This is a genomic window from Desulfopila aestuarii DSM 18488, assembly GCF_900143695.1.
In the GTDB taxonomy this organism is placed as follows: Bacteria; Desulfobacterota; Desulfobulbia; order Desulfobulbales; family Desulfocapsaceae; genus Desulfopila; species Desulfopila aestuarii.
Genome location: NZ_FRFE01000025.1, coordinates 1 through 57,671 on the forward strand (window position 1 = coordinate 1; position 57,671 = coordinate 57,671).

Here is a 57,671-nt window from a genome sequence, read left to right on the forward strand (position 1 = left end):
GACCAACCGGACAGTATTGAAACCTGAACTCTGCTTTTCCTGGACCTGGGATTGTACCGCAAGAGGAAAAAAACGCGGTTGCGGTTCGTGAGAAACCTTCAATGAGCTCTTTCGACGCCAGTAACCAAATGTCGCCAAAGAGAGCATGTTCTCCCGGCAATATGATGATTGCGTCAGGCCGCTACTCTCCCATGAGCGGATGTGTTCCTGCCAATATTCCTGCTTGGCCGACCGATTCTTGCTATGCTCTGTTTTCATTGTGCCCTCCCGTGGTCTGGTTTGCCACAATGAAACAGATTGTTAACGATATGAAAAGATGGCGTTTGTTGAGCGCTTACATTTTACGCGATTTGACTAGAAAGTACCATCGGGCATCAACACCATCCACAATGGAGCAGCTTTCAGTAGTCACCATGCCCAAAGCGGCACGAGGGAAACTCCTGGGCTCACAGTGGACACCTCATATTATGATGGATTTCCGAAACACAGAAGTGTCTCCTGTAATTATTAGATAAATTTACTCTAACCCTAAATAACTCTGGCGAGCTTATATATATAATGCGAGGAAATAGCATAACTGATGGCAAGCAATCTGTTTTAAATTTGCTTCCAATTTCTAAAAAAGTATCACACTATATTTGCTCAAAATATGATTTAAGATCGTCTATCTGAGCACCGATTATTATAATAATATTAATTATACAAAATAATATAAATTGTTTATATATCGTACAGAAAATCGGCCTGAATATACTCCATAATATCCACATCTAACATGTTTTCAGCTAATTTGTAATTTCCACTTAAATGAAGTTCAATGTTGGGAATATCAAATAGCTCATAAGGAATTGATAAAAGCTCACAGCAATAATCAAGGTTTAGCAATTTCAACATTTTTAATTTTAATACATCTATTGGTAAAGTCACCAAATTGCTTCCTGCCAAATATAGTTCCTCAATATCATGTAATGTATAAATCTCTTTTGGCAATTCTGCGAATCGGGCATACGTTAAATCTAATACTTTAAGATTTCTTAATTTTACAATATCTTGCGATAAATAATTAAGATGCATCAGGCTTAGATTTTCTAGGTTTGAAAGATTGTAAATATCACTTGGAATGTTTCCATTTCTCGAGGTGATAGTCATTTTTTTCAAATTCGAAAGGTTTCTTATCTCTGTTGGGATAATATCGCAATTGAAGATGCTAAGATCTTCTAAATTTTCAAGTTTGCCTATAGAATAAGGGATGTAAGAAATTGCTTGCGAAGGATCTAGTTCTAGTTTCCTTAATTTTGTTAAGGTATGAATTGTTTTGGGTAATATTATGTCATTATCAAAAGGCGGCTGGTTAATTATAAATAATTCTTCTAAATTCTTTACTCTGCATATTTTCTCGGGAATTTTTATTGCAGCCCAGTTGATAATCGATAAATGTTTAAGTTTTGTTAAGTTGCTGATCTCGCCAGGCAGATCGTCAGATACATATGATTGTATTTGCAAACGCTCCAAGTGTATAAATTTCTTAAATATATTCCTCAAAATTTCCTCGGAACAATTGTCAGCATAGATAGTTTTTACATTTCTGGCGATAGCATTATTTAGCATATAATTACAAGTGGTAATATTGTCTCCATATATTGATATTTTTGTAATTATATTTGAATCGGAATCATCTTTTTCAACAAATCCCCTACCATTTGGCGATCTCACGATCGCTTTTCCAGGATTGTTTTTAGCCCATTCTGTTGCTTCTTTAAATGTAGTAAAATATAGCTGCTGCTTTACTGCTTCTTTTGATATTTGTTCTTTATCTCCCGGGAAATATCCATCTCTGACCGCGTGGTGTATACCAGCTGCTATTTCATCCTCAGTGAAAGCCTCATTGGGGAATCCTTTATAATTTTTTCTCATATTAGATAAGTAAAAACCAGGTTGTCAATTGATATATTATCAAATAGCCACAGCGATTTGCGCATAATTTGGACTTTTTATGTTGTGGGCAGTGCAAGTGAGCATCAAAAAATCAGCATTTCTTTGAAGTATCACTCGGTAATGTTCATCGTATTAATCCGATGGTCTAATGCCTATACTCAATTTCCGGCCATCGTTGTTTTTAATATCTATCACGTTGTTTTTTGTGAATTGTCTGAGTGATTTATTGATTGTGCCAAAATCAGAAAACCTAAATGCCTGCCGGATTAATAAGATATTGCCAAATAAGGAGTCCTTTTCATTTCCTATTCATAACTAAGAGTTATACTAATTGATAGTCACAAAGAATGATTACACGACATTTGGTCCATGGGAGGCTACTAACACCACGAAAGAAAAATGTCAATAAATGTAGTTAGGCAACCTGCACGATTACACAACACAATCAATCACATCGAGACCATGAAGAACTGCACCACTTGATAGCAGATAGCGCATTGGATAGCAAATCTCAATTCAGATTATTAACTTTACATGGAGATGATGAGCTCAAGCGAAAAGGTCAGCTGAACGGCTCAACCATCGAACAGGCGGAATGTTGAGTCTCCTACTATCAAGCCCGACAGGAAACGATCCACGATTGATCAGGTTGTTCCACAAGATCCACGGAATATTTTGATCGCGTTATGCTGTAACGATAAACTCCCCGGTGGAGAGTCAGTGCGTGTATGCTTGAACTAATCCCTATATAAACCTTTCCAGGAATTGAATAACCTTGCATCTCCTCTTCTCCTCAACCAGAACATTCTCGGATGCAATATCGGTTGGTGGGTGGTCTTCAGAATCTGGTATCTTTGTGGGTGGTACACTGATGAATGTCTGATAAAAGGGGCATTAGCTACGATTATATTTACCGCTGAAACTGAGCTTCAAAATGCGCTGGGGCTATGTTTTGTATGGGTTGATCGCCTGGCCAGATTCGGTACCATCGCCTCTCTAACGAATCGGTTTTTGAAAAGGAAGAAACTCGGCCAATTAGCCAGGCAAGTGCTTAGAGCTAACCGGGGTGGTGTGTCTTCTATGAATCGCATTCTTGACGTTGCCGAGCATGGTATTGAACCAGCGGAAGCTCTTGTTCTGAGAGTCATCATAGATTCGAGATTCTTTAAACTGACCATAAATCGCCACCAATTTGCAAAGGCACTCAAAAGGATTATATATATCTGAATTTAGTCAAATATCGCAAGGCTCATGAAAATTCAGTTCTCATACCCGTACCAGCCGACACCTATATATGTCCAGTAATCTGGCCAAGTGATCATTATGTAGTTCTTTTCTGCTTCACTGGCCGTAAAATAATGACTATCTCCGGCATAAGAATAGAACTGGTATATAGGCTTCGTTCCAGGCTCCTGAGTTGAATTGCCATACCATGCGACACCTATATACTGCCAATGCTGAGGCCATGTGGATATAATGTAATTCTTTTCCTCCTCATTTTTAGTGAAATAATGACTTTCGGTAGAAGGCGCATAAAAATGATAAATTGGAATAGTTCCAGGTTGCGGATTAGCATAACCATACCAGCCGATGCCAATATATTTCCAGTAGTCTAACCAATTAGCAAATATTTTATCTTTATCTGCTTCGTCTGCGGTGAAATAATGGCTCTCGCCAACTTGTGAATAAAATTGATAAATTGGGACTCGACTATTATCATATATCAACCATGCAGAACGGCCAGTTATTTGGACATCTCCCGACACATAAGATATATCGTCATAAATCTCATTAGCAGAAGAACTTGATGCAGCACCGCAAAAAGTTGGCCCTAAACATGAATATAACCGTGTGACGTTTATTGGCATGTATGGATTTGTTAGAGTATATCCAGTGGTAGAAAAAGACTGCTTGTACCAACTTGTAACCCCAATGGCCTCAATCTCCGCATAAGTATAATATGCTTCTGCACTGCTTGAATCGACAGGGATAGCACTAACACCTGGAAACCAAAAATATTCAACATTTCCGAGAGGAAGTACTGCTAGTACTAAGTCATTGACATCTTTTTCCGTAGCAAACCTAAAACCATTATCTTTTGCCCATGCTTTTATCTCATTATATGACTTCCCCAATATGTTTGGGTTGTCCAAGTCAAGCCAAATCCTTGGATCACCTTCAATCTGAAAACAATCTAGATCATTAATCGTTGCCTCAACAATTGGTGAAACTAATCGGACTCGCTCAACTTTATCAAATCGAATGAAACTGGTAACTGATCCTACAGAACCTACAATATATCCATAATCATTTCTGCTCTCATCCGTATATTTTTGGAGTTCTAAATAGCTATATTCATCAGCTCTTTGGTAAATATCACCGCCAATGGCAACTCCACTGTAGTACCAGTTATAGTAAGTGGTTGTCCCATTAGGAGTCACACAGTACGTGTCGAGAAAATTAACCAGAAAAGGCGCAAGGACATATTCGGCATCGGCACCAATGTCAAAATTGTAATGAATACTATCTCGTGTGCTCTCTAAAGAGCCATCTGTGTTATATACGTGCATAACGGTACTAGAATCATCATATGTGACCGTGAACAATTCGTAGCGTCTACCAACCTCATAACCCTCGCCCACATTTTCTGATTTCTCTGACAACGTTCCGTATACTGTCTCAGTGACTATTTTCGCTTCAGCATCTCCGTAAAGAATAAAGAAAAGTGAAATAATCAATAATAACATCTGAGGTCCTTTCATGTTTGTGCGTCCTTTTCCTAGTCTTTTTTTTTTTTCGGATTAAAATCGCCATAAACCATGTGGTGAGAGGCAGTTTTGATGACGCAAAATTCGTTCCGCTAGTCAGCGAGGTCTGGTGTCGGCTATTCCGGCATTATTACAGACTTCTCGTTTTAACCTCATGGTACTGATTATGACTACTTTCGGACAAATAAAGCCTGTTAGCCATCGGTAAAAAACAGTTTTTGTTGGCACTTCTCTTCTGTCCCGAAAGCCGCATGAAACTGTGGCACACTATAGCCATTCTGGGAATGAAAGGATTCTTTGGCATGTCGACACCTCCTTAGGGAAAGATTTATGAGTATCTTGACATACCTGATGGATCATATAGTGACCCACCCCTGTAATCTTAGCTCTTGCTGAGTTTCAGGGGTAATCAGTTCTTTTTATCTAACACTAACGAAGTAATAAATAAATATTATTTGTTAGGCAAGATCAATCGCACAACACAGTCAGTCTTTGGTGATCTGGGCATCCATCCATCATGGTTTGGTTATATCTCCAGATACAATCATGATTCTTATGTCAGCCCCCTTGCCATCAGAGACAGTTCCAGGGTCAATTGTAGGACAAGGAACACCTCTCAAGGTTCCTGTTGTCAGTGAGAGATGGCTCACCAGTCTGTACCTTTGCCTGCTTCACAATGTACGTCAAAATCCCATCCAACGATGTGAATGAAGGGTTTGCCGAAAAATTAGACCTAGGAGAAATGAACACTTTCCCTCCTAAGGTCAGTAGCATTATTCAACATTGGAAAGCATGAGGCGGCAAAACGCTCCTTGTGGTATAAAAGCATCGTAAACTGGTCCAATATTCTTTGCCAATGCTATGTCCATTGTCCCTGCAATTGCACGTTCAAGTTTTTCACTCACACTCTGTCTCTCTAGTAAATCGGATCGTCTTTTCGATTGAAGCACCTGTTTTAGGAGTTCGGCAAAAGGCCATCTAGACTTAGGCTCGAGCAGAATAGAATTTACTATACTGGCTTCGTTATCTTTCCCTATTCTAGTGTTAACACATAGTTTGCCAGTCGATACAGTGGCAAGTACCCCCAAAGATTTCTCGGCATCCCAAGAGTCTCCCGGCAATTGCTCCCATAGCATGCCACCTACGTATGACTGAGTCTTGTTCCATAAAGCACCGGCCTCTTGGCCGTTTCCTTCGGCCAATGCACTAAAAAATGACGAACGCATTTTCTTTATAGTCTCATTTTCATCTCCTCTCCACTCAACCAATTTGTCGTATGAACGATTTTTGCTTCGTGGAAGGCTTCCTGGCTTACCCCAATCAATTTTATCTGCAGGTATGATTTTGTTCCTGAATTCAGGTTGGAATCCCTTCTGCGGTTCTCCAGGGATTAGCCGAAATATTCTAAAGAATGAAGCTCTGTTTTTTCGTGCCTCTTGAAGTACCTCCTCGTCCACACCAAAAATTTGACCATCATTACGCATGTATATATCTCGGAATGCGCGTCGTAAGAGTTGCGTTTGCTCCACGTCAGTTATCCACATATAGCGAATCCCGCCTCTCTTATAGAATGCTTCTCGGCGTATTATGTTTGGAATCTGTGTGGTCGAGAGTTGTATATCAAAGGCTAATGGTGTCCCTAGCCAATTTTCCACGTAGACATCCGGCCTGGCGAACGTTCCGTCATCGAGGCTTATGTGTCGCTCTTGGATGATACCTTCAGCAGTCTTCGAAAATGAAAGAATTTCGCAGAGGAGATCTTTTAATTCTTTGTGTCGTGGTCCCTCTTGGATGCCACCAAACTTTTCAGCGTCAATTTGTCGTGGGTCTCTACCTTCATCTCCACTATAGAAACAAGTCCTTGGGAAGCCCTTTCTATGCTGGAAGAATCTACGTCTTCCTCCTACATCTGGCGAGTAGACAGGCCATTCGCATTCCGCACATACAATCTTTGAAGCCTCGTTGTTTTGCTGTGCGGTAGAGGCTCTCAACTCGGAGTAACCAACCTCAGAGAGGCTATTGAGCCATAGCTCAGCATCGACCAACTGAAGACCACTTGGTCGGCGTCTATCAAGCACACTTTTTACTGTCAATCTTTCGAGCTTAGACTCTACAAGGCTCATCGGTCCTCCGGTGGCTGAGACAGACTAGATCCTATGCACCATCACCTTAATATTCTGATACTAGAGTTGATCGTTATGCACATTATTTTTTTAATTATAATCCTCTGGCTCTCCAAGACTGTTCTAAATTCAATTCCTTGACAAGGAATGCCTCCCATTGGTCCCGCCCCGCTTGATTGCCATGGAGTCGATGATATTTCGAATGTACCAGGTGCTTCACCTTTGTGCTAGTCAGTCGCCATTCCAGTAACAAGTCTTCTCGCTGCTCGATCGTCATAATACCCCCATACTAATTTATAAAAAAACGTGTAGATATATACCACTACTACCTAACAAAAACCTTACAGGCAGCAGAGGGATGCTGGTTAGGCCATGAACTTGAAAATATCTACGTCTGAAGGCATTAAGATAATTTGCCAGTATGGAGATAGCCCCGCTCTCATAATTCAGATGAGAGTGGAGCTATTTTTTAATGTGTTGAGTGGCCTAGATCATCTGGCCCAGTTTCAAAAGTAGCTTGATTACTCGGGCATCGTTCCCGGCGCTGCCTTGCAGCAGAGGCATCAGCTCACCACCGAGCCGACTGTCAAGCCTAGTAGCTATCCTTTGCGCTCGGGCAATGTTTTCTTGATATCCGGTAGCACCCCACTCTTTGGTAAGCTGGCGCTCGGTTTCACGACGCATATCAATGACCGACTGCATTTCCCTCTGCTGGTGCCACGCAACCAGTTCCTGCGCCTGCGCCGGTGCGATACCCATTTTTTTGAACGCTCGTTGAACCTCCTGAGCCTCCACAAAGGGCATAGGGAGGTCGTAAACTGTCGGTTGGTCGGCAGGCTGATCGTCAGGATGCGTGGCCTCAAGATTAAGGTCGGTCTGATCGCTGAATTGCAGCTGGTCAACACCATCAGCCTCGGCCACCATTTGGCTGATCTTGGCAGCAAACTGAGGACTACCCGGCAGTGCCACCGGAGCAGTATCGGTATCGTCAAATCCACCTGTGTTACCAAAACTCACGCCAAAGTCAGCCGGTTCTGATGAAACCGGTTCACTGGGAGCCGGTCCTGGGGTGCCAAACATTTCGTCAAATCCACGAAAATTTTCACTCATGAGAAAGCCTCCTCTTTTTCCGTAATTTCAAGCTGAAGGTCGCCCTCTGCAGTTTCGCCCGTCCAGTACCCTCCGCTGATAACAGCAGACTCACGAGGGAAATGTGCTGCGGTCAAAACGTTGCCAAAGCTCGGCGTATTGACAACACGCAGTCTTTCCGACGGTGACAGATACTCACGTGCCGCCTTCCCGATCACAAGACATGCTGTGACCTCATGACCCAGCATACTGCCCATATCGAGCAGTTCAGTATATCTGCTTTTGAGTTTTTCCAACTCGTTCGCCAATTCATCAGCTTGTCCATGGATCTCTTTAAGGCGCAGCATGACTGCCTTGTCAACAGCTTTGGCCACGGCTTTGTGGTCAGCAGATTCCCGGGCGTATGATGCCGGGTCAGGGAAAACCTGCAGGAACTTTTCCAAACGCTTTTGGGCCAGGGTGAGTCGCAGCTGTGCTCCCTCATAAACCTTGATGTCCTCGTCGGAGAGGTCCACAGAGGGGTCGAGGCTATCCTCAAAACTGTTACAAGACTCCTGGGCTGTCTTCACTGCCGTTTTCAGACTGCCCAACTGATCATTGTAAGCCGACCCTGAACTTGAAAGCATAGTCAAAACCGACTCGGTGTTGTCGCGGGATATGGTGATGTCATTCATCTCTTTTCTCCTTTTTGAGGGTAATGTTCGTCCAACATCTTTCTGACCGCTGGCGGCATCGGGCGCTCAACAATGTGCTGCTGGTACTTACTATATGTGCCGAACTGCTTTTGCATCTGGGTTGCCTCGGCCATCAAGGTGTCGTCTGTTTTCTTACCTCTATCGAGCACCCGTAACAGGACATCGTCCATGACACGCAGATGGTCCTTGAAATTTAAAATCTCAGCTGTCAGATCGATGCCGCCGGTCTCCAGCTTCGACAGTCTGTTTAATAGCTGTGCTTTTGTGGGACTCATGTTCCACCTCGCTGTTTCTGTTCTACGGCATCAAGTCGGGCCGCGATAGCCTGAAGATCCTGCTCTTTCAGGATGCTCACCAATATCCCGGCCAGATAGCCTTGCTTCGCCGCAACCTGCGGGTCCAGGGTGCCTGATTTCACTTCATTACAAAGTCCAGCCACAAAGCGCCGGACATCTTCAAGGCTCTTGAGACGCACAGCCCTTGGTTTTTTAGCGCTGGGGGAGGTAGGGGGTTCTCTCGTTGTTTTCATTTTTTCTCCTAAATACATGTTGTTAAATGTTCGAGTCGCATGCGCAGACCCTAAGTCCTATAAGGCCTGCACATGCATAAAGAGCTAGTTTTTCTGTCGATTTCCCTCCTTAATGTTGAGATTTTCGTATCCTCCACCCGACTTCAATATTTGCGTAACCTGCTCCGTCGTCAGGAATAACTGACCGCACACCCGGCATCGACGCTTTCTACGGACCTGATCGATCCGCTGATCTCGATATGCCAGGTTTTTCAAAACCAGCGTCGCACCTGAGCAGCGTGGGCAATACATGCTTGGCCTCCTGCATTTGCGCACTATGTTTGCTATCGGGCATATGTGTTTGCCCTCTCTTTATTCCCGAACCGATTTCCCAATTTCCCACTCAGCCCCCTTATAGGGGGGGCTGTGGGAATGGGAAACTTCAGTCCCAGTTTTTCCCACTCAATGGGAAACAAAAACCATAGTGAATATGACCACATAAGGGATCAATTCCCATTTGGTTCCCACTGAAACAAGAAAGTGGGAAAAATGGAGTGGGAAACGAGTGGGAAACTTTTTGACCTGGTTGTAAATGCGTTTGCTCATCAAATCGCTTGAGCAAACGCGTTTGCTCCATGCTGCAAATGCGTTTGCGTTTTTGCTCTTCATATCCATTCGATTTCCCTCCTTCCTGCTTTGGTGGGTTTATGGTCGGTATCGATCAGGCCGTCAGCCACCAACTCAGACGCCAGCCTGTATGCCGTGGTCTTGGTCAGTCCCTCGATTTCCTGGGAAGCCGCCAGTACGGTCATGCCGTCTGCCAATGCGCGGAGAAGTGCCGATTTCTTGTCAGCCTTCACGGCTGGTCTGCCCGGCTGGCGGTGGGGGGCATATCGCAGTGCCAGTGAGGTGATGGGCTGCTCATCCTCGCCGAAACCAACGACCATACTCTCGGCTGTGAAGTGCGCGTCGGCGGGTGGGGTGCCGTCTTTCATCTTGAGGGGGCGGTGAAGGGTGACGGTCATATCCTGCCGGGTCACCCGGAAGATGGCATCGACTCCACCGGCCAGGGCTGAACTGCCACGAAAGCGGCTCTTGTCGGCCAGACCGCTATGATGGATGAGCAAGACTGCACAGCCAATTTCCTCTCTGATCCGGCGTAGGTTGGTGAGCAGAGCGCCAGTATCTTTACTGCTATTCTCATCTCCAGACATGGATGCCGCCATGGTATCCGCTACCAGCAAGACAGGATCGCTGGGGCATGCCTCACGGATCTCCGCGATAAGACCCTCAACGGCAGTAGGATCATCGAGCATGACCGGGGTGGTGCTGACGAGGAGGGGAATGTCAGCGTCAGCGGGTATGCCCTTTGACTTACAAGTCGCTTCGATCCGCCGGGCCAGACCACCGAACCCTTCACCGGCTTGATAGATGACGGGGCCTTGATCGGTTGGCTTCCCGGCAAAATCGAGGCCGGCAGCTATGGAGACGCTCAGATCCAGCGCCAGGAACGACTTGAAGCTCGCAGGATCACCGAACATAACGGTTATGGTGCCAGCCTCGATGGCATGGGCCAGATAGCGTGGTTGTGGCGGGTTCTGGCGCAAATCCTGAGCCGTGCGGAACAGCTTTCCCTTTTCGATGGGCGCTGTTTGCCTGGGTGTATCAGCTGCACCGACCAGGGTTTTGGCGGCAGCAGAGTGGTTGCCAGCAGCGAATAGCCGGGTGTAGACCTCAAAGGGTGGGTAGGATTGCTCCTGCCCGAACTCCAACACGCTGCTCGAGAAGACATGGAACAGCCCATTCTCCCGGCGGATCGTTGCGCTATATCCTTCCTGAACGCTTTTTCCGGGCCTGGTCACATAGTAAAAGCCATCGTCGGCGTGGTGGAGTTGCCAGCCGACCATGACGAGCCAGGCCAGGGCGGTTTCGGCAGTTGCCTCACGGTTGAGCCGGTCGCCAGGCCGGTTGGTCATTGGCGGCTCCCACTTGTCGCTGGCAGCCTGTTTGGGTACATCCTGGGCGGTGAGCTTGCCACTCTCATCAAAGGACCTTGCGAGGTCGAGCATGAAATCGCGTTCCTCGGCGCTGACCTCTGCCATCTTGGTCAAGCTGCCTTGAATGACCGTGTAGCCGGGGGTCGGTGACACGACGAAATAGCCACGGTCTCCACGGCTCTCCAGGGTACAGAAGGACCCATACCATTTACCATCTGAGCCTTGCCGGGCTTCCTGGGAGTGAGGACCGCTGCCCTCAATTGTCCGTCCGTCATTCCCATGAACATATCTGCCTGGGCCGCTAACCTCGATCACCTTGAAAGCGAGCTTCTGGCTGCCGGGGATCTTGACGCTGGGGCATCTGTATACCAGATGACCACCGCCGTTAACGGTTGCCTGAACTGTCAGACGGCTGGCAAGCTCTGGCATCTTCTCCCGTAGCGCGTCCAGGAAAGGCTCACCGACAGACCTGGCATCGATGTCGAGGACCTCAACATGGTTGAACCCGGTGATGACCGCCAGGGCTTCGGCACCGTTGAATGACGACTCGACTTGATCCTCTGGCATAGGGTCGGTCTGGTACTGCTTCCAGGCGATCCTGGCCTTTTTTGAGGGCATCTCGACCGGGATTACGGACAGACCAGCCCGGAGGTATTTCTTCGCTGTACCGTGCAGGTCGGTCATGGCGCAGCTCTCCAGTGCCGACACCCCATAGGCTCCTGGCCCAAAGGTTTGGCTGGGTGGTCCGCTGTACAGACAGCTGTGCCATCGTCCTCGGTGGCGCAAAAAAAGCAATCTTCACACCGACCAACCTCGTCGATGGTAAAGCCTTCTTCATACCGGGGGCAGCTGTGTTCATTCGAAACCTCACACCTGTCCCATGGGGACTTGATGAACAAACTGCAAATGCTGGTTTTCTGGCAGACCTTGTGGGGCTTTGAGTGGGTGCAGGAACCACACTGTCCGAGAAAGGGCTTTACTGTCATGCTCAGCCCTCCCTCAGCTTATACGCCGACGTTCAATGAATGCAGCGATATCAGGGCCGAAATAACGTACGCTTCGACCGATCTTGATCCAGGGAAGGTCTGTGTTGTGTTCAAAACGCCATTTCTCAAGAGACTTTTCTGACATGCACAAAATGCTGGCAGTCTCTTTCTGGCTGTAGTTCCGTTCCTCGATCAAAGAGATGAACTGTTGTGATGATGAACTGTTTTGTGGCTTCGGTGTTGGGGGGCTGTGCTTCTTTGTTTCTGTGGGCATGAAAACCTCCAAATAAAAAACCCCCACTGGATAATGTTTGAAATTATCCAGTGGGGGTTTAAATTTTGGGCGCACTAAGGCTGGAAAATTTCGTTTTCCAGTTTATCCTCGGCGCATTCGTCCTTGGCCCACTATCGTGGAAGGGCGTAGGTCGTGACAGTTACTCTCCCGAATCTCTCAACCGCGCGGGCTCGGTTCCTACTACCTCTTGACTGACTATTAATAGGCTCTTTTGAGCCTTTATGTGAAAGATCTGGTACTACTCAATGACCACTATATACCACAGTATACGGCAGGTCGAAACAAAAAATTACAATATATGGTATTGATCTCGAAATAATTATGCCGTTTTCGCCCCCTCCATATCATCGTCGGGCTGGGGTCACGACGCTTCATTATGGGCCGTTTTGAGCGTTTCTCTAGCCCTAGGTTGGGAATAAGGTTGGGGAAAAAAGAACAGCCACCTACCAAAACCTTGGCAAGTGGCTGTTATTATTGGTACGCCCTGCAGGATTCGAACCTGCGACCTACGGCTTAGAAGGCCGTTGCTCTATCCAGCTGAGCTAAGAGCGCATATATGCGGATTGGTTTCGGCTATGGTTTTTATCATAGCACAATTACGGACGACATAATACCCAAACAGAATCAAAAAGCAACTGGTTCTTACGCTTATTCGATACCGCGGATTCTTTTCCAGACAGTGCCGCTTTCGGTGTCGATGACCGAAATACCCTTCCTGGCGAGCTCCTCTCGAGCAGCATCCGCAGCCTGCCAATCTTTCTTCAACCGGGCCTCTTCACGCTTTTGGATAAGCGCATTGACCTCAGGCTTTAAAGGGCAGCCTTGCAGCCGGAAGATGTTCAGCACTTCATCAAGTTTTTTGAGGCTCTCAAGGATGTACTCTTTCTGATCGCGATCCAGGTTATTGACCTGCAGAATCGGGTTGGCCCGCTTGATAAAATTATAGATCGCCGCCATCGCTTTGGATACGTTGAGGTCATCATCAAGAGCCTCATAAAACTGCTCTTCCATAGCGGAAACAAAGGCCGCAACTTCGGGATGTGGCTTACCTGGCGGCAGGCAAAGCAATTTACAGGTAAATTCATCAATTCGCCGCAGGGTCGTCCGTACACTCTCCAGCCGTTTATAGCTGAAATTGATCGGCTTGCGATAGTGGACGGCCAACAGCATCATGCGCACTTCTCGGGCAGTAAAACCGCGGCTGACAGCATCTCCCAGGGTGACGATATTCCCATTTTCATGGGACATCTTCTTACCATCGACCAGCACCATTTCTGAATGGAGCCAGTATTTCGCGAGCTGTTTGCCTGTCAACGCCTCGGAAATGGCAATCTCATTTTCGTGGTGCGGAAAGATGAGATTTCTGCTGGATGTATGGATATCCATGGTCTCGCCGAGATTACGAATAGCCATCGCCGAACATTCAACATGCCAGCTCGGCCTCACGTTTCCCCAGTCTGACTCAAAGAAGATGCCCTTTTTGAGTTCTGCCAACGTCGAGCGTTTCAGCAGCGTGAAATCACGAGGGTTGTCCTTCTCGTAATCATCAAGATCGACGGTCTTTCCCACCTGGATTTTACTCAAGTCGATACCGCTCAGTTTACCGTAGTTGCTGAACTTAGAAATATCAAAATAGATCGAACCGTTTTTCTCATAGGCATAGCCCTTATGCAGCAACTGATGAGCCATCTCAATCATGTCCTGAATATGCTCACTTGCCTTGGGATACCCGGTCGCCCTCTTAACTCCTAGCGCATCGATATCGGCCATGAAACCTTCGATATACTCTCCCGTAAACTCATTCAACGGCTTTCCTGCTATCTCAGCTCCGGCAATGGTGTTGTCGTCGATATCCGTAAAATTCATATAGGCATCGACTGAAAACCCTTTTGTCTCGAGATAGCGGGTAATAAGATCAGAAAAAATGAAGCGTCGGCAGAGCAGCAGATTGGCAGGCTCATAGGCAGTTGGCCCGCAGCTGTAAAGAGTGACACGACCATCCTTCTGCGGTGTAAAAACTTCCTTTTTCTTGCCCAGGGTATTGAAGAAGCGAAGTTGACGGCTTTTTTCCTCAACTTTTTTCGGTGGAGTAAAAAGCGGCGTGCTGAGATACCTCTCGCCACCATCGGGCAAGATAACCACTATCAGCCCCTGGTCGATAGTCTTGGCATAGTCGATGGCGGCAGACATAGCCGCACCACTACTCATCCCTACCAGAATGCCTTCGTGACGCGCCAACCTGCGCACCATGTTGAAGGCGTCTTCGTCTTCTATTGGCAGGATCGTATCGGGTTTTGACTTATCGAAAATGCCAGGCCGATACGATTCCTTCATATTCTTGAGGCCCTGAATTTTATGGCCTCTGTTCGGCTCGACCGCCAGCACCTTAACGTGGGGCTGGTGCTCCTTGAACCATTTGCAGAGCCCCATCACCGTGCCGGAGGTACCGAGCGTCGCCACAACATGGGTGACCCGACCTTCAGACTGTTCCCAGATTTCAGGTGCGGTATGTCGATAATGGGCCAGCCAGTTCGCTTCGTTATTGAACTGGTCGGTCAGGAAGTAGCGATCCGGAAATTCCCTGGCCATGGCATAGCCTTTCTCGATGGCGCCATCTGTCGCACGCTTGGCAGGGGTCAGCAGAATCTCGGCACCATAGGCCTGCATGATCTTACGGCGCTCAATCGACGCAGACTCAGGCATGACCAGAACACAGCGATACCCCTTGGCGGCGCAGACCATCGCCAGACCAATACCGGTATTGCCGCTGGTAGCTTCCAGGACGATTTTGTCTTTTGTCAGCTCGCCACTGGCTTCACCAGCTTCTATCATGGAAAGGGAGATCCTCTCCTTCACCGAACCGCCAGGATTGCGTGACTCGATCTTACCGTAAATCTGCACCCCTTCACGATTCAGCAGCCTGTTGATACGAACCAGAGGTGTATTGCCTATGACATCAAGAATAGTATCAAATAACATGGGAAACCATCGGTCGGATACTCCGGCCACTTTTCGTGTATATGATTATTAATCTTTAGTATTATATGGAAAATTTCGATCACTTTACGGAAAATACAGCCTATCGCACGAGGGTCAAGTCATTTTTTCCATGCCGCATCCGAAGATTACTCTTCACGAATACAGGCCTTGGAGAGATACCAGAAGCGGACCAGCGCATTGCGGGTAGCTTCATCTTCAATAGAGGCAGCCTGCTCCTCGAACCGCTTCAGTTCCTCTGGCGGTGGAGCAGCAAAACGCACTTTGTGCTCTTTTGGTGGCTCCTGCCCTGAAAGTTGCGGCAGTACAAAGCGAATATCGCTGATTTTCTTTTCCTGAAAAAAGTCATTGATGCTTTTTAACACCGACACTTTTTGGTATTGCAGCTGCTGCAGCCAGGCAGAGTTTTCCACCTCGACCCACAACGTTCCTTTGACAATCTTCAGGGGTTGGGCATGCGCACTGACCGTCTCATCGACGACTTTTGCCCATTGCAGGAATATTGAGTGTAATTCCATCTGCGCCTGCCAGCCCCGGTCGCGCAATACTCCCGGCAAGATAGCGGCCATTCTCTTCTGCTTATTTTCCCGCACTTCGTCTCTCATTATCGCTCCACTCGTGAACATTCTCGCTTACTGATACATGGTAATGCGAAAATCAGCAAGCAGGAGCAAGCAGCACAAAAAAAGCCCGCATGCCTCTGATGAGACATACGGGCTATAAAAGACTGCTTTCGAGCTACTAATCAGTACGACGAAGCTTAGTAAATAGTCAGGTATTTCTCAAGCTCCCAATCGGTAACACAGGTCCGGAAACTATCCCACTCCTTCTCTTTTGCAACGATATACTTCTCATAGATGTGCGGTCCGAGAGCGGTTTTACTCAATTCGGCAGCCTTGAACTCTTCAATAGCTTCCTTGAGGTTGGCCGGCAGGGTAGTGATATTTTCTGCAGCCATTTCAGCGCCGGTCATCTCGAAGATGTCATGTTTTACTTCCGGAGGCGGAGTGAGATTGTTCTTCACGCCGTCAAGGCCTGCAGAAAGCATCATGGCAAAAGCGAGATATGGGTTACATGCTGGATCCGGGCAACGAAGCTCGGTACGGGTACCCATGCCGCGTGAAGCCGGGATACGGATCAGGGCAGAACGGTTGGAAGCAGACCATGCGGAATATACCGGCGCCTCGTAGCCGGGAACAAGACGCTTGTAGGAGTTAACAAGCGGATTGGTTACCGCAGCGAATGCACGGGCATTCTTCAACAGACCAGCAATATACGAGTAACAGGTCTTGGAAAGCTTCAACGGACCGCTCTCATCAAAGAAGGCGTTGGTGCCGTCAAGATTGAACAGTGACTGGTTGGTGTGCATACCGGAACCGTTGATACCGAAAATCGGCTTCGGCATGAAGGTGGCGTGCAGACCGTACTTGGCAGCAACAGACTTCACAACCCACTTGAAGGTCACTGTGTTGTCAGCAGCAGCCAGGGCATCGGCATATTTGAAGTTAATCTCATGCTGGCCTTCGGCAACCTCATGGTGAGAGGCTTCGATCTCATAGCCCATCTTCTCCAGGGTCTCAATGATCTCACGACGGCAGTCATTGGCCATATCATCAGGATCAAGAGAGAAGTAACCTGCAGTGTCGTTGGTGATGGTGGTCGGCAGACCATCCTCGTCACGCTCAAACAGGAAGAACTCCGCCTCGGTACCGACATTCATGGTGTAGCCAAGCTCTTTGGCCTCGGCAAGGACGCGCTTAAGATTGTTACGCGGACAACCAGAGAACGGGGTTCCGTCCGGCTTATATACATCACAGATAATACGCGCTGCAGCTATTCCATCTTTATTCCGCCATGGCAGAACGGTGAAGGTGCTGTAATCCGGTTTCAGGTACATATCGGACTCGTTGATACGTACGAATCCGTCAATAGAAGAACCGTCAAACATCATGTCGCCATCAAGAGCCTTGCCAATCTGGCTCTTCGGAATAGCAACGTTTTTCATAAAACCCAGAATATCGACGAACTGCAGACGAAAAAACTGAATATTTTTATCCTCGATAATCTGCAAAATTTCTTCCCTGGTCATTTCAGGCGTCTCCTTTTCTACTAGAGTTAATTTTCACATGACTGGTATTTTTCACGTACAACCGATCAATTGGCAAAAAAATAACATTTCTGGCACATTTTGCAAGAGCAAAATGTCTATTTGTTACACAAATGTTATTTTTCAAACAAAGAAACTCCACCTCCGAGAAAGAAGTGGAGTCTTTTCTTACCTTTCCGAACGCCCCAGGGAATAGAGCAGCCCCTGGGTTATTTCTTTCCTGAAGTCACTGTCGACAATTTTCCGCCCGTGGGTGTCGAGCACATAGAACACATCAATAAGCTGCTCAACCTCGGTGGCGATTAATGCCTTATGGATATTCATGCCAAAGTCGGCAAGAGTCTGGGTGATATGATAGAGCAGACCAGGCTGGTCTGTGGCGTGAATCTCAATAACAGAATAGACGTCTGAGCTGTCATTATCAATGATGACGGTCGGCTCCACCTTGCCAAGCAGTTCAGACCTGCGCCCATAAGAGGAGCTCAGCTTCTGATACAGCCTGTGGCCAAGGCCGAGACGATGGGCGAGGGCTCGATCAAGATCGCCATTGACCGCCTGCCAATCCTTTTCATGAAACTGCAGGCCATCGGTAGGGCGCACCTCGAGGATGTCGACCACCGTCCCATCGTTCCAGGTGAAGATTTGCGCCCGAACCACGTTCAGGTTGTGCAAGGTCATCACCCCGCAGATCTTCGCAAGCAGCCCCGGACGATCGGAGGACATTACCAGTACCGACCAGCTGTCCTCACGCTCTCGAACCTTGACCAGCGATTTCTGCCTCAGGAGCCTGTAAGAATCACGGTGAATACATACGTGTTCGCTCACCGTCTCAGGGGCAAAAGTCAGGATATAATCGGTTGGCAGCTCGTCAAGACTGACCCGCAGCCCCTGCTCGTCTTTCAACAGCTCGGCTATCTGGTCACGCAGCCAGTCAGCATTCTGCTCAACATGACTGTCAAGACCAATCCCTCGCGCCGTCCCAGCAGCCTCCAGGGAAGACCTAACCTTGAAAAAGAGTTCCAGCATGAGCGCCGCCTTCCAGTCGCTCCAGGCGGAAGGCCCAGTCGCCCTGGAGTCCGCCACACTCATGAGATAGAGCATAGCAAGACGACTCACGTCGCCGATCGTCTCGGCACAGCGCTGGATAAAGGCAACATCGTTCAGGTCACGGCGAAGAGCGTTTTCCGGCACATAGAGATGGTAGCGGATAAGAAAGGCGAGAGTCTCAACCTCTTCCTCGGAAAAACACATGCGACGGGCAATTTCCGCCGCCACCCCTGCGCCTTCTTCTGAGTGGTCTCGCCCGGAACCCTTACCGATATCATGGAGCAGGGTCGCCAAAAAGAGCATCTGGGGCTCGGGCACCAGCTCAAAGATGTGAGGCTCATCCTTAATTACCCGATGCAGCTCAGCCATAGCCTGAAGCGAATGGCGGTCAACAGTATAGATATGATAGATATCGTGCTGAGCCAGCGTCTCGATTTTGCCAAATTCTGGAATATAGGCAGAGAGCAGACCCGTCTCGAGCATAACCTCCAGCACCCCAAAAATATCTACCGCATGCTCAAGGATACCAAGCAACACTTTGGACATGCGCGGCGAGGTCCGCATCTTATCGTCAACCAGGCCGAGCGATGACGATATCAGCTTTCTCGTCCTATGATGCAGGGGCACCCCATTTCTGGCAGAGGCAAGAAACGCCCGCATGAGGAGCTGCGGCTTTGCCGCTATCTGTTGTGGCAAGGCTGTCAAATGGACCCGGTTGCGGCGAATCTCCACGCCTTTCTCGACCTCGCGGTCCGAGACAGTGATGGCCCCTTTGCGTACGAGCCCCAGCACCTCATCAACGTGATCGAAGAACAGGTCAGTTGCTACAGCAATATTTTCCATATGCGCATAGGTGTCGCGCATAAACTGCTCAACCCCCAGCACGCCGTTTTTCAACTTATAGCCTAATGATTCGGCAACTTCTTCCTGCAGTTCAAAATGGAGCTGGTCGTTCTTTCGACGACTGAAATAGTGCAGCCTGTTGCGAAGCTGAACGAGCGAGTCCCAGGATTTCAAGAAATCCTCACGCTCTTCATGGATCATCAAGCCGGCATCGCCAAAGTCATCGAGACTGCGCAGCCCGAAAACCACCTGGGCAACCCAGAACATCGACTGGATGTCCCTCATGCCGCCCTTGCCTTCTTTGATATGCGGTTCCAGTAAAAAGCTATGACTGCCGAAACGGACCCTGCGTCGCTGCCGGTGCTCCCGCATCTCTTCAACAAATTCGTCGCGCCGCCCACTAATGAGCTTTTTCCGGTAGGCACCATCAAGCTCATCAAAGAGCGATTGTGACCCGTGAATCAACCGGGCATCCAGCATCGCGACGCGGAAAAAGAAATCCTCCTCAGCCTGTTGCAACGAGCGGGCCACGGTACGGACGCCATGACCTACCTCAAGCCCGGTATCCCATAGCGGGTAGAGGATAGCATCGACAACTGTACCCACTCGATCTTCGAAATCCTGATGATAGAGAATCATCAGGTCGATGTCGGAAAATGGAAACAGCTCCCTTCGCCCATATCCGCCAAGAGCCAGCAGCGCCACCTGCCCCACTGCATCCCCAAGATCGGCACTCTCAAACGACTCTATAATAAACTCATCGACCAATCGACTGTGATGCCACAACAGTTCCTTGCCGACCAGACCCTGCTCCCAGAGCTTCTCAAGCGCAGCCCTATCCGCGCGCAGCTGCACACTCATCAATTACACCGCATCCTGCCCTTCTTCACCGGTACGGACCCGGATCACTCTTTCAACCGGGATGACGAAGATTTTGCCGTCACCGATCTTATTAGTATTGGCGGCATTACGAATTTTTTCCACCACTGTTTCAACCTGGTCAACAGGAACCACCACCTCAACCTTCACCTTGGGTATAAAGTCAACGACATACTCCGCCCCGCGGTAGATCTCGGTGTGTCCTTTCTGGCGGCCGTAGCCTTTTACCTCAGAGATCGTCATCCCCTTGATACCAATCTCATTGAGCGCCTCTTTCACATCATCGAGCTTAAACGGCTTGATGATCGCTTCAATCTTTCTCATATCGTTCCCCTATCGCGTTGCGGTTTCGCCTTGTATCCAAAAACCGATGGTTGATGTTGACCATGAAGATGTTCGCCTCTAAACCTGCGACGACTTCCCTACACGTTACGCCTTTCACCCAAGCTCATATACAGTACAACAGCGAGGCTCTCTGGCAAATCTTTCAAGGGCGAGCGACCCGATCTTCGCCTCGTTCACCCCAAAGATACAACATACTATCCTACAACTCCACCAATCTCAACAAGTTGAAAGATACCCATGCGAAATCAATTGAGTCTTGTGCAAAATGAGGATTTTCGTTCAGAATTTTGAGCATAACAAAGAGTCTGGACGAAAAGGCAATTGCGCAAGAGACTCAACCATCAATTATTATAGGCAGTCTCGGAATGTTCGCTCGAATCCATGCCCTGAACCTCTGCTTCCTCATCAAGCCGAAGACCGAGCGCAGCATGAATAACTTTAAACAATACCCAGCTGACCACAAACGCATACACCCCAACCACCAGAATGCCGACAACCTGCTTTACCAGTTGCGCTCCGCTACCGTACAGAAGCCCGTCAGGCCCTGCCGGATTGACCGCAGACGAAGCAAAGATGCCAAGGCAAAGCGTACCAATCAGGCCGCCGACACCATGAATACCGACCACGTCAAGAGAGTCGTCCAGCTTCAGTTTTCCTTTGGAATTCACAGCTATAAAACAGACCACACCACCGATAAAACCAATAAGAATGGCAGCATTCGGGCCAACAAAACCTGCCGTAGGTGTAATAGTAGCCAGGCCTGCGATTGCGCCTGACGCAGCACCAAGTGTCGTCGCCCTTTTCTGGGTGAACCACTCCATGACAACCCACATGAACATGCCGGCCATGCCGGCCAGATGGGTTGCGACAAAAGCGGTTGCCGCTATACCATCGGCAGCAAGAGCCGAACCGCCGTTAAAACCGAACCAGCCAAACCACAAAAGACCGGTCCCCATCATCGTCATCGGCAAATTATGCGGCATAAAGCTGGTGCGGCCATACCCCTTTCTATTGCCAATAACAAGTACACCGGCTAGCGCCGCCGCTCCACAGGTCAAATGAACAACCAGGCCGCCGGCAAAATCGAGAACGCCATAGGCTCCGAGCCAGCCGCCCTTGCCCCAGATCCAGTGACAAACGGGGTTATAGACCAGCACAGACCACAGCACAGAAAAAAGTAGAAACGGTACGAACCTGACACGCTCAGCAAAGGCACCAGTGATGAGCGCGGGGGTGATCACCGCAAACATGCATTGATAGATCATAAAAACAATCTGCGGAATAGTGGTCGCATAATCAGCGCTCGGCTCAGCGGTGACACCATTTAGCGCAAACCACGACAGATCACCAACAATCCCTCCGACATCCGGCCCAAACGACATCGAGTATCCGATATACACCCATTCGATCGAAATGAGCGCTATGAGAAACAGACTCTGCATAATAGTACCAAGCACATTCTTGCCACGTACCATTCCACCATAAAACAACGCCAAGCCAGGCGTCATTAACATTACCAACCCAGCTGCCGCCAGAATAAACGCAGTATCCGCACTATTCATCTTCCCCCTCCACAAGAGTTTTTCAACGCCGGGCTCGCTTACTATCCCAAGCACCCAGACACCTATATTACGTTTTTGTAAACTTTATCTCTTTTAACATGGAGACAGTAACATAAATGAATCTCTTTTCAATATGGTTTTTTGATCAATACCAACATCGAAAACATACGGATCTACCTTTTTTAATTTATTTATCAAACCATTAGAGGCTAAATACCACCACTTCAAAAACCAACAATTACATTTTTGTACACTTTCATGTTTTACAAACATGCCACACAATCCCGTCACAAAAAACGAGGCCAAGCTGACCAAAGCGCTATCACCATCAAACATAGTAGAGATCGAGTTTTACTTTTTCGACCCGTCACAGTATGCTGACAACCACAACTATCCCTCTAAATACATCACACGATACTTCCTTTTACTCAGACCCTTATAATGAAAGTCAACGGCACCCAATACCGCACCATCTGGCCAGAAACCAACTCACCGGAAATAATTAATATTATCGACCAACGCCAGCTTCCTTTTGCGTTTGTCATCGAACAGCTCACCACCGTAAGCCAGGTAGTGGACGCTATACGAGACATGCATGTCCGGGGAGCCGGGCTGATTGGTGCCACCGCCGGATTCGGCATGCACATCGCCGCATGCTGCGCTCCAGATAACCGGTTTATGGAGCACATGCAGAACGCTGCCAAGGCGCTTGGAGAAAGTCGACCTACCGCCCGAAACCTGAAATGGGCGATCGAACGGGTAATGAAAGAAGTTTCGACACAAACAAGCGTCAGCGACAAACGTCGCGCAGCCTTTTCTACAGCCTGTGCAATAGCTGATGAAGATGCGGAATTTTGTAAAAAAATTGGAGAGCACGGCAGGAAGCTGATCGAGGAAATCAGCAGGAGAAAGAACGGGCAACCGGTAAACATCCTGACCCACTGCAACGCAGGCTGGTTGGCTTTTGTCGATTACGGCAGCGCCACCGCACCCATCTATGGCGCCCGTGACGCCGGCATCCCGCTGCACGTATGGGTCGACGAAACCCGTCCCTGGAATCAGGGTGCAAAACTCACTGCCTGGGAGTTACAGCAGGAAGGAATCGACAATACCCTCATAACAGACAATGCCGGCGGCCACCTGATGCAGATTGGCATGGTGGATCTGGTTATCGTCGGTACCGACAGAACCACCCGGACTGGCGACGTAGCTAACAAAATCGGCACGTACCTCAAAGCCCTTGCCGCGCGAGATAACAATATCCCCTTTTACGTTGCACTCCCCTCTTCAACTTTCGACTGGAACCTTGACAATGGGCAGGAAATTCCGATAGAAATAAGATCAGGGGGTGAAATAACAGAGGTCACCGGAACAGACGCATCAGGCTCGCTACAGACTGTTACCCTCGCCGCGCCTGGCACGCGTGCTGCAAACTACAGCTTCGATATCACTCCGGCCCGACTCGTCACCGGACTCATTACCGAACGTGGCATAACAGCAGCAACCCCGGCGGCGATAGCGCAACTTTTTCCTGAATATACATAACTTCAGTTCTTCCATATCACGACGGAGCAAGCAAATGCATGATAAGAGAAAGTACATCCGCCACGATGCCATCCACCTGCTTGATTATCTCCTCCTTGATCAAGGCAATGAAGACACAGGCAGGTATTCAATGGGCCGCACCCTTGACGTCAGCAACAACGGACTCAAGCTTGAAACCGCTCAACCCTTTCCGCAAGGCGCACGACTCAAAATCACCCTCGGCCTGGCCAATGAGTTACTCAGCCTCGCCGGCACCGTAATCTACTGCCGTGCGAAAAAGGGAAACTACATATCCGGCATCACCTTTGAGAGCCCAATGAACAGTAATAAAAACATTCACGACATCTACATGAAAGCTTTCCATAGGAGACGTATGCTACATTAACCTCTCAGGAGGTTACCGCCTTGCAGAACCGGAAACTTTTCCGTCGGAAGCACCTCACCTTGAAACCCATCCAACGGTATAAGCACCGCTTTTTCCTATTTGATATTTGCACGTTATTGGCTATACTGTTGGATTACCTTTTCGGGCATTGAAAAACAATCGCCCACACTTAAGGCCCACCATTCACTATCCACACCATAGAGCAACATGAAAGGCATAATCCTGGCCGGCGGTTCCGGCACCAGACTCTATCCACTCACTAGGGCCGTCAGCAAACAGCTACTCCCAGTGTATGACAAACCAATGATCTACTATCCACTTTCGGTGCTGATGCTTGCCGGAATCCGGGACATCCTGATCATTTCCACTCCCCACGACCTACCAGGTTTCCAGGAACTCTTTGGCGATGGCTCCCATCTTGGTTTGAAGATCAGCTACGCCGCTCAACCCCGACCCGAAGGACTCGCCCAGGCCTTTCTGATCGGCAAAAAGTTTATCGGCAACGATTCAGTCTGTCTCATTCTTGGTGACAACATTTTCTTTGGCCCAGGATTTTCAAGTATCGTCAAGAAAGCGGCCACACTTACCGAAGGAGGCCTGATCTTTGGCTACCTTGTGAGAGACCCAGAACGCTACGGTGTTGTCGAATTTGACAAGGACAACCAGGTTGTCGGCATTGAAGAAAAACCGACAAAACCAAAGTCCAGATACGCAGTCCCCGGTTTGTATTTTTATGATAATGAGGTGGTTACGATAGCCGAAAATATTAGACCATCGGCCCGAGGCGAGTTGGAGATAACCGACATCAACAATGAGTATCTACGGCGCAAGAAACTTTCTGTTCAACCGCTGGGCCGAGGCTTCTGCTGGCTTGACACCGGCACCCACGAATCGCTGATGCAGGCCTCGAGCTATGTACAGACGGTCCAGGATAGACAGGGTTTAAAAATTGCTTGCATAGAAGAAATCGCCTTCCAACTCGGCTACATCAATCTCGATCAACTGAAAGAACTGGCCGGTGACATGTTAAAAAACCAGTATGGCAACTATATTGTTGACTGCGTATCAGAATACAGAGGAAATAATTCATGAAAATTGCCATCATTGGCTGCCGAGGCCAGCTCGGAACAGACTGCAGCAACATTCTTGGAAACGCACATGATCTCACCTGCTGCGATATTCCGCAGATTGATATTGGCGACCAGGAAAGTGTTGACGCGCTTGTCAAAGAAATACGCCCTGATGTCATTATCAATTGCGCTGCCTATACCGCCGTGGATGCGTGCGAAAAAGAGACAAAACTCTGCCAGCGCATAAACGCCGAAGGACCAAAACATCTGGCACAGGCTGCCACCAGGCACAATTGCCGCCTTATCCATATTTCAACCGATTACGTCTTTGATGGAAAACGGCTACCACCGGAAGGATACACCGAGAAAGACCACACCAATCCGCTATCCGAATATGGCAGGACCAAATTGGCCGGCGAAGAGGCCGTATTGGACTATGCAAAAAACCACGTTATCTTGCGAACCGCCTGGCTCTATTCAGCATATGGGAACAATTTTCTTAAGACGATGTTGCGACTCGCCCTTCAGGATCCGAAACGACCGATCAAAGTCGTGAACGATCAGTACGGCTCCCTCACCTGGTCACATACCCTGGCGTTGCAAATTGAGAAACTGCTTGATGATAAAATCCATGGCATAGTGCACGCCACTTCAGAGGGGCACTCCACCTGGTTCGAAGGTGCCTGCTATTTTCTGGACGCAATGAACGTGCCCCACAATCTCCAGCCATGCTCCACAGCAGAATATCCAACGCCAGCCGTGAGACCCGCGAACTCAATTCTACATAATTCCAGGCTTAATCATGCAGGCCTATCTACTTTTGGCGGTTGGCAGAAAGAGATTGAAACATTTGTCAAAATGTACGGAGAAAAACTACTCAACGAACAGCTCAAGAGCTGAAACGTTCACACCGGATCATTAAAACTGAAATCCTCAATGAGGCACGTGATATACTTCTCGATATCCGGGGTTAAATCATAAATCTGAAACCCTGTTATATAAAAGTCGGGATTGTCATCTTGCTTGCACCAGCGACTGGTGGCCTGAATGATGATTTCGTCCTTATCGACAATCTCGGCGGGAAGCCGCATCCGCAACCGGTAGTTTTCGTTCACAGGCACCGGATTATCACTAATTAGCATCAACCCCTGCGATGAGATATCGACAATGTGTCCGATAACCTTACTCCCCACGCCGTCAAATACCCGAAGGTAAAAGACCAGGTGCCTGCGCTCAACTCTGCGTAAATCACTGCCTCGTCCACTTCCTTGCTGCCCGCTCATCCCTCACTTCCTCCCTTACAGCCTTCTGATCCAGCAAAAAGTCATCTAAGCCACACGGATGTACTCTGGAATAAGATTGATAAACGAGGTGCAGCATCTAAGGTGGCGACTTGGCAGTACATATGGTACAGCAAATCGCCACTTCAGATCTGCAACTACGTAGATCGAGCTTTTTACGAGTCCATCACAGCTTGACAAGTTCAATATCTCCCACAGCCCCCATGATCTCGTTACAGATCACCACAACCCCGCGAATGGCCGGAAATCTCCCGGCACACTCAAGCGCACGGCTTACACCCTCTTTACCGCCTCGCCCTCTGCCCACCTCGTTACCCAATCTGGTCGCAACGGCATCGGCAACCGAAGTCGAGTCCGCTACGACTGTCACAGAATCAGCATCGCCAAAACTCAAGGAATGCCCGATCGTCCCGGAAGAGGTGCAGACACCGCAAGGCATCTTATCACTGCCAAGACGGATACCCACATTATAACTCAGGGGTGACTGCCCGGCAAAGATAGAAACCGTACAATCTTTATGTCGATGAAGGAATATATCACCACCGTTCTCGACAATTATTTCTCTTGCGCCTTCGGCCACTAACCCCATCCCCACATAACGCGCCACGGCACCGGCAACCGCTGCCATCGGTCCGACGCCTGCATCAATGCCAGCCTGCAACATCTCGCGAATAATTGGCGGAGCAACGTGTATCAGTGGTAATGGCTCAAGACTAGACAGAAAAAGTGGATTCTTGGCGATATGTGTTTCAAGCTGCAGCCGGTATCGAACAACTAACTCCTGAGCCACCTTCTCGACATCCCGGTCCGCAAAGATGTGCAGATCAGTCTCATCTACGCACACCCGTGTCGCTACAAGACCATCCCCGGAAACCACATGCCGATAATCACGCGTCACATACGATTCGGGTTTTCTCGGGCGAATCCCCATTCTCCGACCTTCCCTTCCCAATTGACACCTCAACTACAACTATATGACGAACAGACAGCCAAGTGCAAGACATGCGCTTCACTTTTCCTTTTTGGCCTTATCATCTGTGTTTTTGGGAGATTCACTCGAACCACCACCTCCAAGAATAGTAGACGAGATAGGCGCAAGGGCGTCCTTTACAGCATCAAGTGAAATAGCAGGCTCACGCTGCTTGAAAGCCTTACGCACGTCCTCACTCTTTATGAACTGACGAGTCACCTCCACCGCTTCATCGAGCGGTTTACAGGTTTGACATGTGCGGATCAATTTACTCTCCGGCGGCAATATTACCCCAAGCAGCATATGCAGCAGCACGACAACAATGAGCGCCTTGGCACAGCCGAGCACACCACCGAGAATCCGTTCGAACCAGCCTACTATTGAAATCTGCACGGCATGGGCAAGGAATTTGCCCACCAACGTAATGACAATAAACGTAGCAATAAACATCAATCCATAACTTGCCAGAAAGACCACTTCAGGGTTATCCGAGAGTTCTCGCAAAAAAGGAAAGATTTTGTCATGATACTGGCCAGCGGCAATATAGCCAAGGTACAAGGCCACCAGCCCGGTGATCTGCCGCAAAAAACCGAGCCAGATCCCGCGCCCGATGAGAATGGCAAACAAGCTGATGACGACTATATCATATACTGTGATGCTTCCACCGCCATCCATGGTTATCCTCTATTTACTAATTGGTATTAAATTACAAAGAGTGCGGAACCTCTTGCACAATCAGACCATTTGCAAATGTATTAGTTACTAGGACACTATGAAATTGCAAGTCTTTTTTCAAACCTTAGCATCAGCCTAATTCTTCAATGTTTATAAACATTTTTCCCAAAATCCTCCTTGGCATGATAAAGCGGACGTTTCCTCGCCACCGTGTGCAGCCGGTCATGCTAACCATAATCTCCCCACAGAAGTATCTGCATCAGGCAGGCCTCACACCAATAGAACGCCAGGTGCTCAACGACAAAGAAATTGCCACGGCGGAAAGTTTTTCTCTTGAAAAACGACAGAACGAATGGCTCACCACACGAGTCTGTGCAAAAATGGCCGCCCTGCAATACCATGCAACCATTACCGGCAGCCCAATTTCTTTATCTCCACGGGAAATTTATATCTCAAACAACCAAACAGGACGGCCAGAACTTGACGGAACACTTACCCAGGAATTGCAAAGTACTGATCTCTCAATTTCCCACGGAGCCGGCTTTGGCCTAGCACTCATTGCCGATTCACGGTGCGGCATCGATATTCAGGAACCGAGAGACTCAATCATCAGAGTTCGTGACAAGTTCTGCACTCCCGAGGAAGAGGAATTGCTACATCACACCTTGGGAGAATTGCCTGAACGTCATTATCTGACATTGCTCTGGACAGCAAAAGAGGCAGGCAAAAAAGCTCTGAGTCACATGCGGATGCCGGGGTTTGGCGAGCTGATCCTGACCGATCTTGAACCGCATACTGGTGGCTGGGCCATTCATTTCCTTGTCAGCACGCGCCAGTTCCAAGGCTACCCAGCGACGCTCACCGTCGCGGCCGAACTGTACGATGGATACAGTATCTCCATTTGCCTTTCCGGAGAACTAATCAATGCCTGAATTACCGGAAGTTGAAACCATCTGCAGAGGAATTCGCCCGCACATTATCGATAGGGCCATTGAAAAAATCAGCTATAGCGGCAAGAAATTGCGAATCGCAGTCCCGATTGATGAAATACGAGATACGCTCATTGGCAGGAGAATCACGGGAGTACGTAGACGAGCGAAATTTATTCTCGTTGAGATGGAAGATAAGAGCCTCCTGGCCATCCATCTTGGCATGACCGGCAACCTTGGCATCTTCTCCCCAGAGAGAAAAATTGCCAAACATTGCCACCTGCAATTCCTATTAAGCGATGGCATGGAGTTGCGCTACGCAGATGCGAGACGCTTTGGCTCAATCCAAGCGCTGAGTAGCGAAGAAGCAAGAGAAATTGAAAATTCGCTTTTCCGGACAACCGGACCAGAACCGTTCAGCGATGAATTTACTGCAGACTACCTTTTCCAGATTTCTCGAGGAAGAAACGTTCCGGTGAAAAGCTTTATCATGACCAACCAGGTTGTGGCTGGGGTAGGGAATATATACGCCAACGAGAGCCTCTTTCAAGCCGGTATCGATCCTAACCGGAGTGCATCCAGCATCACCTTTGAACATTGCGCAATGCTTATCACACGCATCCGAGAAGTCTTAAGTAATGCCATTGCTTGTGGCGGTTCGACCATCAGCGATTATGTCAATGCCAACCAGGAAGGTGGGTATTTCCAGATAAACTTTCAGGTTTATGGCAGAGGTGGAGAAATTTGCAAAAGTTGCAATTCGACGATCGTCAAAGTACAAATTAGGGGGAGAACAAGTTATTACTGCCCAAAATGTCAGAGATGAACAACTGAATAGCAAAGAAAAACTCAAACAATAGATGCGTCACCTTTTCCTTTTCAACTACAACAAGCCACCTCCTGTCCACAAAAGTCCGCAAACAGGAACACATTATCCGTGTTTTCGGAATGCCGGAATGTCATGCCACCTCGGTTACTGCTATCACATTCAGCAATCATCCAGCACTAATCATAATCAGTGAAACATTAAACACCTAAAAAGTTAATACTTTTAGATATCTAAACCACAAGGCTAATACTCTAAAGCCTTCCGATACATAACAGACTCTCTTCAATTCACATCTGGCATAACCTATGCATATGAAGTGTTCACATATCGCAGATTCGACCTGGAATCTGGAAGAAATTCTAAAAATATATGGGAGGGAAATATGAAAAAGACAATTTTAAAAGGATTAGCGTTTGCTTGTACGGCGACATTGCTGCTTGCTGGTACTTCATTTGCTTTACCAATAGAAGGTGGTCTTGGAATGATTGGTACGTGGGCACCGACCGGGGGAACTTCCGTAGCTGACGCTACTGGTATTGATTTTGGACCATGGTACGTAGGTTATTTTGATGATAACACTTTTTTTGTAAACTCTGGAGATGGAAGTTTTTCAACACTCATTGGACAGGTGGGAACAATCAACAATTTCACTTTTGATCCAGTAGATGCAGATACCCCTTTTGAACTCTGGACTATCGGTGGATTTGCATTCGAAATGACGTCACTTGAAGTCACTACTCATTCGAATGTTGCAATTGTCATCGAAGGCCAGGGTGACATGTCCTCAGCATCTTTTGACACTACACCAGGAACTTGGATATTTTCGGCCAATGCAGCCGGGACCCAATTTAATTGGTCAGCAAGCACAGTTCCCGAACCTGCAACCATGCTCCTGTTCGGCACAGGCTTGGTTGGACTTGCCGGAATTGGTGCTCGCAGAAAGAAAGACTAAAAAGTTCATCCTACTCAGATCAGCGCATATGAAAAGTCACAACATCTGATCTGTTTCTTAAAGGAGTAACCCTTGAAGGCCATGATCATGAAAAATGATCATGGCCTTTGTTTTGCCATACAAAAAAGTAAAGGGGCCGAATCCCTTTTCTAATCCCACGAAGAACTGTCTTAGTCCTGTCGAAAAGCATAGCCAGCCCCAAAGCTGTTGAGATGTTCTTAGCATAGTCAAGATAGCACTCGACCTTCCACGGAACATCCTACCTCACTCAATGCCCAGTGGGACCCCATACCTTTGCCAAACCGGTCACACGTGGCTTTAACTCCCTATCGAATATCATTACAGGCTACAACCCTTCACCATCTCCCCCCTGCTCACCTGACCGTGGCCCAGCCAGGGACATTTTCGCCGTCAACACTTTCCTGAGCTGTGGCAGCTCTGCAATCGAAGTTTAAGGACACTTCGAATCACCCGTGCTATATCTTTTTGAATCTTCCCTTCCCAACGCGTCTTGTGTAGCCTCTCACCTCACTTTTTAACAACAGCTCTCATCTCCCTGTTTATTCCAGTTAATTCTGATACATCAAACTCAACACAACAAGCATCCAATTTACCTGAACCATTAACAAGCCCTTTTGACTGACAGAAAATTACGCCATCATCCTTGATTAGGTCGTAAAAAAATGCGATCATTAAACCAGATATTATTGTGACAAAGCATCCTCCATCCTTCGGCACACGATTTGCAAGCATTGCCATTCAGAGAGCAATAAATGCGCCATGAAATTACGAGACTGCCAAATGGAAACGCCATGAACCAGATGAGCCAAGTGCAGCAAGATGTGCAGATGCACGCCACAAATTCATTCAAACGACATTGATCGAAAAATGGGCAAGCGAACCGAAAGATCGATTGACGATAATTGTCACCTAAAGACAAAGAGCGCAAAACTTGTCCCTCCTATAGAATCATTTCATTACGCTGATCAGTTTTTTTTAAAGATCGTCAACTCAACACATCGACACATTGAATTACCAAGAAGACCAGTGATCCTTGCAACTTCTGTTAAGTTTTCAAAGACATTTTACGCCGGAAAACCATCCAACATACCATCCTCTTCTGACCGGAGGCTCCACAATGACAAATAAACCAATGCTTGGCGAACTGCTCGTTAGCAACAACATCGTTTCAAAAGAGGTCATCAACCAAGCCTTGAAGCTCCAAGTTGGCGGAAATCGCCGGCTTGGAAGCATTCTGGTGCGAATGAAGGTTATCACCGATGATCAGCTTGCAGAAACACTGGCAAGTCAACTTGGCATCGCCATAACCGATCTTCAGCAAAGCTTCTCACCTGAGGTGAAAAAAATACTCCCCCGCTACCTCTGCAACATGTACGGCGTTTTACCGTTAAAGTTCAAACCGAATAACGTTCTCCAATTGGCAATGACCAATCCTTCCGATAACGAGGCAATCAACGACCTTGAAAATTATACAGGAAGGGTTGTGGAACCATGCCTCGCCCGCCATTCAGACATTGACCGCCAGATCCCACTCTGCATCCCCCTTAGCCTGAAAGATTTCTTTTCACCAAAGGTCAATACTATGGCCAACAGGGTAGTGGCAACAATAGCCCTGATGTGCGTTATCGGGCTCGGCATCTACACCTTCGACTATATTCAAAAAGTGCGTCAGGGAACAATATCGGTCACAGCGGATTACACATTGTACCATCATCACGACCTCACATTCGCTGTCGCAAAGAAAGGAGGTTATTCGCTCCAGGGCCATGCAGCATTTGCTGACGGTCTCTACAAAGCAGAATTTTCTGACCTGAAAAACATCGAAGCCTTTATTCAAAAACGAGAAAAGGATTTTTCAGGCGTACAGAAAGACTGGTTAAAATGGGTATTGCAACAGGCTGGCAAAGGACAATCAAAGCAACTTGTCGCACAGAAATAGCGTCAAACTAAACGACATTTGCCAAAGCAGGAAAATTAGTTGCCCGGGGCAGCCTCATATCCACTTTCGTCTGGTAGCCAGCAATACAAGCCTGCAAGAACTCTTCCTTACGTGTATCTATGGACTCACCTAAAATACAAAGCAAAGTGTTCAATATAGCCATTACGCTTTTCATTATTGCGATGGCACTCTGTTCGCTTCCACCGTTAGTTTTTGCCGGCCAACTTCGAGTTCTTGAAGTAAACATCTCTTTTGATATTTCAGCTCTGACAAACAGTACATTATCCGGTTACAATCTCTATGAAGATTCTGTCCTGGTTTGCGAGACAAACGACCCGGTCGCAACAACACTGTCGTGTGGTTTCGTTACCGAAAACGGCACACATTCCTATGCACTTACAGCACGATATTCAGACGGAACAGAAAGCCCAAAATCCGAGCCATTTCAATTTACCATTAGTGACCCTGAACAACTTCGCACCCTGGAGATCGCTTTAACGTTCGAATCCTCTTCAATATCCGATAGCACTCAAGTTGGCTACAGACTTTATGAAGATTCCCAAATGGTTTGCGAAACAAGCGATCCAGGAGCAACCACCATCTCCTGTAGCTTTGCAACGACTGACGGCACCCATTCATATCAACTCGCGGCATATTTTGCCGATGGCACTGAAAGCCAGAAATCGCCGCCTTTCGAATTTAGTATTGGGGAAACAAACCAGCTCAACTCAATTTCTTTGGCGATCCCCAGCAATATCGAAATATTAGATCAAAAAACCCTGGTGGGGTACGTACTCTTTATAGATTCCGCACTTATCTGCCAAACCACGGATCCAGCCGCCACCTCTATTTCCTGCCTGTCTGACATTACCGATGGTATCCATACTTACGAAGTCTCTGCATATTATACTGACGGCACTGTGGGGCAGACATCCCCACCCATTCAGTTTACTATGGGCGAAACGACCATTGGCGACATTAGCCAATTGCGCACCCTGGAAATTGCCCTCACTTTTGATGCTGCCGCAATAACTGATACCAGCCTCGCAGGTTACAGGCTCTTTGAAGACTCCCAAATGGTTTGCGAAACAAGTGATCCAGGAGCAACCACCATCTCCTGTAGCTTTGCAACGACTGACGGCACTCATTCATATCAACTCGCGGCATATTTTGCCGATGGTACTGAAAGCCCGAAATCGCCGCCTTTCGAATTTAGTATTGGGGAAACAAACCAGCTCAACTCTATTGATTTGGCTATCCCTAGCGAGATCGAAATAATAGATGGAAAAACACTGGCAGGATATAAGCTTTTCATAGACTCTTCATTTGTCTGCCAAACCACGGACCCAGCCGCCACCTCTATTTCTTGCCTGTCTGACATTACCGATGGTATCCATACTTACGAAGTCTCTGCATATTATACTGACGGCACTGTGGGGCAGACATCCCCACCCATTCAGTTCACTATTGGCGAAACGATCATTGGCGACACTAGCCAATTGCGCACCCTGGAAATTGCCCTCACTTTCGATGCTGCCGCAATAACTGATACCAGCCTCGCAGGTTACAGGCTCTTTGAAGACTCCCAGATGGTTTGCGAAACAAATGATCCAGGGGCAACTACCATCTCCTGTAGCTTTGCAACGACTGACGGTACCCATTCATATCAACTTGCGGCATACTATGTTGATGGCACTGAAAGCCCGAAATCGCCGCCTTTTGAATTTAGTATTGGGGAAACAAACCAGCTCAACTCTATTGAGTTGGCTATCCCCAGCGATATCGAAATAATAGATGGAAAAACCCTGGCGGGATACAAGCTTTTCATAGACTCTTCATTTGTCTGCCAAACCACTACCCCTACGGCTACGACTATCTCCTGTCTTTCTGCCATTACTGATGGTACCCATATCTACCAAGTATCTGCCTATTATACTGACGGCACTGAAGGCCAGACATCATCGGCCATCCAGTTCACCATTGGTGAAACGAGCAAATTAAGGTCCCTCGATATCGCCCTTTCTTTTGACCCGACTGCTGCTCCTGAGAAAACTCTGGCAGGCTACAAACTTTTTGAAGATTCCCTGCAGGTGTGCATTACCAGCGATCCGACAGCAACATCGATAACATGTCAATTCATAACCGCAAACGGCACTCACACCTACGAGCTGGCTGCACATTATACTGATGGCACCGACAGCCTAAAATCACCACCTTTCGAGTTTACCATCAGCGACAGCCCGTCTCCCACAGGAGATACAACCGAAAACTTAGTTGCAAACATTGCCGCCACCCCGATCTCGGGAACAGCCCCGCTTACAGTCTCATTCAATGCAGCAAATTCAACAGGCAACATCATCACATACAGTTGGGATTTTGGTGATGGTGATACCGGGACAGGAACAACCCCAACACACACGTATTCTATCCCCGGCACCTATACCGCAAGTATCCTCGTGCATGACACCACCGGCAATGTAGAAACAACCTCAACGATTATACAGGTCAATGAGGTTATCAGCCAGTCAGTACCACCAGCAGCAACCATTACCTCATCGGTGGCTGCAGGCGAAGCTCCACTTGCCGTTACGTTTGATGGGTCTGCCTCTACCGCCATCAATTCTACCATAGTCAGCTATGAGTGGGATTTCGGAGATGGTAGCACAGGTTCTGGAGACATAACATCGCATGTCTATACTGCCGCAGGAACATATAGTGCCGCGCTTCTTGTGACAGACAGCCAAGGTTTAACCGACAATGAAAGTACACCGATTGTAGTTACACCGACAACCATTATCAACCAGCCCCCCAGTGCATCATTCACTGCTTCACCATCCCAAGGCGCCTCACCGTTGACCGCAATTTTTGATGCATCATCTTCACAAGATCCTGATGGAACTATTACAAGTTATAGCTGGAATTTCGGTGACGGCACCACAGGATCCGGAAAATCAGTTCAGCACATATACACCAACGCTGCAACCTACACAGCCACACTCCAGGTCACTGACGATGGCGGAGCAAGCAGCCCATTGGCAAGCAAAAGTATCCTTGTAGAAGAAGCGCAACCTACAATCATTCTGAATTATGAAATAGGTGAACTCAACATCACAAACGATTGGGTAAGAGTGATTTTTGAAAACAGTTTCACAAATCCTGCTGTTTTTATCAGCCCTCCGACAAATAATGACAAGGATGCAACGGTAACAAGGGTTCGAAATCTCGATAAGACCGGTTTCGAAATACGACTGCAGGAATGGGACTACCTGGATGGCAAGCATCTTCAGGAAACAGTGAGCTTCATAGCCCTCGAGCAAGGCCAGGCTACCTTACCAGATGGTACCGCAATAGAAATTGGCAGCTTTAATGGCACCACCAGAAAACAGACAATCAGCTTCAGGGCACCATTCACAACACCGCCTGTGGTATTGACGACAATAGTATCTGAAAATGAGACGGATGCCGTGACCGGACGGATAAACGTTGTCACAAAAGATACCTTTTCCTACCTGCTACAGGAACAGGAATCGAAAAGAAGCAAACACGTTGCAGAATCTGTTTCTTACCTCGCCTGGAGCACAGGCTCAGGCTCGGTGGACAACATTTACTTCTCTGCTCAATTGCCGACGACACCTGTGACTGATAAATTGACAAGCATTACATTCCTCGATTCTTTTAATGACACCCCTTTCCTTTTCATTGAAGCACAGACAATGAATAGCAGTGATACCGGCGCACTGAGAATTCAGGACCTCAGCACCACGAAAGTAGATCTTTTCTTCCAGGAAGAACAAGCCGCAGACAGTGAAACAAATCATTCAGAAGAATCAGTTGGTTTTATTACAATTTTACCAACAACGATACCATAAGGGGCAACACGACATCCGTAACTCTGCAAGCTCATCAACCCATTTAAGAATAGAGAATTGAGGGTTCGCGACAGAGAAAAATCCTTTGCTGAAATCGAGTTAACAACTAACCCGAACAGCAAAGGATTTTTCAAATCATTAGGTTAAAATGAATTGCCAATATTATTGTAAATCAGACCCTTGTAAAGAATTGACAGATTCTTGAAAAACATTACTCCTCATCACTTTCTGCCTATACCGCCATGAAGAAAGTCACCCACGATAACCTTTCTGCTTAATACTACAAAACATAGCCAAAACATTTATTCTTGCCGATTGGAGAAAATCTTGATATCGTTAATGTTTGTAGATATTTATTTAAAAATCAAGGATAGGGTAAATTCTGGTAGCTACCCAACTCCCTTGCTTACTAAACAAGCTAACTGAAATTACATATCAGCTACCATCATTTTTTCCATAAAGGTTATTCGTGAAACTTCTATCAGTCGCTGGAGCGCGTCCCAATTTCATGAAACTCGCAGCAATAGCTTGGGCTGTAGACAATTTTAACAACACAATCTCTCCAGACAACTGCGCTATTCAACATGTGATTGTTCATACCGGACAACATTATGATAAAAAGATGTCACAAACCTTTTTTGACGATTTAGCAATCCCAAAACCGGACATCAATCTTGAAGTTGGCTCCGGCTCACATGCTGTCCAGACTGCCGAGATAATGAAAAAGTTTGAACCTGTTCTGCTAGCCGAACAGCCTGATGTTCTTCTTGTGGTTGGCGATGTCAACTCAACCATTGCCTGCAGTCTGGTCGCTGCAAAAATTGAATATCCAGCGAACAGCAACCGAAGACGACCACTCATTGTCCACGTTGAAGCGGGCTTGCGTTCATTCGATCCGGATATGCCAGAAGAAATCAACCGAATCTTAACCGACTCAATAAGTGACCTTCTCTTTGTCACCGAGGAAAGTGGCATAAACAATCTCCGACACTCGGGTGTGCCGGACGAAAAAATACATATGGTGGGCAATGTCATGATAGACACGTTGCAACGCCATTTAAAGAAAGCGAGATTGTCAGACATTCGTGAGCAACTCGCCCTGCCAGAACGTTACGGAATAGTTACGCTCCATCGTCCATCCAATGTTGATACTCAAGAAACATTGGAGCCATTACTTTCTGCAATCCATACGATATCCCAAGACATCCCTCTCATCTTTCCCATACATCCCCGAACATTAAAGCATATTGAATTGTTTGGCTTAACATCTCTCGTCAATTGGAGCACCTACCCGGATGACGAGCTACAACATGACCATTCTTCAGCTGGTTCAAACTCTGGCGTGTTTATCATGCCGCCACTTGGATACCTCGATTTCCTGAGCCTCGTTGAAAAAGCGTCCCTTGTCATCACCGATTCTGGAGGCATCCAGGAAGAAACCACATATTTGCAGATACCCTGCATGACGTTACGGCATAATACCGAAAGGCCAATAACCGTTACTATCGGCAGCAACTATCTCCTGGGAACATCCCCAGAAAAAATCCTTGAAACGGCATCATCAATCCTCAAAGGGAGTGCCAAAACCGGCTCCATTCCAGATAAATGGGACGGCATGGCAGGCACACGCGTTGTTGATATCATTTACCACGAGTACCTAGCCCAAAAAAACAACAACAGCATCGAACAAGTGAGAGTTTGAAAAGATGTTTGATGAAAGATCACGGGACACGCAACGCCTTTTGAGTCTCTTGGATATTTTCTTTACTGTCCTGAGCTTTGCCTCCGCCCTCTGGATATTCGAGCAGATTCATTCCGATGAACAGGTGGATTTTTTTTCACATATAGCAATATTACCATTGATTCTGGCCTTGCTCATCTTTTCACTTTCTTATTTCAATGTTTATCGCAACCCACGTTCCGCATCAAGCGTCTTCTATGTTGCCGCCATTATCCAAGCGATGGCTACCGTTCTAGGCATTCTTTTCTTTCTACTTTTTATCCTCAATATCCATTACGTCAGCCGAATTATCATAATTGGTTTCGCGGCAACCGATGTCACGTTAATGATTGGTTCTCGCCTAATCGTGCGTCGCAATTTTCTCCGAGCAATCAACCAAGGTAAGGGGCTTCTGAATGTACTCATAATAGGGTCAGGCGAACGTGCTTTACTCCTCACCCGAGCACTGAAAAAAAAGGCAGATTGGGGCATTAACATCATCGGCTACCTTGACACCGATCCGGAACTGACTGGCCGGAAAGTTTCAGGGGGAACTATTCTCGGAACTGTTGATGACATTCATTCAATCCTTAAGTCTCATGTACTGGACGAAGTTATTGTTGCCATCCCCCGCTCCATGATCACCGATGTCGACAGCATTGCTCTTGCCTGCGAGGAAGAGGGGGTAAAGTTCCGATTCATGGCGGACATTTTCAACATTGTCGCAGCCCGGGTCAGCCTGACCAACCTGGCAGACATTCCTATACTGACCCTTGAACCTGTCGCCCTGAATGAGACAAAACTCATGATCAAACGGTTTATTGATCTTCTACTTTCAGCTGTGGCACTACCTATTCTCTTGCCAATCATGGCACTTATCGCCATAGCGATTAAGATTGATGATGGCGGCCCGATCTTTTTCATTCAGCACCGTGTTGGTTTAAAAAAACGATTGTTTCCAATGTTCAAGTTCCGGACCATGCATGTCAACGCAGAGGAAATGCTCAAAGATATAGAACATCTCAATGAAATGGAGGGCCCAAACTTTAAAATTGCCAATGACCCACGTATCACGAGAATCGGACGTTTTTTACGCCATACAAGCCTTGACGAGTTGCCACAACTCATCAATGTCATTCGCGGCGAGATGAGCCTTGTCGGTCCTCGACCCATGTCAATTCGTGATGTAGAGCTTTTTGATAAAGGAATCCAGAGAAAACGATTCAGCGTCAAACCTGGCATCACCTGCATCTGGCAGGTCTCTGGGCGCAACAATCTGCCTTTTCACAAATGGCTTGAACTCGATCTGCAGTATATTGATAATTGGTCACTCAGCCTGGATATATGGCTTCTCTTAAAAACCATTCCGGTTGTCCTGCTTCGAAAAGGGGCGATGTGAAAACGCAAATACTTCTCAGCCTCGACTATGAACTTTTTTTCGGCAAGCAGACCGGCTCGGTCGAATGTTGCCTTATACAGCCAACTCAGGCTCTCGCTGAAATAGTTCAACGATATGGTGTACAGCTTTCGTTTTTTGTAGACGCACTTTATCTTCAGCGCCTTGCAGAAGAATCTATCAAATATCCCCATTTGCAGCGCGATTACGATTCGATCAGGCAACAGCTCGTAACCCTCAAAGAGACTGGGCATGACATCCAACTTCACCTCCACCCACATTGGCTAGACAGCTCATACGACGGCAGCCAGTGGCAAATAAATACAAACCGTTACAAACTTCACGATTTCCCTACAGTTGAAATAACAAAAATCGTCTCTTCCGGTAAAAAAATCCTTACAGACCTTGTAGGCGACACTGTTTTTGCTTTTCGTGCAGGCGGCTGGTGCCTTCAGCCCTTCACGGAAATATCAACGGCTTTGAAACAAAACAGCATCTGGCTCGACAGCACCGTCTATCGTGGCGGCCTCTCCGATGATGATGAGCGTTGGTTTGATTTTTCCGTTGCCCCTTTAAAAAGTTACTGGCGCTTCAGCACTGACCCAAATAAAGAAGACAAAGACGGCACCTTTATCGAAATACCCATAAGTGCCATGCAGCTTACTCCACTTTTTTTCTGGCGCATGGCCTTGCGCCGCAAACTCATGTCACAAACAGCCCACAAGACCTATGGTGACGGAACGCCTCTTTCATACGGTGCCCGCTATTACCTGCAGCGCCTTACCCGCTCAACCGTCAGCGTCGCCTCAATGGATGGCTTGAAAGCTGGCCTGCTGAACAAAGCCTTTCATGATGAACAAGCTTCAGGCAAACAACTTTTCCATGCGATTGGCCACCCTAAGGCGATGACCGATTATTCACTTACCCAACTTGAAAACTTTCTTCACAAAAGAAAAAATATTACTAGTGTAACATTTCAGGATTTTGGTCATCTTCGACCATCGCAAAAAAACTCCTCCACGTTGACATAAATACTACTACTCAAATGACTGTAAATGATACCATCCAGATAGAGGCCGACCGCTACCCAACAGTGCAACTGTTCGACATTCCCATCAAGGCAATGACGATGAAACAGGCACTCGATCTCATCGATACGGCAATTGCCATCTCGTCCCCTCTGCAAATCGGGGTAGTCAATGCGGCAAAGGTCGTTAACATGCATCGAAACCCAGACCTGGGTGCTGACGTACTCTCCTCAGATGTAATATTTGCGGACGGTGCTTCAGTAGTCTGGGCGAGCCGACTCCTCGGCAACCCCTTGCCAGAAAGGGTTGCTGGTATCGACTTGATGATGGGTATGCTTGAACGTGGCAACCATAAGGGGTATCGGGTATATTTACTTGGAGCAACAGAAGAAATTAACAGCACTGTTGCTGAAAGAATAACAACAGACTTCCCAGGTGTTATTGTATCCGGGCGTCGCAACGGCTACTATTTACCGGAAGAAGAAGAATCCATAGCCAACGATATTGCCCAGTCTGAACCGGACATTCTTTTCGTGGCAATAACTTCGCCCAAAAAAGAACAATTTCTCTCCAAATGGAGTGATACCATTCATGTTCCCATCTGCCATGGAGTCGGCGGCTCTTTTGATGTCTATGCTGGAAAAGTGAAACGCGCCCCACTTGCATGGCAACGCTGTGGCATGGAATGGCTTTATCGTCTTGTTCAGGAACCTAGAAGAATGTGGAAACGGTACCTGGTCACAAATTCGTTATTTTTCTGGTTGACGATAATAGAAGTTGCTAAGAGATATTTACACTAAAAACCCAAAGGTTAAGCAACGTGATTCGACAAACATTGCTATGGTTAGTCATTTTTTACCTAAGCACAACTGCCTTTAGTAATTGGTATAGATCTCTTTGTGGTCTAATTATTCTTACAGCTTTTATCGAGCACCCGGATATGCCCAAAACCATTATGGGAGTCCAGGGGCTTAACCCATGGAATATATTACTATTTATAATATTAATATCCTGGTTATCCCAACGTAAACAGGAAAATTTATCTCTTGATATTCCCAGAAATATCAAATATTTGCTTAAACTATATTTGCTAATCACTCTCGTCTCTTCTTTTCGGATGCTAGGCGATATTACTAACTTTAATCAGAATCTTATCTCAATTGGTCGAGAATCTGTCTCACTCGGGAGCCTAGTAAGTGAGCATTTTATTAACAGTTTCAAATGGGTGTTACCAGGCTTACTACTATTTGACGGTTGTCGTGATCGGAAGCGTCTCTACATGGGCATTCTTTCTATATCATTAGTATATTTTCTTTTAGCCTTGCAGGTTATAAAATATATGCCTATTGAAACAATCAGCGGTGGAGGTGATCTCTCCAGAAGAGGCCTTAAGATATTGACTAATGAAATAGGATTTCATCGAGTCAATCTATCTATGATGTTTGCTGGTGCCTCATGGGCTATTTTTTCTTGTCGTCAATTTATTGGCAGGCGTTACAATATCTTCGTGCTTACAGCATGTCTCTTAATTATCTTCGCTCAAGCACTAACCGGTGGCAGAATGGGCTATTTAACTTGGGCAGTTATCGGTTGCGTGCTCCTTTGGTATCGTTGGCGACGCTATCTCCTTCTCGCCCCTATAGTTGCGGCTTCAATTTTAATTTTTGTACCTGGTACATTGGATCGCATAAATCAAGGATTTGGAAATGACGCCAAAGCGAGGGACTACAGTATTTATGAAGAGGCATATACACTTAACAATGGATCAGACTTATATACCATAACATCAGGTCGCAACATTGCTTGGCCTTTAGTAATTGATAAAATAAAAGAGGCACCTATTTTTGGTTATGGAAAAGAAGCAATGATTAGAACCGGGTTAACAGGGTTCCTACTACACACTTACTCCGAAACATTTCCCCACCCTCACAATGCATACCTGCAGCTATTGCTCGACACTGGATTTGTTGGTGCTTTATTTATATTGCCTTTCTATCTTGTAGTTTTGAAATACAGCGTTTCTCTTTTCCGTGATAACAGACAACTAGAGTTCATCGCATCAGGAGGTTTCTGTTTAGCGTTGACACTTGCATTATTAGTAGCCTCCTTAGGCAGTCAAACTTTCTATCCTCGTGAAGGTGCGGTAGGAATGTGGTGCGCGATCGGACTTATGTTACGTATATACGTACAACGTCTTCAGCTTCCTCCCCATAATAATATCACAGTCGAAAACTCATATGATGATCTGCTGTGGAGGTAATGTAATGTTTAAAAGTTTACATCACAAGCACAAGTTCCAAGATAGCAAAATTCGTCTCGTTTACATTTTAGCCCCAAGTCACTCTGGTTCTACTCTATTAGCAATGCTCCTTAATTCTCACCCTGAAATCTGCACCGTCGGTGAATTGAAAATTACAACTTTAGGAGACCCAAGCTTATATAGGTGCTCTTGCCGTAAAATGATTAGAGATTGTGAGTTTTGGAATGGAATAAGCGATGATATGTTACAAAGAGGATTTGTTTTTGATATCGCAGATGCTGGAACAGACATCCGTACAAATATGGACCCTTATGTGTCAAAATTATTAAAGCCACTACACCGCGGTCCTTTCTTGGAGAATATAAGAGATTTAGCTCTTAATCTTTCACCTACTTGGAGAAATAACCTAGACAAAGTACTTCTTAAAAATAGTGTTCTCATAGAATGCGTAGCACTCAGGTTGAAGAAAAAAATTGTTGTTGATTCATCGAAGATAGGAATCCGACTTAAATATTTACTTCGTAATCCCGAACTCGATATCTCTGTTATACGTTTAATTCGCGATGGTCGCGGTGTTGCTCTTGCATATTTAAACCCAGCCATTTTTGCTGACTGCCAAAATGCTTCTCTTCGCAATGGTGGTGCGGGAGGTTTTTTATCTAATGAACACTCTTCGTTTGCTGATGCTTCTTTGGAATGGAGACGTAGCAATGAAGAGGCAGATCATCTTCGCGAATGCCTCCCTAAAGAAAAATGGTTTGAACTTCGCTATGAAACATTATGCAATCATCCTCAAGAAACACTAAAACAAATTGCAATTTTTCTTGGTGTTTCATCGACAACATTTTCAAGCGATTTCCGATATAAAGAACATCATGTGATTGGCAATGGTATGAGGCTTGATGACACAAGCAATATCACTTTAGATGAACGCTGGAGAACGCATCTTACGACAGAACAACTTAATATATTTGAGAATGTTGCAGGTAATATGAACAGAAAGCTAGGATATTTTTAAACTTTTGAAATGTTAATATAACAAACAATTAACAGAAATCACAGAACTTACCAATAAGTCAAATACAATACTTCCAATTTGATATGAAAACAAAGAGATCCTCACTAAAAATAAATGCTATTAGCAATTGGGCATCTTTGTTCGTACAAGTTTTAATTGGTTTCTTCTTGACCCCTTATATCATTTCACACCTAGGGAAAAATGGCTATGGTATTTGGGTATTAGTAAGCAATTTTATAGGATATTATGGTTTATTAAATATGGGAGTTGGTTCCGCTATTACTCGTTACATGGCCCGCAGTATTGCAATGAATGACAACTATGGCCTTAATAGTGTGGCCAATACTGCAATCACCATGTTCAGTACTACAGGCCTTATTGCAATCATTTTATCTATTATTTTCTCCACTCCTCTTACTACTTTTTTTCAAATTGATCCTAGTCAATCATCGAATTTCCAAAATATAATTATATTATTAGGCATTGCGACTGGTTTGAGCTTCCCAAGTGGAGTATTTTCAGCCATGATCACCGCTAAGGAATGTTATTTAACTGTAAATATAGTGAATATTTTCATAAGTATCCTACGTGCTGTGCTGACAATTTTAATACTGGAATCTGGTCTAGGACTATCTGGAATAGCTTATCCAAGCCTGATTGCAACAATTATCTCACTATTGGCTTTTTCGATTATTTCGAAAAAGGTGGTGCCCGAATTTGTTTTAATGAAACAATTTATTCGCTCCAAAACTCTAAAAATGTTATTACTTTATGGCGGTTACTCAACAATAATATCAATATCAGATCTCATCAGACTACAAATTGACAGCCTTGTAATTGGTAAATTCATTGGTACGGACCAAGTTGGTATATATGCAATTGCTGCACTAATAGTTCAATACTTTTTGAAGATAATTGTTTCTGGGATGGGGGTTTTGAAACCACGGTTTGCAGCATTAGAAGGTTCTAACGAATTATCTGAGTTACAAGAGACATTTCTTAAATCATTATCCGTTTCTAGCTTCATATCCTGTGGCGCAGGGATGTTATTACTAATCTTCGGTGATTTTTTTATAAATTTCTGGGTTGGACCTGAATTCGAAGGAGCCATCCCAGTTTTATATATTCTTACAATCGCATATATTTTTGCATTAGCTCAAACTCCCGGGATAGCGCTCATGTTTGCTTTAAACAAACACCGATATTACGCCTTTGTCACCACAATCGAAGCTCTTGTTAATGTTTGTCTGAGCATTTATTTAGCATCAACCCTTGGCATTATTGGTGTTGCCCTAGGTACTGCTATACCAATGATGATTGTGAAAATATTTATTCAACCATTTTATACATCTCGCATAGCTGCTATCTCTGCATTTCAATATACTAAAGCAATCATGCCAAATATCATTGTTGCTTTACTTCTTATAATAACCTTCAAATCATTTAACATTTTCTCACTGTTTTCCTTTACAACTAAAAATATTTATACTGTTGCAATTATGTCCGCAATTCTAAGCTTAGCATATCTATTTATTATTTCATCAATTTCAATTAGAATAAAAATTATATTATTATCTTTATTACACAAATAATAAATATTTAACATATGGCCTCATTCGATGCACCATTTCCCTAATTAATATTCATCTGATCAATGAGTGTATTAATCTATAAGCATTTACTACAGTTAACAGGCCATAATATATAGTTTTATGATTAACAGCATTAATATAAAAAAGGATCATTAAACTCTTTACAATCTTTACAGGATAGACAAATGATCAATATCTCTAACAAAGAGATCTGTTGCGGCTGTCACTCTTGTTTCTCCACCTGCCCACAAGACGCCATTAAAATGGTCTCTGACTATGAAGGCTTTCTTTATCCTGAAGTAGATGGTCAACTTTGCATTAATTGTAAAAAATGTGAACGATCGTGCCCTATGCTGGTCTCATTGAACAAAGAAAATAGATTCACAAGATCCTATGCCGCTTGGCATAATGATGACACAATACGTACAGCAAGTTCATCTGGTGGAATCTTTAGCGCGTTGATGAAATATATATCTAAAAGAAATGGTATTGTAATAGGTGCTGCTTTTGATGATAATATGACGCTTCGACATCAGCATTCTGAATCCCCCTCAGATACAGCTAAATTTAGAGGGTCAAAATATTTACAAAGCACTATTGATAATACATATTTTGGAACTAAGTTATATTTAAAGAGCGGTAGGTTAACTCTTTTCTCAGGAATCCCTTGTCAAATAACAGGCCTCTATACTTATTTAGGTAAAGACTATCCTAATTTATAAACCTGCGATCTAATTTGCCATGGCGTTCCATCACCAAAAGTCTTCTCATCCTATTTTAATGTACTTGAACACAAACATAGTGCAAAGGTTTATAAAATAGATTTTAGGCGCAAAGATTCTGGTTGGAAAAGATTTTCTATTGCATTATCGTTTAACAATAATACTGAATATTTAAAAGAATTTTATGATGACCCTTTCATGATTGGATTTCTCAAAAATCTCTATCTTCGACCTCCTTGTCACGCATATCTGTTTTCATCTTTACCACGTGTAGCAGATTTTTCGCTAGGTGATTTTTGGGGAATATCTTCTACTCATCCTGAATGGGACAACGACAAAGGCACTTCTTTAGTTATTCTTTCAACTATTAAAGCACAAGAAGTTATTAATTTTTGCCGGGCCGATCTACTCTTCCATGATGTCGACCTAGACCTAGCTATTAAATACAATCCTTGCATTTGCGGATCAGTCAAAACCAGATAAAGATCGATCGATTTTTTTCATGACCTTAACAATATGCCTTTTGAAAATGTTCAAACAAATACATGAAACCTCCTTCAACCATTGACAAAATTAAGAGAAGTTTTAAGCGAATAAAAAAACAAACTAGACAATCATTGAAAATATTTAGGTTGATAATCTAATTAATTATTAGATTATCACATGTGAATAATAACTTAATTTAGCAAACTCTAATGGCTATTTTATAAATTGCGAGGATTTGCCTTGGAATTTTGATGCAATTTCGGCTCAAATCAGATATAAATCACCATTACATATTCGGTATTTCATTACTCATCTATTTTCAAATTTAAATTAATCTAAATAAATGGATACGATTAGACGTCGAGTATTCCGAGCACTCTGCCTAACAAAAACATTGAAAATCTGGAAACGATAATATCAAGTAACATAATTACGATACATAATAAATACGCACAGGTTTAAAATTCTTTTAAACATTCTTCAACTCATGATTATGCACAAACCTATGTTACCGCGAGATTATTATTTCCATCATTTATTTTCCTGCAAACTTAATAACCATTTTTTTCTAAAGAAATAATATGCGAATTGGGATTCTTACACAACCACTACACACTAACTATGGTGGCCTACTTCAAGCCTATGCCCTCCAAAGGACACTTATAGAATTAGGACACGATGTGCTAACAATAGACATTTCGACCGAGAAATCATTTGCCAAGAAAACTATTGATATTCTCTCAGAAATTAAAAATGAATTTCCAACAACTTGTAAGATTAGGCTAAAACAACTAGTCGATCACTATTCAAATAACCATAAAAAAATCATTTCACAAAATACCAATGCATTTATTGACAACTATATAAATAAGACAACCAAACTTACTTCAATTAAAAAAATAAAATGTTTACAAAAATATAATTTTGATGCATACATTGTAGGTAGCGATCAGGTCTGGAGACCAAAATATTCCCCCGATATTCTTACTTTTTATTTGAATTTCCTTGGTAATGACAACAGAATTTTACGGATTGCCTATGCAGCATCATTTGGAGTTGACCACTGGGAATACACAACTGAACTAACATCTAAATGCAAAATGTTAGCCCAATTATTTGATTCGATTTCTGTTAGAGAAGATTCCGCAGTTAATCTATGTAAATCATTTCTCAACGTTGAAGCAATACATGTACTAGACCCGACCATGCTATTGCAACCATCGCACTATCAAGCTATCGCTACAAGCTTTGATAAAAGTGAGAATACAAAACCATTTATAGCCACATATATTTTAGATGATTCAATTGAAAAGCAATCTATTATTCGAAAAACTACTAATTTTTTTAATTTAGAATCAATTCCACTTATGCCCAAAAGCATTTTAGAATATGAATCTTCAGACATTAATACGAATTACATATATCCTTCTGTCGAATATTGGCTGAAAAATATCATCAATTGCGATTTTGTCATCTCTGATTCTTACCACGGTGCCGTATTCTCAATCATTTTTAATAAACAGTTTATCATTGTTGGCAACCCTAAAAGAGGCCTTGCAAGAATTACCTCCCTATTAAGAATGTTTAATTTGGAAACAAGGTTAGTTTACGATAACATTGAAAATCTTGAAGATTTATTCACCAATCCAATAGACTACAAGCATGCCAATGAAATACTTTCAAACAATAGAGATAAATCAATTAACTTCATATGCAATAGTTTAGCTATCAAATCGATATAATATCGACTTTTTTTAGTATTATAATATTTGACTATCAAAACGGTCTCTAATAGACGTTAATTTAGGGCTTAGATTTTATTTTAGCTTTGCAAAAGACCATTAATTATATATAGGGATCATTCTATAGAGTTACGAAAATTCAATACTACTCTTGGATTATTATATGAACAACATAAAGATAGAATTTGACTAAAAATATTTATTTATCTTTAAAGCACAAGTAATCATTTAAGACATTGAACACCGCATATGAGAATATAATTAAGAGCGGCTAGGTTTATCGATGATTTTCAAACGTGGGTGCATGCATCCGAAACTTGAAGGTTGGTCAAAAGGAATCTCGGAAGATATTTTCATTACCAACACCTGTAGGCTCTCCGCTATCCTATGCAACATTACTATATAAACAATTATTTACACAATAACCCAATCACTATTTAGTCAAATCACGATAGGTTTTGCCTCATCAACTAAATTACAGATAAGGAGAGGTACTGTTTGCCTTCTTTTTATTTATCGTTTTTATAATATGAATAGGACACTAACTATCTAATAATGCAATAGCCCCTAAGCACTAAATAAAGGCTCTTAGCGGTTAAGATACAAACATTATTTCTGTTATACTTCAATTAATATTGTTAATCATTTTTATAAAACTTTCTATTATAGGAATATTGAATTTGATCACGAAACCTTTTTATTAATTATAAGCATACAGTATCTTAAATTTCTACTATGTTTCTTTTTACCATATCATGAAGGTATCAACTATAATACCAACCTATAATTCGGCCCACACTCTAGACAGGGCTATACAGAGTGTAATTAATCAAAATTACTATTCATCTGAAATAATCATTGTTGATGACGGATCTACTGATAACACTGAGCAGGTCTGCAAGAAATATTTTGATAACATAAAGTATATAAAGCAGGAAAATTCTGGTGTAGCCGCTGCACGTAACCGAGGAATAATATCCTCCTCAGGAGAACTCATTGCCTTTCTAGACTCAGATGACCAATGGCTACCAGACAAGTTATCCTCTCAGATAAATATACTATATAAATACAATAAATTGAAATGGTGCGCTGGGTACGTAGTGCGTGTTAATAATAATCTTGCAAACAATCTAATCCCTTCAAGCAATACTTTATACAGATCCGCCACTTCTGAAATTCTAAATTTCTTCAAGGTAAGTTTATATTCTGACATCTTTCAAACTAGTGCTTTTTTAATATATCGAACTATATTTACAGAAATAGGATTATTTAATCCTATATTAAAAGTGTCGGAAGACCGCGACCTATGGTGGAGAATAGCTAGAATCTATCCTAGTATCGGATATGTAAATACACCCTGTACTTTTTACTTTGTCGACACACCTAACAGCCTTACAAAGTCAAACCTGAACAGAAACGACAGTCTGCGTGTCGTCTGTGATCACATGATGAATGCTAAACTAAACCGCTACTCATATGATACTTATTATAATAAATATCTAAATAAACTATTATATATATATCTTTTAAGATGCTACAACAATGAAATAGACATTTCTCACAACCTACTAAATAGAGCGCATCGATTAATCAAATTAAATTTTTCAAAACGACTTATCATCATCATAACTAAATTTTTTCCCAGGAAAATTAATTCGATACTAATACGTTTCATACTCTTCACCTATAGTAAATTTAAATAATTTATTATACTTATCACTACTTAAAATCTACCAAGCAAACCAAGATTCAATGATTGCTGACTCATTTTATTTATTATATGATTGACCAGTTATCCAAAATGATGATTATATTTTTTCACTCTACATCCTCAATCTAACCGTTTATAATATAACCAGTTTCCTCCTATTCCTCACAACACTTCAGACCACCGTGAGGTCTAGGTTTTTGCTACTTTATTGCTTTACAAATTTGGTAATTCCGATAGCGGTCCAGACACTTTCCAAACTGTATCATTTCAGAAATTAAACTGGGCTGATCGGTATCATACCCTATTTATTTTAAACCTAAGACTATTGCGACACACAAAGGCCATAATATAGTGACCATCCCAATGTTTTTAGGTACTAAGCTTCAGTAGCATTCATATAGCGAAATAAAAACCTATTGGAATGAGCCACGGCTTATCTTGCTAGCGGATATTTCAAATTGAAAATATACAACATGCCCTTGAAGATATTTTTTTTTAGTGGATTGACCCTTATCAACCAATATAGCCAAGAACAATTCTAATACTGATACCTAAGAAATTGAAAATTTCGTCCAGGAAGTCAAATAAAATTTTCTGCGAAATGTTACCAAATATTCACAGGATCAATATATCAAAATCAGATTTTCAAATAAACTCAGATTTTTATATAAATCATGAAAATATCAACCAGAAATATACCTTATCCTTACTCAGCAATGATTGCGATTTGTAGCGACCTTGATGAAACACCGGATCGTCACACTTACTTTGAAATAATGCGTTTTTTAAATACTAAACAATCTACCTCGATTGGTCCAGGCGCAGGACTAGAGATTGGCAATACTATCTATTTTGACATGCCAAATGATCAATTCGCGTATTGGAATACTGACGACATAGGTCGACAAATGGTTCAGGCGTTAATTAAATCTGGACATATAGACTGTTTACATTCTTACGGGGACCTGGCAACTACTCGATCACAAGCTTATAGGAATCTTACCGAATTAAATAGAAATAATTGCTTCCTTAAAGTTTGGGTTGATCATGGTACTGCAATAACAAATTTTGACAGTCAGATCATGAAAGGGAAAGGAGACGTTCCAGGTACTCCTTCATATCATTCAGATCTTACCATGGATTATGGTATAAAATTTGTTTGGCGTGGTCGCGTCACCAGCATAATAGGCCAGAATGCACCCAGAAGCTTAACAGGCATAGGGCGCAGACAGCACTTATATCCGTCAAGCAAAACGCTTCTCAAGGAATTAATCAAAGGATTATTAGGTAGATGTGGCAGTAACAAATATAAAATGCATTCCCAAAATAACCTGCTGACTAGAACAAATCTAAGAGACGGCCAGAACACTATCGAATTTATGAGATGCAACCCACACTGGGGTGGTGTAAGCTCTTATGATACTTCTTTCGGGTTTTGGGATGTTCTTACAAGTGGAGTAATTGAACGCCTCATTGAACGAAACGCATTCTGCATCTTATATACACATCTCGGAAAAACTAATAATGAACCTAAAATATTTTCGAACAAAACTATAGAATCATTTTACAATCTCGCAAAATATGCAGAAGAAAAGAAAATATTAATAACAACAACCAAACGTCTTCTAGAATATTGTTTCATGAAAGATCAAATATCTTATACAGCAAATCATAACGGGAATGAAATATCGATCCATATTTCTTATGCAGGGGATATTCTTGATCTTCAAGGATTGACAATATACACACCATTTACTAATGGAATTAAATTATTTTTTAACAAAATTCAAATTAATAATTATCAACATAATCCTTTTGACGAAACTGGCTTGACTAGCATTTCTATCCCTTGGCCTAAATTAGATTACCCAATATAACTTAATTATATTTATCATGATTTACCAATTAATTATTCGATTGCTCCTTACTTTTTATCATTTGGCTTTGCGCATTACTATTAAAATAAAAAAAGGATGTAAAAAAAAATCTGGTGAGAGATATGACATTCTCATAACAGGAACATTTTACTCTGGCAATTGGTTACATCCTCACCTTCAGCCATTAGCTATTTCTAAAAAAGTCAGTCGTGTGAGAATGGTTGCCACCTCTCCTGTACCTGAAATGAGCAGTGTATACCCTGTTTATCCTCCAGATATACTTATCTATCTAATTGGAGCTGTACCGGCTAGACTTCTAACCTTCATCTGGTATGCATTAAAAGATAGACCTGATGTTATTGGTGGTTTTCATCTTCTTTTAAATGGTTTGTTAGCGATTTTTCTAGCTCGTCTCATAGGATCTCATTCTTTATATTTCTGCGGAGGAGGTCCACGAGAGGTAATTGGTGGTGGTATTTACACTGAAAATAGAATTTTTCGTCGACTATATAAACCTAATCAATCAATTGAAAAGCAACTTATCAAATCGATAAAACATTGCAACATAATAGTAGTAATGGGAAGTGGGGCCGCCACTTTTTTCAAAGAGAATGGCGTCAACCAAAAATCTATACATATTATTCCAGGCGGTTTCTCATCAAAAATATATTTTCCCTCAACAGACACACCTATATTTGATTTGATAACTGTCGGAAGGATCTCATCAGTGAAAAGGATAGATACGCTCATCGAATCCGTCTCATTATTAAAATATTATTTTCCAAACATAAAAACTTTAATTGTTGGAGATGGCCCTCTAAAAAAATCACTTCAGGATTTAACAATATCAATGGGTTTACGCGACAATGTCACATTTGTTGGCCATCAGGACAATGTCGCACATTGGCTACGGCAAGCAAAAATATTTGTTATGACATCGGACTCAGAAGGAGTTTCTCAGGCAATGATTCAAGCAATGCTATGTGGACTACCTCCTGTTGTTTCAGACGTCGGAGATCTAAGAGATTTAGTTATACATGAATCGAATGGCTATTTAATTAAAAATCGACTAGCAATTAATTTTTCTGACCGAATTAGACACTTATTGATAAATGAAGACATACGAATAGAGTTGTCAAAGGCTGCATATTATACTGCTCTTCAACATAGTACTACACAAACCGCATCCAATTGGGATTTTATTCTCTAATTTCATTTTACTTAAACATGCAATCTGCTAAAAAAATACTACTTTCAATACTTGTCCCAATTTGGCAAATTCTCACTAGACGTAATTTATCAATCCTAATGATACATGGGGTGATGGATAGAAACTCTGCTAAATCGTCATGGATACCAATGCGATTTCAATTATCGCCTTATATTCTTGATAAAGGACTTAATATACTCTCCAAGAAATATAGCTTCATCTCAATAACTGAAGCAATTGACATGTTAACAGGTGTAATACCAATTAAGCCATACAGTATGGTCCTTACGTTCGATGATGGTTATCGAAATAATCTCAGCCACGCTCTCCCCATTTTATCTAAATACAACGCGCCTGCTGCAATCTTTTTATCTACGGGTCACATCTACACCAATGAACCATATTGGTATGATCGCATGGACTATGCATTACAACATTTAAAATGTAATATTCAATTTGAGTTCGAATCTAATTTATATAATTTCCCCCCTAATAACCCATTTGAGCTTTCACAGTCCTTCCATAACCTTCGGTACGCATTAAAAAGTAGTCCGTCTAACTACCTATCAACCTTATCGAAAATAAATGAAATCTTATCGTTACTAGAGAATAATAGCCATGGATCACTTTACGACATCTTCGAGAATGACCCTTGGACATCGCTCTTAAATTGGGATGAAATCAAGATTGCATCTAAAAAAGGAATATATTTCGGTTCACACACTGTAGACCATTTATTGCTGGGCAAAGTAAACAGCCAAGTAGTACTAAATCAACTATCAATATCCAAACAACACATTGAAAACAACACTGGACAATCGTGTCAAATTCTTTGTTATCCTGACGGGGATTATACTCCTGAAGTGATCAAACTCGCCCAGAACTGCGGCTATAAAGCCGGTTTATCAATAAGAGGCGGTATTAATCACCCTGGTCAAAAGAATATTTTTCTATTAAGCAGAAACTCTTTCCCTAATAGAGATAACTATTTATCGATACATGCTGGAGCGTCTGGACTGACAGCTTTTTTCCAAAGGATTAGGTTAAATGTCAACAAACACACATAAATCTCAAGAGGCTTTAATTAACCATAACTTATCGAAAAGTATCTGTATTGTTGCTCATTTCGCATATGGTTCATTAGTGGGCGATCTGTCAGGTCATATCGGCGGCGTAGAAAGGCAAACCTCTTCATTAGCGCTTTGGCTTGCTAAAAATGGATATAAAGTTAGAATATTAACATGGGATGAAGGGCAGAGAGAAATTGAAGATGTAAATGGAGTTACTGTTATTAAAATGTGTCCCCAAAACTCAGGCTTACCCATTTTACGATTTTTTCACCCAAGATGGACATCTTTATGCCAAGCATTGAAAAAAGCGAACGCTGACATATATTATCAGAATTGCGCTGAGTATGTTACCGGCCAAGTTTCCCTATGGTGCAAATTAAATAATAGAAAATTTGTTTATTCTGTAGCAAGCGATCCTGATTGCCTACTAGACTTACCTAAAATGAAATCCTATCGAGAGAAGGTGTTATATCGTTATGGTTTGCATAATGCGAACAAAATCATTGTTCAAACTAAAAAGCAACAAAAGATGATTTTAGAAAACTTCGGTAGAAACTCCGAAATAATAAACATGCCTTGCCAAGGATTATCTATATCAACATCTCCTTCTAAATTTGAAGAGAGGTATGCCAATCGCATTTTATGGGTAGGAAGAATTGCTCCAGTGAAACGATTAGAATGGTTATTAGATATTGCTGACATGGCTCCAGATTTATTTTTCGAGATAATAGGCCCCCTTGATAACAGTGAATATTCTCTATCTCTGACTCAACGTATTTCTAAAATGCCAAACGTTTATTTTCGAGGAGCAAAAGGCAGATCAGAACTATCTGCATATTACTCCAATTGCGCTTTACTTTGTTGCACTTCATCATACGAGGGATTCCCAAACACCTTTTTAGAAGCGTGGAGTTACGGTATGCCAGTCGTTTCCACAATTGATCCAGATAATTTAATCAAATCTAAACACCTTGGTGATACCGGCGCATCGCCTAAAGAATTATTGTCTTCAATCCTTCTTCTATTAAATGATCCCTCTAGATGGAAATCGGCATCTCTCAGTGCTCGAAATTACTACTTACAAAATCATAATGAGGACAATATTTTGCCACTATTAGTCAATACAATATTCAATCATAAAAATTAATGCTTCCTCATCAATTATTATCGAAATTCCAACATATTGATAACATAAAATATTGCCAAACGATCTTTCGTAAATTTTTACCATTCAGGAGTTGCCCATTCAACTGAAAAGGAAACATTATTAATTTCGCTTAGCGTCATTTTTTCTTAACAAAAGCGATCGGAAAAATACGCTCCTCCTTATATGCAATATCAACATATTACATAGGAGATGCCATGATATCGATCAAACGTTATAGAATCACCGCGGGCAAACCTTCGCATTCGGCCAACTAACGCAATATGAGAAAACATATGAATGCTGACAATCTGCTTGCAGTTATCCGGGATGATTTTCGTAAGAACCCTAACCCCCAGTGTCAGGGAAGTTGCCGCATGAACTGAAACCCATTATAAAAGGGGGCAGGAGGTTCATGCATGAAGTACTCACAAGAACGAAAAGAGGCGGTCTTGCGGAAGATGATGCCACCGCACAACCGATCGATCAGCCAGTTGGCCAAAGAAGAAGGCATCAGCGATCCGACCTTATACAACTGGCGTAATGAAGCGCGCCGAAAAGGCATCCTGCTACCCGACAGCGATGCCAGCCCTGAGGGTTGGACTGCCCGGGACAAGTTTGCGGCTGTCATTGAGACAGCGGCCCTGAATGAAGAGCAAACCGCCGAATACTGTCGGCGCAAAGGTATTTATCCGGAACAACTAAAACTTTGGCGTGGTGCCTGTGAAGCCGCAAACGATTGGGATAAGCAGGCTGGTATCAAGTTGAATTTGGAACAGAAAACTAACCGCAAGCGTATCAAGCATCTGGAAAAAGAGCTGCAGCGCAAGGAGAAGGCTCTTGCCGAAGCAGCAGCGCTGCTGGTGTTACAAAAAAAGGTGCAGGCGATCTAGGAAGAGGACCCCGAGGACGAATGATTAGCACCCCTGATCGCCGTAGAACTGTTGGGCTAATAAATACTGCTCGCCAAAATGGTGCCCGCCTGGCACCGGCGTGCCAGGCGGCAAGCATCGACCCGCGCACCTACCAGCGCTGGATCAAGAATGGCAGAGTGCAGTCTGACAAACGCCCACTGGTTGCGCGGCCGGAACCGGCAAACAAATTGACACCGGAAGAACGGCAAAGCGTTCTGGATACCTGCCATAAGCCGGCATACGCCAGTATGGCACCAGGGCAGATAGTTCCTCGTCTCGCTGATGAGGGGTTTTATCTTGCCTCAGAGTCAAGCTTTTACCGCATTCTTCACGAGGCAGATGAACAGCATCACCGTGGTCGGAATGCAAAGCCACGGCGCCATCATCCGCCACAAGGCTATTGTGCGACAGGCCCCAACCAGGCGTGGAGTTGGGACATCACCTGGCTATCGTCTCCGATCCGAGGCATGTTTTACTATCTGTATATGATCGTAGACATATTCAGCCGCAAAATAGTTGGCTGGGAAGTCCATCCGGTTGAGAGTGCAGAGTTTGGAGCAAAGCTCTTACACAATGCGATCCTTGCCGAGGGTTGCCTGCTGGAGCCGCCGGTGCTGCATGCGGACAACGGAGGCCCGCAAAAAGGTTTTACCATGAAGGCCAAACTGGAGGCCCTCGGCGTCACGCCATCCTACAGCCGGCCGCGGGTCAGAAATGACAATCCGTATTCGGAGTCGTTGTTTCGCACCTGCAAATACCGTCCTGAATATCCGACCCACGGCTTTGACAGCATTGAAACTGCGAGGAAATGGGTCAGGACGTTCGTGAGGTGGTACAACGAGCAGCATCTCCACAGTGCAATTCGTTTTGTGACCCCAGGTCAGCGGCATCGTGGTGAAGATGAAAACATCCTGGCGAACCGCCACAGAGTGTATCGGCAGGCACAGCAGAAGCAGCCCAATCGATGGAGCGGTAAAAGTCGCAACTGGCAACAGGTCCACGCGGTGTGGCTCAACTGCCCTTACGAGGCTGAAACTAACGTGGCTCAAGTTCTGAAGACCGCGTGATTATGCGATCGTTGTCAAAGAACAGATGAAAATCAAGATGATTTTCTTTGAAA

The 57,671-nt window shown here is 44.5% G+C and carries 49 protein-coding genes, 1 tRNA gene and 1 pseudogene (1 of these 51 running past the window's edge); 27 read left to right on the plus strand and 24 right to left on the minus strand.

All coding sequences use genetic code 11. The features are described 5' to 3' along the window. The 12 genes and pseudogenes from tnpA to BUF15_RS19675 all read right to left on the minus strand — a co-directional run. On the minus strand, positions 1 to 258 hold a 258-nt coding region (gene tnpA / locus BUF15_RS19610), incomplete at its 3' end, for an IS66 family insertion sequence element accessory protein TnpA (RefSeq protein ID WP_327021884.1). A 462-nt stretch (positions 259 to 720) separates the two neighbouring features. Continuing rightward, on the minus strand, positions 721 to 1,914 hold the full coding sequence (locus BUF15_RS19615; RefSeq protein ID WP_073615418.1) for a leucine-rich repeat domain-containing protein: 1,194 nt from the start codon (positions 1,912 to 1,914) through the stop codon (positions 721 to 723). A gap of 1,062 nt (positions 1,915 to 2,976) precedes the next feature. After that, positions 2,977 to 3,075 (minus strand): annotated as a pseudogene (locus BUF15_RS28415) (IS1595 family transposase); the annotation flags it as partial. A gap of 119 nt (positions 3,076 to 3,194) precedes the next feature. After that, on the minus strand, positions 3,195 to 4,697 hold the full coding sequence (locus BUF15_RS19625) for a hypothetical protein (RefSeq protein WP_073615420.1): 1,503 nt from the start codon (positions 4,695 to 4,697) through the stop codon (positions 3,195 to 3,197). 779 nt (positions 4,698 to 5,476) lie between these two features. Further along, positions 5,477 to 6,826: a DUF6035 family protein gene (locus tag BUF15_RS19635; RefSeq protein ID WP_073615422.1), complete on the minus strand. Its 1,350-nt coding sequence runs from the start codon at positions 6,824 to 6,826 to the stop codon at positions 5,477 to 5,479. A 486-nt stretch (positions 6,827 to 7,312) separates the two neighbouring features. Further along, positions 7,313 to 7,936 carry a hypothetical protein gene (locus BUF15_RS19645; RefSeq protein WP_073615424.1) on the minus strand — a complete coding sequence of 208 codons (624 nt, stop codon included), beginning with the start codon at positions 7,934 to 7,936 and terminating at the stop codon, positions 7,313 to 7,315. Further along, on the minus strand, positions 7,933 to 8,589 hold the full coding sequence (locus BUF15_RS19650; RefSeq protein ID WP_073615425.1) for a hypothetical protein: 657 nt from the start codon (positions 8,587 to 8,589) through the stop codon (positions 7,933 to 7,935). Before BUF15_RS19650 ends, BUF15_RS19645 begins: the two co-directional genes overlap by 4 nt. After that, positions 8,586 to 8,885 (minus strand): hypothetical protein, encoded by a 300-nt coding sequence (locus BUF15_RS19655; RefSeq protein ID WP_073615426.1) that lies wholly within the window; start codon positions 8,883 to 8,885, stop codon positions 8,586 to 8,588. Before BUF15_RS19655 ends, BUF15_RS19650 begins: the two co-directional genes overlap by 4 nt. Continuing rightward, the gene (locus BUF15_RS19660; protein WP_073615427.1) at positions 8,882 to 9,139 is read right to left on the minus strand and encodes a hypothetical protein; all 258 of its coding nucleotides are present in this window, start codon (positions 9,137 to 9,139) and stop codon (positions 8,882 to 8,884) included. Before BUF15_RS19660 ends, BUF15_RS19655 begins: the two co-directional genes overlap by 4 nt. Before the next feature lie 84 nt (positions 9,140 to 9,223). Continuing rightward, a complete protein-coding gene (locus BUF15_RS19665; RefSeq protein ID WP_073615428.1) occupies positions 9,224 to 9,430 on the minus strand; it encodes a hypothetical protein in 207 nt (68 codons plus the stop codon). Between the two features lie 150 nt (positions 9,431 to 9,580). After that, positions 9,581 to 9,793 (minus strand): hypothetical protein, encoded by a 213-nt coding sequence (locus BUF15_RS19670; RefSeq protein WP_073615429.1) that lies wholly within the window; start codon positions 9,791 to 9,793, stop codon positions 9,581 to 9,583. After that, the gene (locus BUF15_RS19675) at positions 9,784 to 11,823 is read right to left on the minus strand and encodes an AAA family ATPase (protein WP_073615430.1); all 2,040 of its coding nucleotides are present in this window, start codon (positions 11,821 to 11,823) and stop codon (positions 9,784 to 9,786) included. Before BUF15_RS19675 ends, BUF15_RS19670 begins: the two co-directional genes overlap by 10 nt. On the opposite strand from BUF15_RS19675, the gene BUF15_RS19680 reads away from it, so the two are divergent. Beyond that, on the plus strand, positions 11,814 to 12,056 hold the full coding sequence (locus tag BUF15_RS19680) for a hypothetical protein (RefSeq protein WP_073615431.1): 243 nt from the start codon (positions 11,814 to 11,816) through the stop codon (positions 12,054 to 12,056). The two genes, BUF15_RS19675 and BUF15_RS19680, sit on opposite strands and share 10 nt — an antisense overlap. Positions 12,057 to 12,114: 58 nt before the next feature. Here the strand turns inward: BUF15_RS19680 and BUF15_RS19685 are convergent, their stop codons facing one another. From BUF15_RS19685 to BUF15_RS19720, 8 genes are all read right to left on the minus strand, one after another. After that, entirely contained in the window at positions 12,115 to 12,375 is a 261-nt protein-coding gene (locus BUF15_RS19685; RefSeq protein ID WP_073615432.1) for a MerR family transcriptional regulator, read from the minus strand. A 496-nt stretch (positions 12,376 to 12,871) separates the two neighbouring features. Then, positions 12,872 to 12,948: transfer RNA gene (locus BUF15_RS19690), tRNA-Arg, on the minus strand. A 96-nt stretch (positions 12,949 to 13,044) separates the two neighbouring features. Next, positions 13,045 to 15,375: a cysteine--tRNA ligase gene (gene cysS, locus BUF15_RS19695; protein WP_073615433.1), complete on the minus strand. Its 2,331-nt coding sequence runs from the start codon at positions 15,373 to 15,375 to the stop codon at positions 13,045 to 13,047. Positions 15,376 to 15,521: 146 nt separating this feature from the next. Beyond that, positions 15,522 to 15,998, minus strand: coding sequence for a DciA family protein (locus tag BUF15_RS19700; RefSeq protein WP_073615434.1), 477 nt, complete (start codon positions 15,996 to 15,998; stop codon positions 15,522 to 15,524). A gap of 155 nt (positions 15,999 to 16,153) precedes the next feature. Next, positions 16,154 to 17,482 (minus strand): type I glutamate--ammonia ligase, encoded by a 1,329-nt coding sequence (glnA, locus tag BUF15_RS19705; RefSeq protein ID WP_073615435.1) that lies wholly within the window; start codon positions 17,480 to 17,482, stop codon positions 16,154 to 16,156. A gap of 186 nt (positions 17,483 to 17,668) precedes the next feature. Continuing rightward, on the minus strand, positions 17,669 to 20,251 hold the full coding sequence (gene glnD, locus BUF15_RS19710) for a [protein-PII] uridylyltransferase (RefSeq protein ID WP_073615436.1): 2,583 nt from the start codon (positions 20,249 to 20,251) through the stop codon (positions 17,669 to 17,671). A gap of 3 nt (positions 20,252 to 20,254) precedes the next feature. Next, positions 20,255 to 20,593: a P-II family nitrogen regulator gene (locus BUF15_RS19715; protein ID WP_073615437.1), complete on the minus strand. Its 339-nt coding sequence runs from the start codon at positions 20,591 to 20,593 to the stop codon at positions 20,255 to 20,257. Positions 20,594 to 20,955: 362 nt separating this feature from the next. Continuing rightward, positions 20,956 to 22,176 carry an ammonium transporter gene (locus BUF15_RS19720; RefSeq protein ID WP_073615438.1) on the minus strand — a complete coding sequence of 407 codons (1,221 nt, stop codon included), beginning with the start codon at positions 22,174 to 22,176 and terminating at the stop codon, positions 20,956 to 20,958. A 441-nt stretch (positions 22,177 to 22,617) separates the two neighbouring features. Between BUF15_RS19720 and mtnA the strand changes: the two genes are divergently transcribed. The 4 genes from mtnA (at position 22,618) to rfbD (ending at position 26,076) form a co-directional block, all read left to right on the plus strand. Further along, positions 22,618 to 23,721 carry an S-methyl-5-thioribose-1-phosphate isomerase gene (mtnA, locus tag BUF15_RS19725; RefSeq protein WP_073615439.1) on the plus strand — a complete coding sequence of 368 codons (1,104 nt, stop codon included), beginning with the start codon at positions 22,618 to 22,620 and terminating at the stop codon, positions 23,719 to 23,721. A 34-nt stretch (positions 23,722 to 23,755) separates the two neighbouring features. Then, positions 23,756 to 24,106, plus strand: a complete 351-nt coding sequence (locus BUF15_RS19730) for a PilZ domain-containing protein (RefSeq protein WP_073615440.1) — start codon at positions 23,756 to 23,758, stop codon at positions 24,104 to 24,106. 207 nt (positions 24,107 to 24,313) lie between these two features. Continuing rightward, the gene (gene rfbA, locus BUF15_RS19735) at positions 24,314 to 25,198 is read left to right on the plus strand and encodes a glucose-1-phosphate thymidylyltransferase RfbA (protein ID WP_073615441.1); all 885 of its coding nucleotides are present in this window, start codon (positions 24,314 to 24,316) and stop codon (positions 25,196 to 25,198) included. Further along, a complete protein-coding gene (rfbD, locus tag BUF15_RS19740; protein WP_073615442.1) occupies positions 25,195 to 26,076 on the plus strand; it encodes a dTDP-4-dehydrorhamnose reductase in 882 nt (293 codons plus the stop codon). Before rfbA ends, rfbD begins: the two co-directional genes overlap by 4 nt. A 5-nt stretch (positions 26,077 to 26,081) precedes the next feature. Here rfbD and BUF15_RS19745 read toward each other — a convergent pair whose 3' ends face one another. From BUF15_RS19745 to BUF15_RS19755, 3 genes are all read right to left on the minus strand, one after another. Further along, the gene (locus BUF15_RS19745; RefSeq protein WP_073615443.1) at positions 26,082 to 26,459 is read right to left on the minus strand and encodes a PilZ domain-containing protein; all 378 of its coding nucleotides are present in this window, start codon (positions 26,457 to 26,459) and stop codon (positions 26,082 to 26,084) included. A gap of 184 nt (positions 26,460 to 26,643) precedes the next feature. Further along, positions 26,644 to 27,408, minus strand: a complete 765-nt coding sequence (locus BUF15_RS19750) for a UPF0280 family protein (protein WP_084554244.1) — start codon at positions 27,406 to 27,408, stop codon at positions 26,644 to 26,646. A gap of 78 nt (positions 27,409 to 27,486) precedes the next feature. Next, positions 27,487 to 28,122 (minus strand): CvpA family protein, encoded by a 636-nt coding sequence (locus BUF15_RS19755; protein ID WP_073615444.1) that lies wholly within the window; start codon positions 28,120 to 28,122, stop codon positions 27,487 to 27,489. 224 nt (positions 28,123 to 28,346) lie between these two features. Between BUF15_RS19755 and BUF15_RS19760 the strand changes: the two genes are divergently transcribed. From BUF15_RS19760 to BUF15_RS19770, 3 genes are all read left to right on the plus strand, one after another. Beyond that, a complete protein-coding gene (locus BUF15_RS19760; RefSeq protein WP_159441335.1) occupies positions 28,347 to 29,054 on the plus strand; it encodes a 4'-phosphopantetheinyl transferase family protein in 708 nt (235 codons plus the stop codon). After that, positions 29,047 to 29,877 (plus strand): bifunctional DNA-formamidopyrimidine glycosylase/DNA-(apurinic or apyrimidinic site) lyase, encoded by an 831-nt coding sequence (gene mutM, locus BUF15_RS19765; RefSeq protein ID WP_073615446.1) that lies wholly within the window; start codon positions 29,047 to 29,049, stop codon positions 29,875 to 29,877. The genes BUF15_RS19760 and mutM overlap by 8 nt, the downstream gene beginning before the upstream one ends. Positions 29,878 to 30,262: 385 nt before the next feature. Beyond that, complete coding sequence (locus tag BUF15_RS19770; RefSeq protein WP_084554246.1) at positions 30,263 to 30,832, plus strand: PEP-CTERM sorting domain-containing protein; 570 nt, start codon at positions 30,263 to 30,265, stop codon at positions 30,830 to 30,832. 528 nt (positions 30,833 to 31,360) lie between these two features. On the opposite strand, the gene BUF15_RS26880 is transcribed toward BUF15_RS19770, so the two are convergent. Further along, positions 31,361 to 31,591 carry a hypothetical protein gene (locus BUF15_RS26880; RefSeq protein WP_143170793.1) on the minus strand — a complete coding sequence of 77 codons (231 nt, stop codon included), beginning with the start codon at positions 31,589 to 31,591 and terminating at the stop codon, positions 31,361 to 31,363. A 379-nt stretch (positions 31,592 to 31,970) separates the two neighbouring features. Here BUF15_RS26880 and BUF15_RS19775 point away from each other — a divergent pair, with 379 nt between their 5' ends. From BUF15_RS19775 to BUF15_RS27180, 19 genes are all read left to right on the plus strand, one after another. Beyond that, a complete protein-coding gene (locus tag BUF15_RS19775; RefSeq protein WP_073615448.1) occupies positions 31,971 to 32,792 on the plus strand; it encodes a cyclic di-GMP-binding domain-containing protein, MshE-related in 822 nt (273 codons plus the stop codon). Positions 32,793 to 32,911: 119 nt separating this feature from the next. Further along, on the plus strand, positions 32,912 to 36,661 hold the full coding sequence (locus tag BUF15_RS19780) for a PKD domain-containing protein (RefSeq protein ID WP_073615449.1): 3,750 nt from the start codon (positions 32,912 to 32,914) through the stop codon (positions 36,659 to 36,661). Between the two features lie 469 nt (positions 36,662 to 37,130). Next, positions 37,131 to 38,363 (plus strand): non-hydrolyzing UDP-N-acetylglucosamine 2-epimerase, encoded by a 1,233-nt coding sequence (wecB, locus tag BUF15_RS19785; RefSeq protein ID WP_073615450.1) that lies wholly within the window; start codon positions 37,131 to 37,133, stop codon positions 38,361 to 38,363. A gap of 4 nt (positions 38,364 to 38,367) precedes the next feature. After that, the gene (locus BUF15_RS19790; protein ID WP_073615451.1) at positions 38,368 to 39,780 is read left to right on the plus strand and encodes a sugar transferase; all 1,413 of its coding nucleotides are present in this window, start codon (positions 38,368 to 38,370) and stop codon (positions 39,778 to 39,780) included. Between the two features lie 191 nt (positions 39,781 to 39,971). After that, a complete protein-coding gene (locus BUF15_RS19795; protein WP_143170794.1) occupies positions 39,972 to 40,808 on the plus strand; it encodes a polysaccharide deacetylase family protein in 837 nt (278 codons plus the stop codon). Positions 40,809 to 40,822: 14 nt separating this feature from the next. Next, the gene (locus tag BUF15_RS19800; RefSeq protein WP_084554248.1) at positions 40,823 to 41,605 is read left to right on the plus strand and encodes a WecB/TagA/CpsF family glycosyltransferase; all 783 of its coding nucleotides are present in this window, start codon (positions 40,823 to 40,825) and stop codon (positions 41,603 to 41,605) included. Between the two features lie 20 nt (positions 41,606 to 41,625). Beyond that, the gene (locus BUF15_RS19805; RefSeq protein ID WP_073615453.1) at positions 41,626 to 43,065 is read left to right on the plus strand and encodes an O-antigen ligase family protein; all 1,440 of its coding nucleotides are present in this window, start codon (positions 41,626 to 41,628) and stop codon (positions 43,063 to 43,065) included. 4 nt (positions 43,066 to 43,069) lie between these two features. Continuing rightward, complete coding sequence (locus tag BUF15_RS19810) at positions 43,070 to 44,083, plus strand: sulfotransferase (RefSeq protein ID WP_073615454.1); 1,014 nt, start codon at positions 43,070 to 43,072, stop codon at positions 44,081 to 44,083. Between the two features lie 83 nt (positions 44,084 to 44,166). Continuing rightward, positions 44,167 to 45,675 (plus strand): oligosaccharide flippase family protein, encoded by a 1,509-nt coding sequence (locus BUF15_RS19815; protein WP_073615455.1) that lies wholly within the window; start codon positions 44,167 to 44,169, stop codon positions 45,673 to 45,675. A 185-nt stretch (positions 45,676 to 45,860) separates the two neighbouring features. Then, the gene (locus tag BUF15_RS19820; protein ID WP_073615456.1) at positions 45,861 to 46,397 is read left to right on the plus strand and encodes a 4Fe-4S dicluster domain-containing protein; all 537 of its coding nucleotides are present in this window, start codon (positions 45,861 to 45,863) and stop codon (positions 46,395 to 46,397) included. 12 nt (positions 46,398 to 46,409) lie between these two features. Next, positions 46,410 to 46,880 (plus strand): Coenzyme F420 hydrogenase/dehydrogenase, beta subunit C-terminal domain, encoded by a 471-nt coding sequence (locus BUF15_RS28420; protein WP_084554254.1) that lies wholly within the window; start codon positions 46,410 to 46,412, stop codon positions 46,878 to 46,880. 584 nt (positions 46,881 to 47,464) lie between these two features. Beyond that, positions 47,465 to 48,625 (plus strand): polysaccharide pyruvyl transferase family protein, encoded by a 1,161-nt coding sequence (locus tag BUF15_RS19830; RefSeq protein ID WP_073615458.1) that lies wholly within the window; start codon positions 47,465 to 47,467, stop codon positions 48,623 to 48,625. 755 nt (positions 48,626 to 49,380) lie between these two features. Then, complete coding sequence (locus tag BUF15_RS28425; protein WP_073615459.1) at positions 49,381 to 50,328, plus strand: glycosyltransferase family 2 protein; 948 nt, start codon at positions 49,381 to 49,383, stop codon at positions 50,326 to 50,328. A 682-nt stretch (positions 50,329 to 51,010) separates the two neighbouring features. Next, complete coding sequence (locus BUF15_RS19840; protein WP_073615460.1) at positions 51,011 to 52,213, plus strand: hypothetical protein; 1,203 nt, start codon at positions 51,011 to 51,013, stop codon at positions 52,211 to 52,213. A gap of 16 nt (positions 52,214 to 52,229) precedes the next feature. Continuing rightward, positions 52,230 to 53,423 carry a glycosyltransferase gene (locus tag BUF15_RS19845; protein ID WP_073615461.1) on the plus strand — a complete coding sequence of 398 codons (1,194 nt, stop codon included), beginning with the start codon at positions 52,230 to 52,232 and terminating at the stop codon, positions 53,421 to 53,423. A 149-nt stretch (positions 53,424 to 53,572) separates the two neighbouring features. Then, a complete protein-coding gene (locus tag BUF15_RS19850) occupies positions 53,573 to 54,490 on the plus strand; it encodes a polysaccharide deacetylase family protein (protein WP_073615462.1) in 918 nt (305 codons plus the stop codon). After that, positions 54,471 to 55,640 carry a glycosyltransferase gene (locus BUF15_RS19855; protein ID WP_073615463.1) on the plus strand — a complete coding sequence of 390 codons (1,170 nt, stop codon included), beginning with the start codon at positions 54,471 to 54,473 and terminating at the stop codon, positions 55,638 to 55,640. The genes BUF15_RS19850 and BUF15_RS19855 overlap by 20 nt, the downstream gene beginning before the upstream one ends. A 416-nt stretch (positions 55,641 to 56,056) precedes the next feature. After that, positions 56,057 to 57,618, plus strand: a protein-coding gene (locus BUF15_RS19865; RefSeq protein ID WP_407642633.1) for an IS3 family transposase whose coding sequence is annotated in 2 segments (ribosomal slippage) — positions 56,057 to 56,525 and positions 56,525 to 57,618 — 1,563 coding nt in all. Because the reading frame shifts where the segments join, the coding sequence is not laid out codon by codon here. Between the two features lie 25 nt (positions 57,619 to 57,643). After that, positions 57,644 to 57,671, plus strand: partial view of a hypothetical protein gene (locus BUF15_RS27180; protein ID WP_159441336.1) — the beginning only. The gene runs 131 nt beyond the window's last position; 28 of the gene's 159 nt are visible here — the first part of the coding sequence; it begins with the start codon at positions 57,644 to 57,646; the stop codon falls past the right edge of the window.

Excerpts from the sequence above, each read along its gene's own strand:
- BUF15_RS19850 (WP_073615462.1), top strand. The coding sequence starts at position 53,573 with ATGCGATTTCAATTATCGCCTTATATTCTTGATAAAGGACTTAATATA.
- rfbD (WP_073615442.1), top strand. The coding sequence starts at position 25,195 with ATGAAAATTGCCATCATTGGCTGCCGAGGCCAGCTCGGAACAGACTGC.
- BUF15_RS19720 (WP_073615438.1), bottom strand. The coding sequence starts at position 22,176 with ATGAATAGTGCGGATACTGCGTTTATTCTGGCGGCAGCTGGGTTGGTA.
- BUF15_RS19645 (WP_073615424.1), bottom strand. The coding sequence starts at position 7,936 with ATGAGTGAAAATTTTCGTGGATTTGACGAAATGTTTGGCACCCCAGGA.
- BUF15_RS19755 (WP_073615444.1), bottom strand. The coding sequence starts at position 28,122 with ATGGATGGCGGTGGAAGCATCACAGTATATGATATAGTCGTCATCAGC.
- mtnA (WP_073615439.1), top strand. The coding sequence starts at position 22,618 with ATGAAAGTCAACGGCACCCAATACCGCACCATCTGGCCAGAAACCAAC.
- rfbA (WP_073615441.1), top strand. The coding sequence starts at position 24,314 with ATGAAAGGCATAATCCTGGCCGGCGGTTCCGGCACCAGACTCTATCCA.
- BUF15_RS19650 (WP_073615425.1), bottom strand. The coding sequence starts at position 8,589 with ATGAATGACATCACCATATCCCGCGACAACACCGAGTCGGTTTTGACT.
- BUF15_RS19775 (WP_073615448.1), top strand. The coding sequence starts at position 31,971 with ATGACAAATAAACCAATGCTTGGCGAACTGCTCGTTAGCAACAACATC.
- BUF15_RS19760 (WP_159441335.1), top strand. The coding sequence starts at position 28,347 with ATGCTAACCATAATCTCCCCACAGAAGTATCTGCATCAGGCAGGCCTC.
- BUF15_RS19820 (WP_073615456.1), top strand. The coding sequence starts at position 45,861 with ATGATCAATATCTCTAACAAAGAGATCTGTTGCGGCTGTCACTCTTGT.
- BUF15_RS26880 (WP_143170793.1), bottom strand. The coding sequence starts at position 31,591 with ATGGCAATGCTTGCAAATCGTGTGCCGAAGGATGGAGGATGCTTTGTC.
- BUF15_RS19745 (WP_073615443.1), bottom strand. The coding sequence starts at position 26,459 with ATGAGCGGGCAGCAAGGAAGTGGACGAGGCAGTGATTTACGCAGAGTT.
- glnA (WP_073615435.1), bottom strand. The coding sequence starts at position 17,482 with ATGACCAGGGAAGAAATTTTGCAGATTATCGAGGATAAAAATATTCAG.
- BUF15_RS19625 (WP_073615420.1), bottom strand. The coding sequence starts at position 4,697 with ATGAAAGGACCTCAGATGTTATTATTGATTATTTCACTTTTCTTTATT.
- BUF15_RS19715 (WP_073615437.1), bottom strand. The coding sequence starts at position 20,593 with ATGAGAAAGATTGAAGCGATCATCAAGCCGTTTAAGCTCGATGATGTG.
- BUF15_RS19810 (WP_073615454.1), top strand. The coding sequence starts at position 43,070 with ATGTTTAAAAGTTTACATCACAAGCACAAGTTCCAAGATAGCAAAATT.
- BUF15_RS19830 (WP_073615458.1), top strand. The coding sequence starts at position 47,465 with ATGCGAATTGGGATTCTTACACAACCACTACACACTAACTATGGTGGC.
- BUF15_RS19855 (WP_073615463.1), top strand. The coding sequence starts at position 54,471 with ATGTCAACAAACACACATAAATCTCAAGAGGCTTTAATTAACCATAAC.
- BUF15_RS19730 (WP_073615440.1), top strand. The coding sequence starts at position 23,756 with ATGCATGATAAGAGAAAGTACATCCGCCACGATGCCATCCACCTGCTT.
- BUF15_RS19615 (WP_073615418.1), bottom strand. The coding sequence starts at position 1,914 with ATGAGAAAAAATTATAAAGGATTCCCCAATGAGGCTTTCACTGAGGAT.
- glnD (WP_073615436.1), bottom strand. The coding sequence starts at position 20,251 with ATGAGTGTGCAGCTGCGCGCGGATAGGGCTGCGCTTGAGAAGCTCTGG.
- BUF15_RS19845 (WP_073615461.1), top strand. The coding sequence starts at position 52,230 with ATGATTTACCAATTAATTATTCGATTGCTCCTTACTTTTTATCATTTG.
- BUF15_RS19815 (WP_073615455.1), top strand. The coding sequence starts at position 44,167 with ATGAAAACAAAGAGATCCTCACTAAAAATAAATGCTATTAGCAATTGG.
- BUF15_RS19780 (WP_073615449.1), top strand. The coding sequence starts at position 32,912 with ATGGACTCACCTAAAATACAAAGCAAAGTGTTCAATATAGCCATTACG.
- BUF15_RS19800 (WP_084554248.1), top strand. The coding sequence starts at position 40,823 with ATGACTGTAAATGATACCATCCAGATAGAGGCCGACCGCTACCCAACA.
- BUF15_RS19635 (WP_073615422.1), bottom strand. The coding sequence starts at position 6,826 with ATGAGCCTTGTAGAGTCTAAGCTCGAAAGATTGACAGTAAAAAGTGTG.
- BUF15_RS19685 (WP_073615432.1), bottom strand. The coding sequence starts at position 12,375 with ATGCCCACAGAAACAAAGAAGCACAGCCCCCCAACACCGAAGCCACAA.
- BUF15_RS19665 (WP_073615428.1), bottom strand. The coding sequence starts at position 9,430 with ATGTATTGCCCACGCTGCTCAGGTGCGACGCTGGTTTTGAAAAACCTG.
- BUF15_RS19750 (WP_084554244.1), bottom strand. The coding sequence starts at position 27,408 with ATGGGGATTCGCCCGAGAAAACCCGAATCGTATGTGACGCGTGATTAT.
- BUF15_RS19700 (WP_073615434.1), bottom strand. The coding sequence starts at position 15,998 with ATGAGAGACGAAGTGCGGGAAAATAAGCAGAAGAGAATGGCCGCTATC.
- BUF15_RS19670 (WP_073615429.1), bottom strand. The coding sequence starts at position 9,793 with ATGGATATGAAGAGCAAAAACGCAAACGCATTTGCAGCATGGAGCAAA.
- BUF15_RS28425 (WP_073615459.1), top strand. The coding sequence starts at position 49,381 with ATGAAGGTATCAACTATAATACCAACCTATAATTCGGCCCACACTCTA.
- BUF15_RS19770 (WP_084554246.1), top strand. The coding sequence starts at position 30,263 with ATGAAAAAGACAATTTTAAAAGGATTAGCGTTTGCTTGTACGGCGACA.
- BUF15_RS19660 (WP_073615427.1), bottom strand. The coding sequence starts at position 9,139 with ATGAAAACAACGAGAGAACCCCCTACCTCCCCCAGCGCTAAAAAACCA.
- cysS (WP_073615433.1), bottom strand. The coding sequence starts at position 15,375 with ATGTTATTTGATACTATTCTTGATGTCATAGGCAATACACCTCTGGTT.
- BUF15_RS19655 (WP_073615426.1), bottom strand. The coding sequence starts at position 8,885 with ATGAGTCCCACAAAAGCACAGCTATTAAACAGACTGTCGAAGCTGGAG.
- BUF15_RS19840 (WP_073615460.1), top strand. The coding sequence starts at position 51,011 with ATGAAAATATCAACCAGAAATATACCTTATCCTTACTCAGCAATGATT.
- mutM (WP_073615446.1), top strand. The coding sequence starts at position 29,047 with ATGCCTGAATTACCGGAAGTTGAAACCATCTGCAGAGGAATTCGCCCG.
- BUF15_RS19790 (WP_073615451.1), top strand. The coding sequence starts at position 38,368 with ATGTTTGATGAAAGATCACGGGACACGCAACGCCTTTTGAGTCTCTTG.